Origin of the sequence: Cohnella fermenti (genome assembly GCF_004801405.1) — a bacterium.
Classification (GTDB): domain Bacteria; phylum Bacillota; class Bacilli; order Paenibacillales; family Paenibacillaceae; genus Cohnella; species Cohnella fermenti.
In genome coordinates this window covers 1-57,671 of the sequence record NZ_SSOB01000045.1, presented here as the reverse complement: position 1 = coordinate 57,671, position 57,671 = coordinate 1, and the positions used below count along the sequence as shown (strand labels likewise).

General features: G+C 55.7%; 39 protein-coding genes (1 of these 39 running past the window's edge). 7 read left to right on the top strand and 32 right to left on the bottom strand.

From position 1 onward, the window contains the following. From E6C55_RS26675 to E6C55_RS26660, 4 genes are all read right to left on the bottom strand, one after another. Positions 1 to 713 carry the 5' portion of a carbohydrate ABC transporter permease gene (locus E6C55_RS26675; protein ID WP_136372900.1) on the bottom strand. The gene continues 94 nt to the left of window position 1, outside the view, so 713 of the gene's 807 nt are visible here — the first part of the coding sequence; it begins with the start codon at positions 711 to 713; its stop codon lies off the left edge, out of view. Positions 714 to 783: 70 nt separating this feature from the next. Next, positions 784 to 1,740: a carbohydrate ABC transporter permease gene (locus tag E6C55_RS26670; RefSeq protein WP_136372886.1), complete on the bottom strand. Its 957-nt coding sequence runs from the start codon at positions 1,738 to 1,740 to the stop codon at positions 784 to 786. Positions 1,741 to 1,757: 17 nt separating this feature from the next. Next, positions 1,758 to 4,544, bottom strand: a complete 2,787-nt coding sequence (locus E6C55_RS26665) for an extracellular solute-binding protein (RefSeq protein WP_407923770.1) — start codon at positions 4,542 to 4,544, stop codon at positions 1,758 to 1,760. A gap of 244 nt (positions 4,545 to 4,788) precedes the next feature. Next, a complete protein-coding gene (locus E6C55_RS26660; protein WP_136372885.1) occupies positions 4,789 to 6,174 on the bottom strand; it encodes an ABC transporter substrate-binding protein in 1,386 nt (461 codons plus the stop codon). A gap of 305 nt (positions 6,175 to 6,479) precedes the next feature. Between E6C55_RS26660 and E6C55_RS26655 the strand changes: the two genes are divergently transcribed. Then, positions 6,480 to 7,226, top strand: coding sequence for a helix-turn-helix transcriptional regulator (locus E6C55_RS26655; RefSeq protein WP_230986877.1), 747 nt, complete (start codon positions 6,480 to 6,482; stop codon positions 7,224 to 7,226). A gap of 87 nt (positions 7,227 to 7,313) precedes the next feature. Here E6C55_RS26655 and E6C55_RS26650 read toward each other — a convergent pair whose 3' ends face one another. From E6C55_RS26650 to E6C55_RS26610, 9 genes are all read right to left on the bottom strand, one after another. Then, complete coding sequence (locus tag E6C55_RS26650; protein WP_136372883.1) at positions 7,314 to 8,936, bottom strand: glycoside hydrolase family 43 protein; 1,623 nt, start codon at positions 8,934 to 8,936, stop codon at positions 7,314 to 7,316. A 21-nt stretch (positions 8,937 to 8,957) separates the two neighbouring features. Beyond that, positions 8,958 to 10,589, bottom strand: coding sequence for a response regulator (locus E6C55_RS26645; protein WP_136372882.1), 1,632 nt, complete (start codon positions 10,587 to 10,589; stop codon positions 8,958 to 8,960). Continuing rightward, positions 10,564 to 12,333 carry a sensor histidine kinase gene (locus tag E6C55_RS26640; protein WP_230986875.1) on the bottom strand — a complete coding sequence of 590 codons (1,770 nt, stop codon included), beginning with the start codon at positions 12,331 to 12,333 and terminating at the stop codon, positions 10,564 to 10,566. Before E6C55_RS26640 ends, E6C55_RS26645 begins: the two co-directional genes overlap by 26 nt. A 25-nt stretch (positions 12,334 to 12,358) precedes the next feature. Further along, positions 12,359 to 14,044, bottom strand: coding sequence for an extracellular solute-binding protein (locus tag E6C55_RS26635; protein ID WP_136372881.1), 1,686 nt, complete (start codon positions 14,042 to 14,044; stop codon positions 12,359 to 12,361). A 179-nt stretch (positions 14,045 to 14,223) separates the two neighbouring features. Then, entirely contained in the window at positions 14,224 to 15,126 is a 903-nt protein-coding gene (locus E6C55_RS26630) for an ABC transporter ATP-binding protein (protein ID WP_136372880.1), read from the bottom strand. Positions 15,127 to 15,129: 3 nt separating this feature from the next. Next, positions 15,130 to 17,985, bottom strand: a complete 2,856-nt coding sequence (locus E6C55_RS26625) for an ABC transporter permease (protein WP_136372879.1) — start codon at positions 17,983 to 17,985, stop codon at positions 15,130 to 15,132. 88 nt (positions 17,986 to 18,073) lie between these two features. Beyond that, the gene (locus E6C55_RS26620) at positions 18,074 to 19,306 is read right to left on the bottom strand and encodes an efflux RND transporter periplasmic adaptor subunit (protein ID WP_230986874.1); all 1,233 of its coding nucleotides are present in this window, start codon (positions 19,304 to 19,306) and stop codon (positions 18,074 to 18,076) included. After that, complete coding sequence (locus E6C55_RS26615; RefSeq protein ID WP_136372877.1) at positions 19,293 to 20,006, bottom strand: ABC transporter ATP-binding protein; 714 nt, start codon at positions 20,004 to 20,006, stop codon at positions 19,293 to 19,295. Before E6C55_RS26615 ends, E6C55_RS26620 begins: the two co-directional genes overlap by 14 nt. A 198-nt stretch (positions 20,007 to 20,204) precedes the next feature. After that, on the bottom strand, positions 20,205 to 20,429 hold the full coding sequence (locus tag E6C55_RS26610) for a DUF1450 domain-containing protein (RefSeq protein ID WP_136372876.1): 225 nt from the start codon (positions 20,427 to 20,429) through the stop codon (positions 20,205 to 20,207). 273 nt (positions 20,430 to 20,702) lie between these two features. Here E6C55_RS26610 and E6C55_RS26605 point away from each other — a divergent pair, with 273 nt between their 5' ends. Continuing rightward, the gene (locus E6C55_RS26605; protein WP_136372875.1) at positions 20,703 to 21,566 is read left to right on the top strand and encodes a metallophosphoesterase; all 864 of its coding nucleotides are present in this window, start codon (positions 20,703 to 20,705) and stop codon (positions 21,564 to 21,566) included. 10 nt (positions 21,567 to 21,576) lie between these two features. Here the strand turns inward: E6C55_RS26605 and E6C55_RS26600 are convergent, their stop codons facing one another. From E6C55_RS26600 to E6C55_RS26565, 8 genes are all read right to left on the bottom strand, one after another. Further along, on the bottom strand, positions 21,577 to 21,942 hold the full coding sequence (locus E6C55_RS26600) for a hypothetical protein (RefSeq protein ID WP_136372874.1): 366 nt from the start codon (positions 21,940 to 21,942) through the stop codon (positions 21,577 to 21,579). A gap of 184 nt (positions 21,943 to 22,126) precedes the next feature. Then, entirely contained in the window at positions 22,127 to 22,924 is a 798-nt protein-coding gene (locus tag E6C55_RS26595) for an alpha/beta hydrolase (protein ID WP_136372873.1), read from the bottom strand. 185 nt (positions 22,925 to 23,109) lie between these two features. After that, positions 23,110 to 23,775: a helix-turn-helix domain-containing protein gene (locus E6C55_RS26590; protein ID WP_136372872.1), complete on the bottom strand. Its 666-nt coding sequence runs from the start codon at positions 23,773 to 23,775 to the stop codon at positions 23,110 to 23,112. A 448-nt stretch (positions 23,776 to 24,223) separates the two neighbouring features. Next, complete coding sequence (locus E6C55_RS26585) at positions 24,224 to 24,634, bottom strand: hypothetical protein (RefSeq protein ID WP_136372871.1); 411 nt, start codon at positions 24,632 to 24,634, stop codon at positions 24,224 to 24,226. A gap of 11 nt (positions 24,635 to 24,645) precedes the next feature. Then, positions 24,646 to 30,006: an RHS repeat domain-containing protein gene (locus E6C55_RS26580; protein WP_136372870.1), complete on the bottom strand. Its 5,361-nt coding sequence runs from the start codon at positions 30,004 to 30,006 to the stop codon at positions 24,646 to 24,648. A 15-nt stretch (positions 30,007 to 30,021) separates the two neighbouring features. Then, entirely contained in the window at positions 30,022 to 32,403 is a 2,382-nt protein-coding gene (locus E6C55_RS26575) for a S8 family serine peptidase (RefSeq protein WP_136372869.1), read from the bottom strand. Between the two features lie 87 nt (positions 32,404 to 32,490). Continuing rightward, on the bottom strand, positions 32,491 to 35,547 hold the full coding sequence (locus E6C55_RS26570; protein WP_136372868.1) for a glycosyl hydrolase family 18 protein: 3,057 nt from the start codon (positions 35,545 to 35,547) through the stop codon (positions 32,491 to 32,493). Between the two features lie 242 nt (positions 35,548 to 35,789). Further along, positions 35,790 to 36,734, bottom strand: a complete 945-nt coding sequence (locus E6C55_RS26565) for an acetylxylan esterase (RefSeq protein ID WP_136372867.1) — start codon at positions 36,732 to 36,734, stop codon at positions 35,790 to 35,792. A gap of 244 nt (positions 36,735 to 36,978) precedes the next feature. Between E6C55_RS26565 and yyaC the strand changes: the two genes are divergently transcribed. Beyond that, on the top strand, positions 36,979 to 37,545 hold the full coding sequence (gene yyaC / locus E6C55_RS26560; protein WP_136372866.1) for a spore protease YyaC: 567 nt from the start codon (positions 36,979 to 36,981) through the stop codon (positions 37,543 to 37,545). Positions 37,546 to 37,550: 5 nt separating this feature from the next. After that, entirely contained in the window at positions 37,551 to 38,645 is a 1,095-nt protein-coding gene (locus E6C55_RS26555; RefSeq protein ID WP_136372865.1) for a CapA family protein, read from the top strand. Between the two features lie 16 nt (positions 38,646 to 38,661). On the opposite strand, the gene E6C55_RS26550 is transcribed toward E6C55_RS26555, so the two are convergent. The 4 genes from E6C55_RS26550 to E6C55_RS26535 form a co-directional block, all read right to left on the bottom strand. Continuing rightward, a complete protein-coding gene (locus E6C55_RS26550; protein WP_136372864.1) occupies positions 38,662 to 40,536 on the bottom strand; it encodes a hypothetical protein in 1,875 nt (624 codons plus the stop codon). 26 nt (positions 40,537 to 40,562) lie between these two features. Continuing rightward, positions 40,563 to 42,842, bottom strand: a complete 2,280-nt coding sequence (locus tag E6C55_RS26545; RefSeq protein ID WP_168735892.1) for a glycosyltransferase — start codon at positions 42,840 to 42,842, stop codon at positions 40,563 to 40,565. Further along, a complete protein-coding gene (locus E6C55_RS26540; protein WP_136372862.1) occupies positions 42,836 to 43,945 on the bottom strand; it encodes a bifunctional glycosyltransferase family 2/GtrA family protein in 1,110 nt (369 codons plus the stop codon). The genes E6C55_RS26545 and E6C55_RS26540 overlap by 7 nt, the downstream gene beginning before the upstream one ends. 1,198 nt (positions 43,946 to 45,143) lie before the next feature. Further along, entirely contained in the window at positions 45,144 to 46,013 is an 870-nt protein-coding gene (locus tag E6C55_RS26535; RefSeq protein ID WP_168735891.1) for a stalk domain-containing protein, read from the bottom strand. A gap of 169 nt (positions 46,014 to 46,182) precedes the next feature. Here E6C55_RS26535 and E6C55_RS34295 point away from each other — a divergent pair, with 169 nt between their 5' ends. Next, entirely contained in the window at positions 46,183 to 46,740 is a 558-nt protein-coding gene (locus tag E6C55_RS34295; protein ID WP_211093655.1) for a hypothetical protein, read from the top strand. 24 nt (positions 46,741 to 46,764) lie between these two features. On the opposite strand, the gene E6C55_RS26525 is transcribed toward E6C55_RS34295, so the two are convergent. After that, positions 46,765 to 47,928, bottom strand: a complete 1,164-nt coding sequence (locus E6C55_RS26525) for a hypothetical protein (protein WP_136372860.1) — start codon at positions 47,926 to 47,928, stop codon at positions 46,765 to 46,767. A 109-nt stretch (positions 47,929 to 48,037) separates the two neighbouring features. Between E6C55_RS26525 and E6C55_RS26520 the strand changes: the two genes are divergently transcribed. Beyond that, complete coding sequence (locus E6C55_RS26520) at positions 48,038 to 48,976, top strand: VanW family protein (RefSeq protein WP_136372859.1); 939 nt, start codon at positions 48,038 to 48,040, stop codon at positions 48,974 to 48,976. A 64-nt stretch (positions 48,977 to 49,040) separates the two neighbouring features. On the opposite strand, the gene E6C55_RS26515 is transcribed toward E6C55_RS26520, so the two are convergent. Together E6C55_RS26515 and E6C55_RS26510 are read right to left on the bottom strand one after the other, a co-directional pair. Next, a complete protein-coding gene (locus E6C55_RS26515; protein WP_136372858.1) occupies positions 49,041 to 49,961 on the bottom strand; it encodes an EamA family transporter in 921 nt (306 codons plus the stop codon). A gap of 32 nt (positions 49,962 to 49,993) precedes the next feature. Continuing rightward, complete coding sequence (locus E6C55_RS26510) at positions 49,994 to 50,806, bottom strand: helix-turn-helix domain-containing protein (protein WP_136372857.1); 813 nt, start codon at positions 50,804 to 50,806, stop codon at positions 49,994 to 49,996. Between the two features lie 148 nt (positions 50,807 to 50,954). Here E6C55_RS26510 and E6C55_RS26505 point away from each other — a divergent pair, with 148 nt between their 5' ends. Further along, positions 50,955 to 52,994 carry a glycoside hydrolase family 127 protein gene (locus E6C55_RS26505; protein ID WP_230986873.1) on the top strand — a complete coding sequence of 680 codons (2,040 nt, stop codon included), beginning with the start codon at positions 50,955 to 50,957 and terminating at the stop codon, positions 52,992 to 52,994. 687 nt (positions 52,995 to 53,681) lie between these two features. Here the strand turns inward: E6C55_RS26505 and E6C55_RS26500 are convergent. The 4 genes from E6C55_RS26500 to E6C55_RS26485 form a co-directional block, all read right to left on the bottom strand. Next, complete coding sequence (locus tag E6C55_RS26500) at positions 53,682 to 54,464, bottom strand: VanZ family protein (protein WP_136372856.1); 783 nt, start codon at positions 54,462 to 54,464, stop codon at positions 53,682 to 53,684. A gap of 1 nt (position 54,465) precedes the next feature. After that, positions 54,466 to 55,431 carry a M15 family metallopeptidase gene (locus E6C55_RS26495; RefSeq protein ID WP_136372855.1) on the bottom strand — a complete coding sequence of 322 codons (966 nt, stop codon included), beginning with the start codon at positions 55,429 to 55,431 and terminating at the stop codon, positions 54,466 to 54,468. A gap of 81 nt (positions 55,432 to 55,512) precedes the next feature. Beyond that, positions 55,513 to 56,616, bottom strand: a complete 1,104-nt coding sequence (locus E6C55_RS26490) for a sensor histidine kinase (RefSeq protein ID WP_136372854.1) — start codon at positions 56,614 to 56,616, stop codon at positions 55,513 to 55,515. Further along, complete coding sequence (locus E6C55_RS26485) at positions 56,609 to 57,298, bottom strand: response regulator transcription factor (protein WP_136372853.1); 690 nt, start codon at positions 57,296 to 57,298, stop codon at positions 56,609 to 56,611. The genes E6C55_RS26490 and E6C55_RS26485 overlap by 8 nt, the downstream gene beginning before the upstream one ends. Positions 57,299 to 57,671: the final 373 nt, after the last annotated feature.

The window sequence follows — 57,671 nt, the reverse complement described above, 5'->3', positions numbered from 1 at the left end:
ACAGCGGCGCCGACGCCGGCGCGGGCAATGCCTCCGAGCGCGATCTGACCTAGCGCGTAATGAAGGGTCTTCAGATTCTCGCTATAGATGAAGTTGCCTCCGTCGCTGCCCCACAGCATCGGGAATTGCAGAATCATCAGCGTGAGCCAAGCCGGCTTGACGTTCGGCATGACGATCGTCCAATAAATTCGGTATTCATTCGCTCCGTCGATCTTCGCCGCTTCAAGCAGGGCATCCGGAATCTGCTCCATGAATTGCTTCATCAGGAACAGACCGAGTGGGAAGGCGAGCGACGGGATGATGATCGACGCCTGCGTGTTGATCCATCCGAGCCAGGACATGACCATGTAGTTCGGTATGGCCGTTACCTGGGCGGAGAACATCAGGGACAGAACGACAATCGTGAACAGCGCGTTTGAGCCGGGGAACCGATACTTGGCCAGCGGATACGCCGCAGCCGAAGCGAACAGGATGTGCCCGGCCGTCCCGATAATCGTGATCAGCAGCGTGTTCGTGATATAGCGGGACAACGGGACCCACGAGTTGCCCATCAGAGCAACGAGGTCGTAGAAGTTGTCTACGGTCGGGTTGGAGACGAAGAATCGCGGCGGGAAAATAAACAGCTCATCTAGCGGCTTGAACGCGTTGCTGACCGCGAACACAAGCGGCAGCGCCATGAACACGCCGAAGACGGCCAACAGCAGGAACAGCATAAAGCTGACCGTGAACGAGCGATTGATCTTGCGGGACAGCCGGAAGAGCGGGAGCGTTCTCTGATTCACTTCACTCGCCTACCTTTCGAATCAGCTTCTGCGTCAACAGGTTCGTCCCGAGCATGATCGCGAAGAGCACGGTGGCGATCGCCGAGGCGTACCCCATCTCGAACCGGATCGTGCCGTAGTCGATAAGGTGCGTCACGATCGTATGAGCGGCATAATTGACGCTTGGCAGACCAGCAAGCGCGATCGAGATATCAGCGACCGCGAAGGAAGCCGTAATCTGCATAACGGCGCCGAACAGAAGCTGAGGCCGCATCGACGGAAGCGTAATGAACCACAGCTCCTGCCAACGATTCTTGATTCCGTCGACCGCTCCGGCTTCAATCAGCGTCTTGTCGACGGTCTGAAGACCGGCGATGAACGCCAGGAAGCTTGTTCCAAGGCTGAGCCAGAGCTGGACGAGAATAATGATTGGCAGAATGTACTTCTCGTTCGTCAGCCACTGAATCGGCGCCATGATGAAGCCGTATTTGATCAGGAAGCCGTTCAAGTAACCATAGGCGTCGCCCGAGAAGAAGATGAGCCAGATGAAGTACACGTTCCCCGAGATCGAAGGCGCGTAGAAGACGAGGGTCATGAAGGCGCGGACCTTGGGAGACAGCTCGTTGATGATCCAGGCGAACAGGAAGCAGGCCACATAGCTGACCGGCCCTGTGATGACCGCGAACAGGAACGTGTTTTTCACCGCAATCATGAACACGTCGTCGTTGAACAGCAGTCTGGAATAGTTCTGCCAGCCGACGAATCTCGGGAATTCCAGCATGTTGAAGTAGAAGAAGCTGAGAATAAGCGAGAATACGACGGGAATGACGGTAAACAGGAAGAACAGAATCATATAGGGACTAAGAAGAACGTAATGATGCTTGTTCTTCTTCATCTCCCGCCAGATCAGCATCCGGCGGGACGTCTTGGCTTCGCGTGCAGGACGCGTCGCCGGCTGGCTGGTCGTTTCGGCTTGCATTGGTCTCCACCCCCGGGCTAATACGGCAGCTTGAATTCCTTCCGCTTGACAGCAATCTCGTCGTTCATGTACATAATGTAGTCGGACAGCGATTCACGCGGATTCTCGGCGGCGTTCACAACCTTGCGGAACGCGTTGTCCAGGTGACGGGCGGTGAAGTAGCCGCCTGGCACTTGAGGAATCCCCTTCACCCATTGCCATTGTTCGTCCAGATTACGATAGTCGTCGACTGGCCACGGCAGCTCCTCAAGCGCTTCGACGTTGGCTGTCGGATATCTGGCCGCTTCGCCGAGCAAGCCCTCCATCTGCCTGCCGTACGCGATCTGCGTCTCCTTGGACGTCCACCACTTCATGAAGGTCCAGGCCGCGTCCTTGTCCTGCGCGTTCTCGAGCATCATGACGGCGGTCGTATGGCTGGCCACCTCATGGTTGACGGTGCCGTCCGCCTGCTCCGTTCCCGGAACCATCGTGAAGTCCCATAACCCCTTGATCTCCGGAGCCATGACGGTGAGCATGTTGTACGTCGTGTAATCCGCAATGCCGATCGGCATCTCTCCGGTCCGGAACCGATTCGGGAAGTCCGCAATCAGCGGGAACTTGTAGTTCGTGTAGAATTGTGTCCACCTCTTGAACTGTCCCATGGCAATCTCGGAATCGAGAGCGCTCGACTTGCCGTCATCGGAATAGAATTGACCGCTATTCTGGTACAGAAGCATCGAGAACATCGCATTCGGAACCTGAATGGCCCCCTGAACGGCCGGGTTCTCGATGGGCAGCCAGAACTCCATGTTGTGCTTCTGGAGCACCGAGATCATGTCGTACACTTCCTGCCACGTCTTCGGCGGCGTCAAGCCAAGCTCCTCCAGAATGTCCTTGCGGTAGAATAGCATCGGGAACGTCTGCTGCTCCGGAAGTGCGTACAGCCCGTCGCTGAACTGGTACGGCGTCAGCCCACTGTCGCGGAATCGGGCCGCGACCTCCTCGTAGTCGGAGAATTGGGTCAGATCGGCCGCCGCGCCGCGCATTGCATAGTTGACGGGAACGTCCTCCCCGATCTGCATCGCCACGTCGGGCCCTTCTCCCGCCAATGTTGCAGGAAGCAGAATATTGGCCGGAACAAGTCTGAGCTTAACCGAGATGTTCGTCTCCGTCGTGAACGTATCGTCGATCAGGTTCTTCATGACCTGCGCCTGATCCCGGCCGGTCGTAATCCACACCGTAATGGAACGATCGCTCTCCCCTGTATTGCCGATGCTGTCGTAATCTTCCGTATAGGAAGCGAATAACGCTCCGATCTGATGCTTGATCTGTTCCACGAAGGTTGCCTTCGTTCGCGGCAGCTTGCTGTCCGGCGAGGAGACGACGAGGTAGTCGAGCGTGAGCGGCTGCTCCCGCACGGTGAGAATCCACGTTCCGAGGCCGCCGATATTCGTCTTGAAGTCGGTCAATCGCTTGGCGACCGTCTCCGGCTTCGCGGCCATCTCGTTTAATTGGTGAATGAGCTTGTACAGAACGGCGACCTTATCGCTTCGTTCTCCAGTCGATTGCTCCAGATAGTCGGCCACGCTGGAGATCGTCTCCGCCTGCTTGGTGAATACGTCTATCATATCGGGGACCCGCTTATCCAACTGATAATCGCGGTATGGATCCGGTGTATTCGAAGTGATCATAAGAATCTTGCGATACATCTCGTTCAACTCAAGTACGCTTGATTCAATCGTTCGCAAGAGAGGGGCAATCTCTCCAAGAGTCACAGTCAGGCGAATGGTATGCTTGCCCGGTGTCAAGTGGAACAGATACGGATCTTCGCCTCCGAGCACATCCGTCTGCCAATTCATATTGAAGTCGAACTGCAATCTCTTCATTTCCTCGAACGGATATTCGCCGTCAATCGTCAGGCTGCGAGTCGCATAGACGCCGCGAAGCTGATCCTGCTTGCGCTTGAGCGCAATCTGGTACAGGCCGTCCTCCGGCACGTCGACTTCCCATTCGATCCATTGGCCGGGAAGCTTCCATTGGACGCCTCCGATCGTGTTCATGCGAATCTTCGACGTGTGATAAGGCTGAACCGTCGGGCTCGAATGATCGGCTAGCGGCGCGAGCATCGGCGAAGACTTCAACGAAGCGTCTTCCGCCTGCACGACCAATTGCCGATTGGACACGGGCGTTAGCCCTTGCTTCTCGTACTCGCTCTTCAGCGAAGCATAGCTTGCCGTCTCCGGCTCCTGATAGAGCTCCAGATAATCGATCGCCATCGGCTCCCGCAGCGCTTCGAGCGACAGCGTCTGTTCTCCTTGATCGAAGTAGAACAGATACGGATCTTCGTAATAGCCTTCCTGGTCCGAGAACGGAACAAGCTGCCAGGCGGGCTTCTCGATCTGCCGGGGACGCTGATCGTTGCCGCGATCGTCCTGTGTAACAGTCTCGCCCTGGTCTCCCCATAACCGGTTGAAGATCAGATCGTCCGCCCCGTCGAACGGCACGGCGCCGTTGATTGCAAGCTTCCGCTCTGCGCTCGAGCTCTTCCCTTCCATCGGATAATAATGGATGCGGATATTGTACAGACCCGCTTCGGCAACGTTCACCTTCCAGGCGATCGCGCCGTCCTCCGGAGTAAGAACGGCTTGGCCGTCCAGCCCTTCGTATCGGTCCGCGACCTCGAACCCTTCTCCGTTCGTCTCCGAATAATTCTCCCCTTCAATTCGAACGACCGTATCCGGACGAGAATCAGAGGAATGCGCGCTGCTGTACGCGTCGTAACTTCCCTCGTCATCCGAATCCGTAATCGCTTGGAATTCTCCCATCGCTTGCGCTAGCCCTCCGGCGGACTTCCCGGACGGATTCAACATCCAGACGGCGGCGAACAGGACTACAACGACCAGTATGGCGATGAAGGTCTTCTTCTGATCCAAGTTCTTTATATGATCAAAGGTCTGCTTTATGAAGCTCAACGCTCTTCTCTCCCTCCTGCGGTGCGATAGCTCGCCATTCAATAACAGTTCCCATTAGAGAACATCCTCTGAATGGGAACTGTCGTCTGCCGATGGGCTACTTCTTATAAACAGCGTCAATGGCTGCCTGGAACGGCGCCTTGTACTTCTCGATGACGGAGGATACCGAGGTGCCGGCTTGAATCTCGCCGCTCAGATCGTAATAAGGCAGTGTCGGCATGAAGGTTGCGTGGTCGAGTACGATCATGCCTTCGCCCGCCGTCTTCGCATTGTTGATGTCGTTCTCGTCCGTAAAGTTGCTCTCAAGCGAAGCTTGATCCGGATAATCGTACATCGAATCGATGTCGTTGATCTTCTCCCAGATATACACAAGCTGCTCCGGATGCTCGACCTTCTTCGGAATGGTGAGCGCCTGGAATGCGCCCTCGACCGAATGGTAAGCGCTCGCGCTCGGCCCTTGCGGGAACGGAACGAAGCCGATGTCATAATCCGCCATATCCGTCTTGAAGCCGCCGATCTCATACATGTAGCCCGCATACATCAGCGTGTTGCCTTGACGGAAGAATTGGCCCGGCTCCGTCCAGTCGCCGCCTTCCGTCGGACGCGCCACCTTCTCGGTCGCAATGCGCGACAGGAAGTTCAGCACCTCCACCGTCTTCGGATCATCAAGGTTCTGCTTGTCGCCGACCGTCAGGCTCGCCTCGTTGGAGACGAGCGCGTGATCCATGAGGCCCGCCTGCGCCAAGCCCCACGTATCGAGCTTGCCGTCGTTGTTCGTATCCTTATTGGCATCCTTCGCGACCTGAATGAACGTATCCCAAGTCCAATTGCCTGCATCTACATATTCTTGAAGCGACTTGATGCCGATCTTGTTCAGCAACGTCTTGTTGTAGAAAATCCCGGAGATCAGGTTGGACTGCTCCGTGAAGCCGTACGCCCTGCCGTCGTACGACATGTATTCGTTCGCCTTCTGGTTGAACACCTTCGTGTTCTTCGTGTACTCGTCCACCGGCCACAGCAGGTCCTGCTGCACAAGCGCAGGAATCGTGTAGTTCTTGCCGAGACGGACGATATCGCCGATCGGCTCGCCCGACAGCAGCGATGCCGTTACCTTCTCCTGATACTCGCCGTAGTCGATCGCGATGTACTCGACCTTGAAGTTATGCTTCGCCATCAGCTCGTCCAGGTTCTTCTTCTTGGCGATATTGTCCGGATTGTCCTCTGCGATCGTCATATCCCACCAGGACACGATCTTGATCGTCCTGCCGCCCATGTCGAAGTCCATCTCCGCCGTCGAAGCATCCGCCTCTTCGCTGGGACTTGCCGATTCCGAGCTTGCCGCGCTTGCTTCCGGACTGGCGTCGTTCGAAGCTGCCGAGCCGCTTGGACTGGAAGTGTTCGCGTTGTTGCCTCCGCCGCAAGCGGTCAGACCCATAACCAGCATCATGCCGGCCAGCATTGCGATTGCCTTTTTGCTTTGCATGTTTTGCCCCCCTGAGATTGGTAGTTGAGATTGGTGATAATGGATTCACCGAGAAGTGTAGCGCTTACATCGCTCCCCCAACAACCTGCTGCTATTCAGAAGATTTACCTTACCGTTTATAGGTTCGGACCTCCTTGGTTTGCTCTTTGTTTAAAAGGTAAACAAATGCACCCTTCTGTAAGAGATGCACATTGCCGCACCGTCCGCAGGTGAATCATAATCAAGAAGAAATAATATTGTAAGCGCAGTCATGAAGGGGTTCTGCACAATAAATCTTCGAAAGCGAGGTCGTTGACTTGTATAAGGTGTTGCACATAGATCCGGACGCGCGAAGCCGGGAGGCGACGGAGCGCATGATCGACTGGACGAATTCGGGCTACGCATTGGAAGCCCGTGCAGCCAGTCCCGCCGACGCCCGAACCTTATTCGACAAGCAGCCCTTCTCTCTCGTTCTTATTAATTTAAAGCATTCGCATGCGGAAGGGCTTCGCCTGTGCGAGCTCATTCGCGAGCGCAGCCGAGTTCCGATTCTCTTGATCGGCGGAAGCCATGACTTCTACCTGGCACGGCAAGCGCTCGTTTATCAAGTAAGCGATTACTTGCCCGAGCCGGTGCAGCCGGCCGAGCTTCTCGGCAGCCTCAGCATGATCAAGCGAGAGCTCGACGCTCGGGCCGGCGCCGAGTCTCCGTTCGCAGCTGCGCTCGCTCGCAGGCGTTCCCGGCAGTCCTCCATCATCGATCATGTCAAGCAATACGTTCAGGAGGAGCTGCACCAGAGCATCACCCTGAAGAAGATCTCGGATTCCCTCCACTTCAACTGCGCGTATCTGGGGCAGAAGTTCAAGAGCGAGGAGAACATGTCGTTTAACGAGTACCTGCTGCAGCAGCGGATGGAGAAGGCCAAGCTCTTGCTCGAGCAGACGGATTTGAAAATATACGAGATTGCAGGAGAGGTAGGCTATACGGAGCTCGACTGGTTCTACAAGAAGTTCAAGGAGTACACCGGCATCAGCGCGAACGAGTACCGCAAGCAGCTGATTGTCACGGCTTGAAGCAAGAACGGCAGTCCGGGAGGAACCTACCTCCAAGACTGCCGTTCTTTGATTCGCTCCGCTGCTTGCTTGCCTTCGGTGCTCTCCCTACTCGGTGAACCGCCAATCGCCAAGACGGAACAGATTGTCCCCCGCCGGTCCGCGGAAGACGAGATAGACGCGATGAACGCCGGTCGCTCCCGACAGGCGCGCGGTCGTCTCCGTCCACTCAGCGCCGGCCGCGGTCGCAGCAATTGCCGCCGTGCCGACCAATTGTCCGTCGGGCTCGTCCAGCCTCAGCTCGATCGCGGAGGAGCCGACCGAAGGAGCGACGAACGCGGAGAACAAAGCTGCCCCCTTCGCGCCGAAGTCGACGTTCGACAAGGCGATCCAGTCTCCGTTGCCGATCCCCGTCACGACCATTTGAGAATCGCCGTTCTCGCCGACAGCCGCTTCCGTCGATATGCCGGCGCTCCAGCCCATCGTTGCCGCCGAATGGCGCACATACGGATCGAACGGCTTCAGTTGCGCAACGCCCTCGTAGTCCGCTTGAATCTGCTGAATCTTGCCGTCTTCGCCGAAGACGGCTTCATTCAAGTGAGTAGAACGGTAGCCCTTGGGAACCCCCATCGCCTTGGACAGCGTCTGTGCATGATAGGCGATGTACCGCTTGTCGCCGAAGGTGAAGATGGCGTGATGGTTGTTGCCTCCGACGCCGAAGAAGGAGCCGGGGTTCTTCAGAATCGTCCCCTGGTACGTCCACGGTCCCATCGGACTGTCGCTCGTCACGTAGGCGATCTCTCCTGCGGGAGGACTCCCCTCCGGACGCGTCCCGCCGAAGAAATTCGAGCAGTACGTATAGTAGTACGTATCGCCGACCTTGTTGATGCCCGCGTCCTCGAACATGAACGGCGCCGGAATGACCTGCGCTTCGCCGACGACGCTGATCATGTCGTCCCCAAGCTCCATGACGCGAGCCGTGTTCGGCATCGCATCCTCTCCTTCCGGAACGCCGCCGCCGAAGTAAAGGTATGCCTTGCCGTCGTCGTCGACGAGCACGGCCGGATCGAACAGCCAGGTCACGCCCTGCACGCCCGGCGTCTGTCGGGTAACGAGCGCCTTGCCGATCGGGTCCGTCCACGGGCCTGTCGGGCTGTCGCTCGTCAACACGCCGATGCCGCTTGCATTATTGGCGAAGTACAGGAAGAACTTGGTCTTCCCGTCGATTATCTTGTATGCCGCCGCCGGCGCCCAGGATTGAGTCGCCCACTTGGCCGCTCCCTGCGGTCCGGCCGCCGACGCTTCCCCGTGATCGGTCCAGTTGACGAGATCGTCCGACGAGACGATTGTCAGCTTGTTGATATTGCCGTACGTATTGTCCTTCACTTGCCCGTCTGCGTCGTATTCCAGCACGTCATTCGTCATGTAGATATAGACGCGGTCTTCGTAGACGAGCGCATAGGGATCGGCGCCAAACTTGTGGCCCAGCAGCGGATTGCCGCTTGGCGGCAGCTTGCCGACCGCCGTCGTAATCGCACTCGGATTAAACGTCTCCTCAGCGCCGGCCGCCAACGCATCAAGCGTTGGCAACGCGGGTGAATTGGATGGTGAGTTCGATTCATTCTTGTTCACGGTTGTGTCCTCCTTATGTGTCCATACGACAGTCAGAACGATCGCGGCCGCAACGACAAGCGCAGCGAGGGCGACGATCGATTTATTCAATCGGAGCATGGATAACGGTCCTCCTTGGCGTCAGCCTATCGGAATCGAGTCCCGGTACTCCTGCGGCGTCATTCCCGTCGTCTTCTTGAAGAAGCGGGTGAAGGAATGCGCCGACTCGTAGCCGACGGCCACAGACACCTCGCGAACTTTGGTCTCTCCATCCTTCAGCAACTCCATCGCCTTGCGAATGCGGCATTGATCGATGTATTCAGACAGATTCAAGCCCTTCTCCTGCTTGAAGAAACGGGACAGGTACGTCGGGTTGAAGTGATTCAGCTCCGCCAGCCTTACGAGCGACAGATCCCTACCCAGGTTCTCCTGGATATAGCGGCAGATCCGATCAATGGCGCGATCGGCCCGCTCCTGCTCGTCAAGCCGCTTGAGGCTGAAGATGCCGTCGGCCACCCGGGATAAATAATGAAATCCTTCCGTCAGGGTCGTATGCCCGTCCAGATGCAGCAGCTTGTCGGAATCGCCGATCTGGGCGTGCAGCCCCCAACGATTCATGTATGCGAACAACATAAGCGCAACCGAATAATAGGCCTCGACGGCCGTTTGCACGTTCATCTCCGGATGCAGCATGCGCCCGGACAGCTCATCGAGCACTGCGAAAAATTTCTCCTTCCGGTCGGCCTCAAGATGGGCGGCCATAATCTCGGCCATGTGCGAGATTCGGGCATCATCCGTCTGCTCGAGCCCCCCTCGCGCTTCGCCGCTCTCGGCGAGAATGACGGATAGCTCGTCGCCGATCCTCGTCTGCTGCAAGCGTCTCAATCTCTCGTATTGACCCGGAACGGCCGACCATTCGCAAGCCGCTCCGGCGATCGAGATGGATAGCGTCAGCCCGAGCTCCTGCCGGCACGTCTCCTGGATAAGCTCCAGCGTCCCTTCGAGATAGCGGAGCATACGGCCGGAGAACGACTCGTCCGCCTGCTTGGCCGGCTGCAGCAGCCACAGCAGTTCGCCGCGCTTGTCGACGAAATCGAGCGAACGGGTCCGCTCCGACAGATAGGACAGCCAGATTCGCCGGCAAGCTCCACGAAGCTCGTTCCGGCGGACGTATGTCGCCCCCTCCGGATACCCGAGCCGGGCCAGCACAAGCACGACGGATTCGTCCGCGGACAGCGGAATGCTCCATGTGTCGAATTCGCGTGCCAGCGCATCGCCGCCCCGCTCGCCCTCGCTGCCGTCCTGAAGCCATTGCCTGAAGTATTCTGCGCGCGCCAACGCCTCGATCTCGCTCTGCTGATCCAGCGTGAGCTGAGCCAGTTCGCCGAGCCGGATGCTCTCGTCAATCTCCTGCAGAACCTCCTTGACGGTCTCGGTCACCTTGTCGTAGCCTTCGGTCTTGAGCAGATATCGCGCCGCCGGAGCCTGAATGGCTTGGTACACGTAATCGAATTCGCTGTAGCCCGTCAGGAAGATCACCTTGCAGCGCGGCCAATACGAGCGAATCTGCTCCGACAGCTCAAGCCCGCTCTTGCCCGGCATGCGAATGTCCGTCAGCACGATGTCAATTCGGGTGCGTTCCATCCATGCGAGCGCTTCGTCCGCCGAATAAGCTCTGCAGACATCCAGCCGTTCCGGCATAAGCCTTGAGAATACTTCATACAAGCTGTCCGTGATAATCTCTTCGTCATCCACGATCAGAAGCCGGTGCATGTCCCTTCTCCTCCCCGGTTTGAATTCGAACTTCGACGCGCAACCCGCTCCATTCGCTTCGCGACAGGAACAACCCGCTTCCATTCCCGTAGATCAGCACAATTCGGCGATGAATGTTCATCATGCCGGTCATCTCGTGCGTATCGGAAGGATGCTGAAGACGATCTTGCAACTCCGCGATCCGTTCGTCGGACAGTTCGCTGCCGTTATCCTCCACCACTATTCGGAACGCCTCCCCTTCCGCTCCGAAGGTAATGCGGAGCAAGCCTTCTCGGGGCATTTTCTCCAGACAGTGCTCGTATGCATTCTCGATCAACGGTTGGATGATGAGCCGGGGAACCCGAACCGCCTCCATCGCCTCCGGAAGCTCGTCGAACCGGACCTTGATCCGCCTGGAGAACCGCAGCTTCTGGATCTCGGTATACATGCGCGAATGCTTGATCTCCTCGGCCAGACGTACGTTGTCTTCCCCATTGCGGGTGATGAAGCGGAAGTACTCTCCGAGCATCTGCGTGAACTGCTCGATTCGATCCAGATCCCCCGTCTTGGCCAAGGAATTCAGGATAAAAAAGCTATTGTAGAGGAAGTGCGGATTGATCTGCGATTGCAGTTGCTTCAGCTCGGCCTTCTGCATCATCAGCTTCTGCTTGAAGTCCTGATCGATCAACATCTGAAGCTTGCGCAGCATATGGTTAAACCGGTTGTACAAATACCCGAATTCATCCTCCTGCTGATGCTCGATGGGAATATCCAAGGCTCCACCTTCCATTCTCCGGAAGCTCTGAATGAGATACAGCATCGGCTTCTGCACGTATCGGTAGGTCGAATACGCGTAGACAATAATGGCAAGAACGGTCGCAATCGAGAACACCCACGCCCAGTTCTTGAATTTGCTCAGCGGCCGGCTGACCTCCTGCTCCGGCAAGAACGTTCCTACCATTAAACTCAGCTTGTCGGAGTGCGCCGTATCGAGGTGATACTTCTCCCCATCGACGATCCAGCGGTACGCCTGTTCGTTCGGCTCCGTCAGCGCTGCCGCGCCGTCGCGAAGCGTTCGATCGGCCTCCGGGTCGCTGCCAATAGCGAATTCCGCCCCGTCCATCAGAAGAAACGAGCGGCTGGACGAATACATGTTGACCTGCTGCAGCGATTCCCTCAGCATCTCCGTATCCAGCTCGATCTGGACGATGTACAGCGGCTCTTCCCCGAGAACGCCCGTCTCCTTGCCGGCGCTAAGATAGAGAGACTGGCCCCAATGGATCAGACTGCCTCCGGTTCGGCTCGTTGTCCCGCTGAAGTAATCGTAGGAGGTCGACTCGAAGTCGTGAACCGCGTTCGAGGCCGATATCGTCTTCCGGATCGGACGAATGTGGACGGAGATGTCCTTGATATAGGCGCTGCTGCCCTTGAAGGTAGTAAGCCGGTGAACGAGGTCGTTCAACGTCTCCCTCCGGTCGACATTGTCCATCAACTCCCAGGTCACGGCCAGCCGATTCACATCATTGTCCTCGAGAATGTCGTACTGCTGAATCTCCATCCAGTCGATCTCCCTGTTCAAATCCTTCAGGTAGTTGGACAACTGGGCGAGCGTCGCCCGCGACAAGTCCTGGCTGGCGTTCTTGTAGCTCCAGTTATACAAGTACAAGCCCAGCAGGATAAGCGGCAGAATGACGATCAGATACGTGATGACGAGCTTAAAGAAGAGACTCTTGCGGAACGATTGGACGGGAAACTTCAGCAACATATCTCCTCCGATGAACGGCGCATTCTCATGGCGTCAGGCCGCCTCTCTCCGCGTACCACTCGTTGACCTCGGCCGTAATGAGGTCGCCGCCCAGACGTCTCCATTCGTCCACGAACCGATCGAATTCCTCGATCGGCCTGCCTAGAATGATATTGATATACGTATCGTTAAGGAGATTGTCCAGAATCGTCTTCTTCTCAATCATCGTAGGGGTCGGCCCGCCGACGAAGCTCTCGTAGAGCAATTGCCCATTCTTCTCGTACTCGTCCAGAATCGCGAATGCGCCGTCGGCTCCGTACGTGCGGTCCCAGCCCCAGCCGTCCATCTTGCGGGAGCCGCCGGAGCGGTACGTCTCGATATTCTGCAGGATCGCTCGGGCTTCGGCTTTAAGTCCCGATTCGTCGCCGGTGCTGCGCGCTTGCGCCAGTTGCCGATAAGCCTCCAGATTCTTCTTCGCCGGATAAGGCGCCACCGGAGAGAGTCCCCATACCGGCTGCGGCGTGCTGTAATACGTTTCGTAGTCGGCCGTCTCTCCCCAATTCTTCTCCAGGTGGAGGTTGATCAGCTTGACAATCGCTTCGGGATGCTCGTAGCCCTTCTTGACCGCATAGAACTTGTCGGTGCTGAACGATAACGGCACCATCGGCAGCTCGTCCGTCTCCGACACGATCGGGAACGCCTGCCACTTCGCCTTGGCGTTCTTCTCCACGCTGGCTTGCACCCAGAAGGAGCTCCATTGCTCGCCGTAGAGCAGACCGTACTTGCCGGCAGCGGTATCGTCCCGCACCTTGGCTCCGTCCTTGATCCCGAATTCGGGATCAATCTGCCCGTCGCGATACAGCTCTTGAAGCTGCAGAAGCGCCGTCTTCACCTCCGGCTGGATGCCTCCGAACACGAGCTTGCCGGATTCGTCCGGAAGCCAGAGCTTCGGGTACGCCCCGTATCCGGCCATAAAGCCGTGCACGCCGGCGACGGGATCGAACAGGTAGCTGGTGGCGGCCAGACCGTATGTATCGTCTTGGCCGTTGCGATCCGGGTCCTCATCTGCAAACGCTTTCGAGATTGCCAATACGTCCGCTATTGTGCGAGGAGGCTCCAGGCCGAGCGTCTCGAGCCAATCCGTCCGAATCCACAGGAAGTTGGCCCGCTCAATGGAGGATGAGGTGTCGGGCAACGCCATCAGCTTGCCGTCGAGCGTCGCCGCCTCGAACGGTCCGTTCCCTTCCTCGCCGAGCGTCTGCTTCGTGAACGCAGTTGCGAACCGGTCGTAGACGGTTGTCAGGTCCTCAATCATGCCGGCGTTGGACAACTGCCGGAGTTGCTGCGCGTTCACCTTGATCACGTCCGGTATGGTGCCGGAGGCAATCGCCACGCCCAGCTTCTGATTGTACAGTTCACCCTTGGCGGTCCAGTCATACGCAATCTTAACGCCGAGAACATTCTCGTAGAGCCGGCTCCATCGGTTGTCGAGCAGCGTCTCGCCCGGCAACTGGCGGAGCATCCCCTCCAGATCGTCGCTCGTCTGGCGGACGAACGAGAGCTCGATCGTCGACGGATACCGGCTCAGACCCGGCTCTTGGTACAGGTTGTCCGAAGACGACTCCGTCGGCTCCGAAGCGGATGGAGAGCCGCCGCCGAAGCAGGAAGTCAGCAGGAGAACAATTGCCAATGCCGATCCCGCAGGTTTGGCCGCACGTATGACCTTGTTCATGTCTAGCCCCCTGGAATGTCTTCTCATATCGTCGTCCCTCTTCATCAGCCGCATAAGAAAGCCGCATAAGAAAATGCAATAAGACGGCTGCGAAAACGCTTCACTTCTATGATGAAGCAACGACAATGCATTCAGCAAGGGGCAATTGTTGATTCTGATGCCTGTTCTTTACCTATTCTTTACCTTTCCGTTGCCATCCCCTCCTCTCGGCAGGTTTGACAATCTTCCGGAGGATAGAGCACGATACGCCCCTCCTCCATCTGTACGCGCACCTTGTTGCCTCCCTTGAAGCCATCGGCATCCAGGTAGCCGGCCGGAATCTGCAGCCTTCCGGCCTTGTCGACGACCGCGTATTCGACATGGCTGTCGTCCGCTTCAAGCTGCGCCAGCTCATCCGCATAGCTCACCTTCCGGATCATCTCGGCGGACGTCTTGCCGTCCCGGATCTGGACGACCCGGTCCACCTTGCGTGCAAGGAGCGGATCGTGAGTAACGATGACGATCGTGATGCCCATCGAGCGATTAAGCGTCCGGAACAGCTCGAGCACCTGGTCCGACGTCTTCGTATCCAATGAGCCCGTAGGCTCATCGGCGAGCAGCAGCCTCGGCTCGTTCGCCAGCGCGATGGCGATCGCGGTTCGCTGCTGCTCGCCGCCGGACAGCTCGCTGAGCCGATTGTGCTTCCGCTGCCCGAGGCCGACCGCCTCGAGCAGCTCCAGCGCTCGCAACCGGCGGCGCTTGCCCTTCAGCAGCATCGGCAGCTCGACATTCTCGAGCGCGGTCAGATACGGAATGAGGTTGCGCGCGTTGTTCTGCCACACGAAGCCGACCGTGCTTCTCTTGTATCGGACGAGGTCGCGCTCCTTGAACGCCAGCAGATCCTGTCCGTCGACCAGCAGCTTCCCGGCCGAGGGCTTGTCAAGGCCGCCGAGCATATTCAGCAGGGTCGACTTGCCGCTGCCCGAGTTGCCGATGATTGCCATCAGTTCCCCATTCCCTACCTGCAGGTCCAACCCCTGGAGGGCGACGACCTCCAGATCGGCCGCCTTGTAAATTTTGACGAGACCGTCGCATTGAATCACCGCTTACTCCTCCCCTAACTTGAGTGCTTGGGCGATGCGAATTCGGGTCAGCCGATACCCGAGAATCAGAAGCCCGATGGCGAGCATCGTTCCGACAATAGCATACAGATGCACATAGTCGCCTAGCCGATAGACAACCTGGAACGGCGGCGCTTGGCTCTTCGTCTGGAACGACATCTCGAACAATGGAACGAACAATTCGCTGGTCATATTGCCGATCCCTACGCCGATCAGCACGGCGGCTCCCGAAGTCAGAATCTGTTCGCTTATCAGCATCAGAATGAGCTGAGGGAACGGAACGCCCATCGCTCTCAGCACGCCGTACTGCAGCGTTCGTCCGCTCAGCGTCAGCAGCCAGAAGAGAAGGAAGCCGAAGAAGCAGATGAGCATCGAGATCGAGAAGCCGAGCGTCATGACGCCGTTAATCGCCATCCGGAACGGATCGTTCTTCGATTGAACCAGCTCCTGCTTCGCGTCACGATACCCCGTCAGCTTCACCTTGTTCGCCGTCAGCTCGTCATAAATCTGTTGACTCGTCACTCCACCCTTCAGCTTCAACCATACCTCGTAAGGTTCGACGGCCAATCTGTTCTGAATCGTGTTCAAGTGCCCGACGATCAGCTTCGGCGGCTCCTGGTCAGCTCCCTCGCCGCTCGGAAGCGGATTCCAGCTCGGCCAGTAATCGACGATGCCGTAGATTGTGAACGGTGCCGGGTCAAGGCCGTCCCACGATATGTAGATCGCGTCCCCCGGCTGCACCTTGGCCGACTCTGCGATCGAACGGGAGATCAGCACCGCCTTCGGATTCTCCGCAATCAGATTGAGATAGCTGTTGAGCGAATAATCGAGCAGTCCGTCCTTCATCCACGCCGTCTCGCCGAATGCCTTCGTATCGATCCCCATCAGGGTCGAGCTCCCCGACGATCCGCTCTTGCCCGCCGTGTACCGGCTTCCGTCCTTGATGAACACACGAGCGGCGGACTCGAGGCCTTCCAGCTCGCGATACGGCTCGAACGGCGGCTCCATATACTGAACGCGCTTCGCCGCCGTCGTAGAGCCGTTCGCCTCCTGCTGATAGCTCGGATTCGTCGATGGCGGCGCATCGCTCTCCCACCTTGTCGTCATCGTCACATCGCTGCCTGCGGAATAGCGGATCTTGCTCTCCATGTTGTCGTTGATCGTTCTCGCCGCGCTTGCGCTGAACAAGCCCGTTGCCACCGTCATGACCAGGAACACCTTGATCGTCAGATACTGGCTGGACGCCCGGCTGATATGAATCAGCGTATGATAGAGCGCCGGCGTCAGCCAACGGCGGCTCGCCCAGAACAGCAGTCGGACGAACCACGGGTACACCCGCAGCACCAGCAGCCCAAGCCCAAGCGCGAACAACGTCGGCATCAGGAACTGGAGCGGATCGACTCGCAGCGCATCCGAATCGAGCGCCAGCCGCTTCAGATCCTCCTGCCTGCTGCGGAAGTTGATCAGCAGGTAGATCGAGATGCCGACCAGCACGAAGTCCAGCCCGGTCTTGTGCCAGAACGACATGCCTGTCATTCTCGCCGACTGCTGCTTGTGGCTGACAATGCTCGTTCTTGTCGCCAGGAAGGCCGGAATCAGAACGAGCGCGATGGCGGCGGCTACCGCGATAGCGGCGATCCGGTACGAGGCGCTGCTCAAGCTGACCTCGAGCGCCGAGCGCTGTACGAATTCCAGGAAGCCGCTCGACGCACCCAACACCTTCGTCAACAGGACGCCGAGGAATGGACCTGCCGCCAGCGCCGCCAGACCCATAAGCAGATTCTCCACCGTGTAGGCCGTCATGATCTGCAATCGGCTCGCTCCCCGGCTGCGAAGCACCGAGATGTCCGTCTTCTGCCGATCGATGATCAGATTGGCCGCCATATACAGATAGAAGGCGAGCATCAGCATAACCGGGGTGTACAGCGAGACAAGCATAACATCGAGCTTCGACTGCAGCCCCTGGAAGCCGAGCACTTTCGCGCTTGCCGGAATGTTCACCTCCGCCACGCCAAGCTTGCCTTTGAAGTAGCGGCGGATATCTCGATCTGCGGTCAGGAAGCCGTCGACAAGGTCCAGCTTCATCTGCTCGTAATCAAGCGCGTAGCGCCATTCCAGCTCGGCGACTCTCGCCTTGCCACCGTTCGTGAATTCCCGCTCGAAGGTGTCGAACGGGATCAGGAAGCCATCGCTGTCCTCGCTCGTTATATACGGGAGATAGGGATCGGCGGCCGGCTTCGTCTCCACGATGCCGACCGGCACGACGCGGAACATCCCTTCGTTGGCCGACTCCGCAATAAGCTCCTCGCCGAGGCCCCTCTTCACCTTAAGCAGGAAGCTGTTCGTCACGACGGCTTCGAAGACGCCGTCGTCCCGCTCCTGCGGCATTCTCCCTTCGACTAGCGCGACACGCCGGTCCAGATCGTCGACCGTCTTGAACGCACCCGTCGTCTTCTGCGACTTGATCTCCTTCTCGGAGGCGTCCGCTCCGTATATCTTCATCTTCTGAGTGGATCTCATCCGATAGGACGACTGCTCGGCAAGCTCCGTTCGGGCCGGTATCGTCTGAGCGAAGCGATCCGCGTTCGCGATCGCCTTCTCCGCCTTCTCGTCCCCCCTCTCCGCCGAGTTCGTCGTGCCGATTCGCACATAACCGGGATACACCGCTCTCTCGGCCTGCACCTGCTGGAGCTCCTTGATTAGCGTGCGTTGCATAATGGCGTGCGAGTAGAGCGGCATGGAGCTGAACAAGGCGACACATGCGGTCAACCCGAACCAAAGGTTCACTTGCAGCCACTTGTTCTTCGCCATCTTGCGGAGGATCATCGTCCATAAGGCCATGCGTATCCCTCATTCCGTTCCGTTGCCCTGGCGGCGGGCCTCCAAAGTTCCGTATGTTCTCCGCGTTCTGCCTGAGCTTCGCGATTGGCTAATTGTTCAGAATGATCTTCTGCCCGACTTCAAGCCCCTGAACGATCTCCGCTGCGGTAGATGTCGTCAGCCCGACCTCCACATCGACCTCCTTGCGGCGGTCGTCCTCGGCGATCTGCACATACGTTCGGCCCATATAGGAACGTACCGCGCTGCGGGGGATAATAATCACGTTCTCACGTTTCTGCAGCTCCAGCCTCATCTCCGCAACGTCGCCGACGTTCACGCCTTCCGGAATGCCGTCCATGCTCATGATCATCGTCACCGCGTTGCGATCCGCCTTCGCTTGGTCGGTCGTGACCGGAGCGTTCGACGGCGTCTGAAGCACCTTGCCCATATAGTCCTTCCCTTTATACTTCAGACTGACGGGCATTCCGGGCTCGACGGGCAGCAGGTCCTGAGCGTTCCCGGCAATATACGTCAACTGCATGGAGGCGGGGTCCGCAACCGTCACGATCGACTGGTAGGCCGAGACGCCGTCGCCTTCCTTCAATTGATCGACATACGTCACCGTTCCCGAGAACGGCGAATACAGCCTCGATTGAGATAAGCGCTGCTCAAGCGCTGCCAGCGTCAACGTCTCGCGCTCAAGATCGATCTCCTTATAGCGGAGGTCGTCTCCTTCCAGGCCGGACGCCTTGGCCGACTTGTACGACAACTGCGCCCGTTCGACGCTGAGGCGCTGCAGCTTGACCTGCAGCTCGAGGTCGCCGGTCTCCAGCTCCACGAGCAGATCGCCCGCCTTCACCTGGTCGCCGAGCGCGACGTGGATCGCCTTGAGCCTGCCGCCCGACTCCTTGAACGAGATCGATTCGACCGCGGAGGAGACGAACGACACATTGCCTTGCAGATACGTCTGAATATTCCCTCTGGCCGCTTCCACCACGTCGAAGGTCTCCTCTGTCGGTTGAATGAGAGGCGGCTTGAGCGTACCTTCCTCTGCGGGAAGAAGCGAACAGCCGGTCAGCGCCAGCGATGCGCCAAGGGTTAGAGCCAGCGCGGCGAGACGGGCGGCAGTTGCGTATCCGAACAACCGGCCAAGCCGGCGAGATTGGCGGAGATGGGGGAGCACCCGTTGCCGGCCGTTCTGCTGGAGGTGCTCACCCGGCTGCCGCTGATGGTTCCGGTGTTGTTGATGCGGTTGGTACTGTTGATGTTGGTGCTGGTGCAATTGGTGCAGATCCGGCTTCTGCCGGTGTTCCGGGCGATGCGACGGTTCATTGAGGTGCAATGGTTCCATCCTCCAATGCGATTACGTGATCGACGAGCTCCATGATGCCCGGGTCGTGTGTCGTCAGCACGACGGTCATGCCCGAATGACGGACAAGCTCGCGGAATACCTGCATAACCTGCAGCCCCATGCGGCTGTCCAGCTCAGCCGTCGGTTCGTCCGCGATCAGCAGCTCCGGACCGTGGGCGATCGCCCTCGCGATCGCGACCCGCTGCTGCTCTCCTCCGGACAGCTCCGGCGGACGATGCTTCATCCTCTCTCGCATGCCGACCTTCTCCAGCGCCGTCTCCACAGCAGGCCGATATCCCTGTGATGGTCCTCCCGCAATGCGCAATCCGAACTCTACGTTCTCGTAAGCCGACATTAGCGGCACGAGACCGAACGATTGGAAGACGAGACCGATCTCCTTGCGGCGAAGCGCGCTTCTCTCCCTGCCCGATAGCCGCGTCGTCTCCCGGCCGCGGAAGATCACCTTGCCTTCCGTCGGCTCGTCCAGCGCGCCGAGAATGTTGAGCAGCGTTGTCTTGCCGGAGCCGGAGCGTCCCCTCAGCGCCACCATTGTCCCCTGCGGAATCGTCAGGTGAATATTCGAGAGGGCGGTTACGGCCGAGATGCCTCTGCCGAACACCCGCTTGATCCCCTCCGCCCTCAGAATCGGTTCCCCGATCGCTGTCCGTTCGCTTCCCGCATCGGCGGCCATGGCTCTCCCTCCCCTCATGCAAAACTGTAACTTTAATCATTCACAGGAACAACCTGCCGATCCGCTCTACATCACCCGATGATTTATAGGTCGAGCGGGCGGCCGTCTCCCTATCGCCGCAGTGCCGCAACGCACAAAAAACGGCGCAGGGAGGATCTCCCTAACGCCGCTTAAATCGTTTATTCAGCCGGTTCCCGTTCAGCCAATTCGTGTCTTCAGCTTCTCGTACAGCAGCTCCGGCGTCTTCGCCCTCACGAGCTCCGTCTTGCCGATCAACACCATGCACTGTTTGGAGCATGCGCTGCAGCAGCCGATGCAGTCCTTCTTCTTGTGCTTCAGATCGGGGAACTCGTTCTTCATCGCCTTGTATACGGCCTTCGAGCCGAGCTTGAAGTTCTTGCAGCAATACTTGATCTTGGGCATCTTCCCAACGCTCCCCCTTGATGACCTTGAAGCTCCACTTCCAAATGATAGTGATTATCATCGCTTCTGTCAATGAAAATCATTATCAACTTGTCTGAGGAGGGAGAATTAAGGCGAGGAGGCTCCGAACCGGCCATTTGTCTTCCCCAGCCATTTGTCCTCCGGGGAGCATAGCCATTTGTCCTCCGGGGAGCATATCTGTTAAGCTAGAGGGTATCGCAATGGAATTCCGACCCAACGCACGCAAGCCCCACCGGAGAAAGGAGTTTGCCTATGATCGAGTTCATCGGCATCGCCGTGCCGGCGGCCTGCCTGCTGATCGCCCTGTACGCCGCGCTCGTCGAACCGCGAAGGCTGCAAGTGACTCGCCACACGGTGGCCTCTCCCCATCTGCCTCCCGGCTTCGACGGCAAGACGATCCTGCAGTTCAGCGACGTGCATATCGGCCACTATTACTCTCTGAATCGGCTTAAGAGACTCGCGGCGCGAATCAACGAGATGCAACCCGACATCGTCGCGTTCACCGGCGATCTGTACGATGCGCGCAGCCCGAAGACCGAGAGCGATCCGGCGGCCTCCCCGGTTCTGGGCAGCATCCGCGCTCCTCTCGGCAAGTTCGCCGTCTATGGCAATCACGACTTCGGCTTCACCCGGGACAAGCGCTGCTCCGGGCCTATCTTGACGCAAGGAGGGTTCGAGGTTCTCATCAACGATTGTAGGAAAATAAAGCTGGACAGCGGAGAAGAGATCACGATTGCGGGACTCGACGATTATGTGAGGGGACGGCCTGATGCGGAGAGCACGCTCTCGCGGCTTGACGAACGTGCGTTTAACTTGCTGCTCCTGCACGAAGGAGATCCTGCGGACGGCCTTGCGAAGTATCCCGTCGACTTGCAACTGTCCGGTCACAGCCACAACGGGCAGATCAGCCTGCCGCTCGTCGGAGCGATCCATCGCACGGCGCTCGGCAGGAAGTATATCGGAGGCAGCTACTTCATTGGAGCCGGCGAACGGGCACGGCGGCCCTACCGGCTGTATGTAAACCGCGGCGTAGGCACGACGACGCTGCCCATCCGCTTGGGCAGCGTCCCCGAGATTGCCGTATTCACCCTCCGCCGGGAAGGCTCCTCTTCCTAGACCGGCCAGGTCACATGCGGTACAGAAGGCGATTGCGTCCCTTCGGAGCCGGCTTGCTGTCCGCGCTCCGGGGATGCTTCACCCGAACGTCCGCCAAGGCGGTCGTCAGCTCCCGGAACCACTGCGCATCCTTGGTCATGAGCGCCATATCGATAAAGTTAAGCAATCCGCTCTCGTCGTCCGCAGCATAAGCCGGCAGCTTCCGGACCGCTGCGAGCCGCAAAGTGACGACCCCGCCGATTGCGGCTTCCCGATCCGAATCCGTTACGAAGATATCGACGGTGCTTTGGCTGGCATGAGCCGCTTCGACGAAGCCGCGTACCAGTTCCCCCTCGCTCGAATGACCCGATACCCAATCTCCAATTGCAACAGTCATGATCGTCCACCGCCTTTTTGGATTTTTCTGAAAATTTAGACTTACAAACGGCTGCTAACGATGCCTTGCCCCCGCCGTACTGTAATTTTAATAGTTACAGTAGATATTGTCAATGGGTCGGTACGGAGAAGAAGCCGACTCCGGCCGCGTTCCTGACGGAACGTCCGTGTCGGCTCCCTTCCTCCTACTGCTTCGCTTCGTCCAGCTTGCGGGTGAACAGCGCCAAGGCGTTCTGGATATGCTTGTCCCAGAACTCCCAATTGTGCTCCCCCGGCTCCTCCTCATAGCGATACCCGGGATAGCCGGAGGCTTGAATCGCATCGCGGAACCGCACGTTGCCCTCGTACAGGAAGTCCTCCGTCCCGCACACCTGGTACAGCTCCGGCAGCTTCGCCTCCTGCGGCCGCCGGCGAAGCAGCTCGAACAGATCGTCCGCGGTGCCTTCCACCGGCCGGTCGCCGAAGATCAGGTCGAACGAGCGCCCGATCGCATCTACGGTAATCTGCGACCTCATGGCCGCCAGATCGGTCACGCCCGACAAGCTGACCGCGGCGGCGAACCGCTCCGGATACGACAGCGCCCACTTGAACGCGCCGTAGCCGCCCATCGACAAGCCGGCGACGAAGTTCAGCTGCGGATCGTCCGACAGCGGGAAGAAGGAGCGGGCAAGCTGCGGCAGCTCTTCCGTCAGGAAGGTCCAGTACGCGTCGCCGTGCGCCATATTCGTATAGAAGCTCTTGTGGACGTTCGGCATGACAACCGCCAGCCCCGAGGCCGCCACGTAACGCTCGATCGAAGTCCGGCGAGTCCAGATCGTATCGTCGTCCGAGAAGCCGTGCAGAAGATACAACGTCGGGAACTTGCCGTCTGCAGCCGTTCCTTCCATCCCGATCTGCCGAACCGTCCGCTGCGGAAGGATAACCGTCATGCTTGTGCTGATGCCGAGCGTCTCCGAGAAATAATTGCATTTGATAAGCGCCAATTCGGGGTTCCTCCTGAAGAGAAAAATATTGCGACATTTTGATTTTAACTTAGCAGCGCGGCGAAAGGAAGGAATCGATTGAAATAACTATGAATGAGCAAAAAACGGATGCAATACCCCAGTATTCGTATTCTAAAATATGGGACATGATTGTGCATGTTATAAGAAATGTGCCGTCGCACGATCTACTCCCATAGTAAATCATGCTTCTGAAGCAGGTGATAAAGCTCCTCATGGAAACTTTCCTCTTCCTCGTTAAACAACCCAACCCCTTTGGGTCCCATAAAGTACATCAGCGAGCCTACCGCCTCCAATCTCTTCAGATGTTTTTCCTTCCAGCGCTCCTCCATCTGCCCTTCTTCATTTTTTTCATTCAAAATCATGGTTAGCCTCTGTATCATTTCGGTTATCGGGCTATTCCCAGTCAATAGATATTCGTCATCGTATAGTTCGTTGAACATATCTCCGCGCAATGCCAGCAATGCTTTTTCAATCGCCAACTCTGCCCGCTTTAATTGCGTTTCAACCTCATGAGGGTCAACCCATACCTTCACTTCATACAACTTGCCGAATTCATCTCTGTCCTCGTACACGTCTTCGTAAGCGTCCTGCCGCGAGCGTTTCTCCAAATAATTTAGTTGAAGTTCGATTTCCTCCACTTTGGTCAATTCTTTCTGGAAATAGTGCTCCTTAATCTGAAAATAACGAGCCAGCGCCTCCTTCTTTGCTTGTGGTATCGGTCTTCTTGTACTGATCCAATCCGTGACCGTCGATGGAGTCAGCCCCAACTCCTTGGCCAAATCCTTATAGGTGATGTTGTGCAACGATGCAATGAACGCAAGACCGATCATCGTAACCCCTCCCCAGAAGACGTGTCGGAACGTCGTATTCACAATATATCACCAGACGTGCCACAACGTCAACCATTCAACAAAATATTTTTGCAAAGTAGAGTGGGGGACTGGTAATAGTGGCTGAATCATTCTTTTGATCTTGGCCGCAAACAAAGCCGCCGAACATCCGAGTATCGCCTGACCCAACCGCCTCACTATGGCTGGTTCCGAGCCGCGTGCAACTGCTTTCGTCAAGTTTATGTTTGCAGGCTGTTGACAGAAAAGCCAAAAGAGGGCCGCAACAGATTACCAATCGGCAACCTGTCACAGTCCCCAAAACCGCGTTCGACGCGGTCTCTCAGCGCTTAGTCTTCTCCCGCCGAAATCGGGTTACCCGCTAAGAAAATCCAGTTGTTACACTCGCATGTGGCTTCCAATCAAGGTTCATCTCGACTATTGATTCACACTATTGTAAATCGCTTATTCTTTCATCAAGACTTTGCATTAGTTCTTCGAAAACTTTTGGACTTGAACGGACATCAGAATAAACAAGAAAAAACACCTCTAATCCATAGTTCTTTTCAGTGGTACTTAATACTTTCTCGATACTCTGCAAATAGTCGATTTCCATACCGAATAGAATCTTCTCGTATTTCCCTCTAGTTTCAAGAACATACTCTTCCTTCTCATAATTATAAGACTTAATAATCTTATTTTCTTTCTTATTATCTCTAACCACTCTAAATCCGACACCTGCAAAACTACTTTTATCTCTCTTAAGCTGTAACTCAAAGTAATAACCATCGCGTTCAATAGGTAAATTTACATTTGAAAACATCAAACTACCAAGAGACACCAATGTTAATTCTTTAGGCATAAATTATTCTCCTATTCTATATTCCAATACTCAAGGTCTCTTTTATTAAACCACATACGCATTTGTTTGATAACCTCAGGAGCGTATAGTGCTTGAGGTTGAACGCCATGAAACTCTAAGGCCATATCATGTGCTTGATTGTATGAGTAGCCTTGATTCATCAACCCTAGTTCAGTAAGTTCATGTTCATAGAAGTCTTTATATGCTCCCTTTAACTCCTCACCATTATTAAGCATCTCCTCAATTTTATTCAGCATAACTTTATTTGGTGCGTAAGACATCCCATCAACATTATTAGTTAGATGGTTTTTTATTTGGGTTAGACCGAACTTAGAAGGCACTATTTTATTTATAGTCTTGGTTCCATTACTAAATAATGATTTAAACCATCTGCCTGCTTTTCCTGCGAATTGTGACGCTTTTATTTCAACAATTTCGGTTGCGCCAACCCCGTAAGCGATGCCTATATATGCTATAATCCTTGTCTTATCATCACTTGAAACAGATGGATCATTAAGTAATGCCCCAAGTTCTGCAGGTGTCATTTCACTTAATGGTTTTGTATAAGTGCATCCGCAACCCCCAACACCGCCCGCATCTTGAGTAAACGAATGTCCTGTTGGATCCCATCGAATTAAGGGATTATTAGCAACATACGTATAAAGGTTCAAACTCAACGGATTATCAATCTGCCCCTCATACGTATCCTCATTGATAAACCGTCCCACGCTCGGGTCGTACCAACGGGCACGCAGATATTGAAGGTTTGTCGTCGAGTCCCAATACTCTCCAGCATACAAGAAGGGGTTTGCTACTTGTTCATCGCGCTGTATAGGCGTTCCCCATAGATCGTAGGTATATTGATTCTGGATATGCCCTGTGGCATCAGTCAGGTATTCGATATCCCCGTGACCGTTCGCCATATAGTAGAACTTGTTGCCCCCGCTATCGGTTCGGTAACTAAGCCCGATTCCCCTTACGTAGCTGGCTACCTTAGTCACGGTTCCGTCTGAATTCACTTTGCCTTCGGCAATGATCTGATCGCCATCGTAATAATAACGGGTGGTCTCATTGTTCTCCACACGCTCTACCATCAGGCCATCACCATTATAACGATAAACAACTACTTCCTCATTTTCAACATCTACCGAAGTCAATTGGTTATACGCATCGTATTCGTAGTTCAGTTGGGTATTGCCTTCCAATGGTTCTGGCAAGACATCGGCTTGCAATGTTGCACGATTGCCGCGTGAATCATACGTGTAGACCTCATTGTTAAGGGTGGACGTCTCGATTCGATTCAGCGCATCATATGTGTAGTTCTGTGATGCGCCATTTTTGGTCGTCTTCGTGATATTGCTATTCGCGTCAAACTCATAGCTATACTGAACGGCAGACAAATTAGCCCCAGAGTAAGTCAAGGCACTTAACTTCAAGCCTTGATAGTAGTATTGAGATGTAATGCCGTTGCCTTGCGTAACCGTCTTTAACGATCCATTTCCATAATATCCGTATTGACTGTCCAACCCATCATTTATAAGCTTCAATCTGTTGCTTGTATCATATTGATAGGTAGACACGTCTCCGAACGGGCCAATCAACTGACTGACATTGCCACGGTTGTCCTGGTCATACTTCAACAGCTTTTGATCTGGATAGGTCACTTGGCGCAACAGACGTGTGTTTGGATCATAACTATAACCAGTCGTGCCTGTTGTGTCTATCATCAACTTGCGCAGGCCATCATCCGTATATTGGAATTCGGTTACGTGATCGCCATCCGACTGCGTCAATAGTTGATTTCTAAAATTGTACGTTGAAGTAAAGACACGATTCACTTCGTCCGTATAGCTCGTTACATTGCCATTGCCATCATAACGATATTTCTCTTGGGTTCCATCGCTTTTGGTTGAAGAGATCAATCGGCTCAAGGAGTCATAGACTTTGGTTGTAGCTGTTTGATCCGGATATTGAATGGTCTCAAGATTTCCTAAGAGATCATAGTGATAGCTCGTCACTTCATCCAATGGGTTAGTGACGGAGATTAGTCGACCAAGCATGTCATAGCCATATTGTGTTGTTTGGTTCTTGGCATCCGTAGCTGTCAGCATGCGGCCCGCGTAGTCATAAGTCATATTCTGGGTACTCAAGACTGCAGGCTTAGATGGCACTTCCGTGCTTATCTCCGTCGTTTCCGCCTGAATGGCATTGCCCATAACGTCCAATGTTGTTCTGACCAGATTGCCTAAGCCGTCGCCTTCTGTCTGCGTCAGGTCAATTAGATTGGTTTGCGTAAACGATTGACTACTCTCAGGATTCGGCGAAGTAATAATTGTCTTGGAACCAGAAGGAAGCAACTCGTAACTGTACTGCGTCAGATTTCCCTCGGCATCCTCCGTACTCTGAACTCGTCCGTATGCATCATATACATTTTTTTGTTTAGCCGTGTAAACACCACTCACATAAATGCCTTGCTGGGCTAAACGCCCAAGTGGATCGTAACGACTCTCCGTCTTAGCCCCAACTTCATTGGTTTGGGTAACGATATTTGTGTTGTCGTTATATTGAATTTGAATTGTTTTGAGGTTTGGATCGATAACTTTCTTAATCCTCCCCAACTTATCATACTCGTAATCTGTCCCCTGTTGATTCCCATCTACAAAGCGAGTCATCTGTCCGGTCGCCCGATTGTACTCTGCCTGAACAGATACGGTGAATGGATTCCCATCAATATCCGTCCCCGTATTTTGCTGACGCGTAAGAAAAGCACCACTGTATAAACTACTGTACTCAAAGTTAATAGCTACTTCCTTGTTTAAATCTTGCGCATCCTTCTTGGATGCTACCCGTATGACATTCCCATAGCTGTCGTAGTCATAGTCGGTCATCTGCAGGAGCGCACCGGAGCCGTTATTTTCCGTAACCGTTACCGTGTCCGGATCGTTCTTCACCGTTTTGGTAACAACCGTATAGAGACTCTTGCTGGCCGAAATCGGCTGAAGAATGGTCTGTACAAGATGTGTTCCCGGGAAATACGTATATTGGGTTGTCACGTTTTGCTCATTGGTGTGCGATGTCATATTGCCGCTATTATCATAAGTCTGGCTTGTCGATACCGTTCGAGTAGCTCCGGATTGCGTGTTTTTATACACGGTTGTGGAACTAGTCGGTGTCGGAAGCTTCCGTGTGCGATCATATATCTGACTTGTCGTTGTCTCCAAACCGCCTTGAGACTGTTTTATTTGCGTGGTGTAATAGACTTCGGGATTCGAGTCATCCAAGAAGTCTTTGTCATAGGTGTACGTCGTCTGACTAAGAATCGAGTCCACGACACTTGAGAACGTCATATCCGCCCCATAAGAGCTTTGGATGTCTCCGTTATACGTAAAGTTAACGCGATTATTAGGCTGGAATGTCGGCAATTGCGTGTCCGGATTAATCGAAACGATATGATCCTCTCGAGACTGGATTCGGTACGCCTGATTGACCGCACTAGAAGACAGATACCTCGTCACCGGTGAAGACTCATACGTATAATGTGTCTCAGCCCCGGTAGGATAATAGACTGTCTTCAAAAGAGCGTATCCGTTGCTGATTCCACCTGCAATATTGTTATTGATAACGTTATAACGAGTGTCGGTAGCCTGCTGATACTCGTAGCGTGTAACCCGATTCATCGAATCTGTCACACGGTCGAGCAATTCAATTGTGCTGCCGCTATTCTGTATAGAAGCCTTGGTTAGCTTGACCGTTTGATCGCCATAGGTAATTGTAACTTCAGAGGTAGTGTATTGAATCTGAATTTGATTATTCAATGGGTCCGTTATGCTTGTTAATAGATTCTGGCCATAAGTAGAATTGTACGAGTAACCGAAGTCGATGTAATTATCATAACTGTCGGTTATTTTGATGATTTGACCATTTGAATTAAAGTACTGTTTGAGTCCAGAAATATTGCTAAGGACATAGGAATAGGATTGAGATGCTTGATTAACCATAATTGTACCAGATTGGGAGGTGAAGGTAACATCATCATACGGGTAACCTTTTAATTGAGTCCCGTTGACTTCATACGTTCCTCCTCCGCTAAGATGCACATACTTGCCACTTTTAATATACGGAACATCCCAACTCCATCCCTTACCCAAAGGAAAGTGCGAATCTGAATAAGTCTTGCCAGCCGAATTGTACGCATGCCAAAATCCCGCAGCTTCGGGCACTACGTAAGAAGAAGAAGTTCCGCTGTCTACATAGTAACGAGGATATATATATTGGGTGTCATCCGTTCCAATGTCATAATCGATTAAATAAGTACCCGCGCCGGCAATGGGGTCGAACTTCGTTTGTTTGACTTGGTTAGCTTCTTCTAAGGTCTCATAGCTTCCATAAAAAATATCGGTATCGTGATAGGTACCAAGTAATTCTTCCCCAACTTTCTGAACACTTGCGCTCCCCAGTACGAAATAGTAAGTATCACGTTTTTTTATGTTATTTACGCATGCTGAATATTGTCCCAAATAGGATGGATGCTCAGACTGCAGTGAGGCAGCCAACGCCAGCGCATCGTTATATTTCACAGATGTCGTATCCAGTTGCCAATAATCCGTACTTATCCACTCGTTCACTAATACATTTTCGTTACAATCAGCATAATCTCTTGTATGTCTCATTTGAAAAACTGGTGCATATATTTTACGATAAATTGCCACCGTTCCATTAAACACAACATCATATACAATTTTATCATTATAGTACGTTTGACTAATCTCGAAATACTGAGAATCTGAAGTACTATAGTTGCGGGTTAAAGCGAAAGAAAGTCCATTTCTCCCTGGAAGAACAAAATCTGTGTTAGAGGCAGATAAACTCCCGTCTAACGGGGAAATAGATTCCTGATCATTGCTTACAGAGAAAGGGGCCATATCGAACGACAAATTAAGATTTTTAAGTGTAACCTCGCTAACCGGATTGGACAATGTAGCATCCGCAGCTATCATTGATGCATTATCCGGGTTGCCTACGTAGTCTGCTCCAACCTCGATCTCACTTGCATCCGTTGAACGGTTCAGGTTAGATTTATGCGCCTTACCTAGCGCTGTGGTCAACGTTACTTCTTCCGATTGTTGCCTTGCAAGCGCTCCGCTTATTTCATCAAGGGTATACCCCTGATTTAGCCATGCTTGAATATCACTTTCTTTCTTTCCATAGTCTCCGGCAAGTTGCGAACGTTTATTATATAGTTTTGTTGTTGTCGCCTTCTCTAAATGCTGTTGCCCCATCGTTTGTGCCCGACTTATCCCAGAAGGCCAAGAAGTCATTAGAAGGGCAGTTATTATTGAACACGTTACTATTTTTATAATGACCTTTTTCATTTCATTTCCTCCGATTTATGGCAAGAGATTTGAAGGTCTCGCTGTATGTATAGTTCCGTTGATAGAAAGAGGAATAGTGGCAGGAAGCGCACCTTTCCCTTCTGTAACCACAGAAATCTGGGAGACCAATGAATTGTTCGCATTTACCTGAATTGTATAGGTTGTGCCGGCAACTAACCCCGAGAACGTGTACACATTGGTTGTTACATTGTATGATAGGGTCCCCGTCGGTTTAATGATTATAACCGTATACGAGGTGGCACCAGACACAGCATCCCATTTCACTTTAATTGTATTCGTCGTAACAAATGAAGAGCTTAGTCCAGTTGGCCCTGCCGCTTTAGTTGTGTAAGCAGTCGTTACTGGCGATATTGCTCCAGAAGTAGAATCGTAAGGGTCGACCGCTTTGACCTGTACGGAATACGGAGTATTGGGGTTTAGACCACTCACTGTTGCTCCAGTGGTACTTACAGTAGAATACAACGCCCCGTCAATTAATATTTTGTAGTTGCTTACGCCAGATACACTATTCCATGACACATAGAAGGAATTCGCTGTCGCATTTGTAACAGACGGTGCATTAGGTGCAGTTAAGGGAGCCAATGTAGAGGCATAAAGTGGGCTTGAGATTACCCCCGAGTTGGAATCATCCGGATAAACCGCTTTTACCTGTATCAGATAGCTTGTTGACGGGCTAAGATTGCTTAATGTGTAACTTGTACCGGCTGTAGTTCCAACCAACGTACCACCTTTGAGGATTTTATAGGACTTAATATCATTTACTGGATTCCAAGTAAACGCAATACTTGTTCTGGTTCTCGTCCCGATGGTAACCGTAGGGGCTTCCGGTTCCAGTGCGAAGGTATTCGTTATCGTTATCGTTCCACCTGAATAAAAGAAGGTGAATTTTACATCATAAGCCCCCAAAGGCCATGAACTACTCGTTGAACAAGATAATGCCGGCGATGGGGCAGTACTGCCAACCGAGTATGAAGTTACGTAAGTTGCCTCACATTTGCGAACAGAACTCGGGCCATCTACCCCCACAACCAATTTGGTGTATTTTGTAACTCCAGCAGGGTAAGATGGGGTAGTCGTACTTAAATTAAACGAAGCTCCCCTAGTAATACTAGAAATGCTTACTTCACCTGCACCCGGGGCTTCCGGCAATGTATCATCACTAGAGTTGACATCGAACGGAGGCAAGGCAGAATCCACAACCCCCATCGCTTTGGCCAGATTAACAAGTCCGTGACCATATTCATGTGTCGTTCCTAAAACTGTAGCTGATGAGTACAACAAATTTTTGATACCGGCAACATCCATTTCCGGATACTTGGACAGCAGCACAGCCGCTGAAGCAGTGACGTGAGGAACTGCCATTGATGTCCCCGAACGAAACTCATAACCACCATTAGACGAAGTACTGTAAATATCCACTCCAGGTGCAACGAGATCCAGTTGACTCCCGGTGCTTGATAAATTTGCCCGAACATTGGATTGCGTTGAGGCTCCGACTGAAATAACTTCATCGAACAGAGCGGGATACATCTCTGTCTCCGTACCGGCCCCCAGATTCCCAGCCGCTGCAACCAGCACAATACCGGCATCATTAGCCTCTTGAATGGCTTGGTGCAGTGCTTCGGATTCGTCAGCTCCTGTAAAGCTCATTGAAATGATGTCCATATGATTTTCAATAGCCCATTCAATCCCTTGAATGACTTGCGCATAGGTCCCCGTTCCGTTTGCCTTCAGTACTTTGACAGCATAGATGGAGGCCCCTGGAGCAATTCCGACAATACCGGAATTATTGTCTTTGGCTGCAATTGTGCCCGCCACATGTGTGCCATGACCATTGTCGTCCGCGTACCCGGTCACACCTTCCACAAAGTTGGTACCCCCAGCTATGTTGAGGTCTAAATGAGAGGAGATACCGGTGTCAAGAATGGCGATTTTTACGCCATCCCCCTTCATGTCTTCATCCACTAGCATATTCGCGCCAATTGCAACATTCCCCCAAGAGAGGGAATCGACAATATCTCCCTCCCCTTCAGTTGCTGTGGATTCCGCAATTTCAATATTTTGAATAGACACTTCACTATTAGGTTCAATGAACGCTACATTGGCATCTGCTCGAAGCTGCGCGAGCTCTTCTTGATCCAACTCAACGATTATTGTATTTTGTTTTTGGAATTTACCTTTTTGTTGGTGTTTGACCTTTCGCGTTTTTAGAATATTTTGGGGTTGGGCGTTTTGTTTAAAGCTGATTAGGTACTCCTTCGTCGTTTTAGCAGTCGTTTGATTCGCCGCTTCAACGAATGAATGTGGAGCGACAAATAATAGTAGAGCGATTAACAATCCAATCGTAAAACGAAAAAACCTGATAGAGACCGTCATTTTACTTCCTCCATAGTGCAGATTATAAATTTATGTCTGATGATTATTCTTTCTCAGTTTTTCACACAAAATTAGAAATCACTTTTTTCAAGAACCTATCACTTTAATTTCCACTACGTTCCCACTATCGTCGTAGGTGTACTGGACTTCTCTACCGTCCGCATAAAATATACTATTCAATCGTTTGGTAATCAGATCATAGTTGTATTGAGCATAATTACCAATTGTCAACGTGTATGATTCTGATCCGAAATCAGAAGAGGTTTTACCATAAACGACAATATAATATACAGTGTTTGGCTGAACGCTAAATGTCATTTTGTCCATTTGCCCTACGTCAGATGAGCCTGCAAGCCAATTTGACCAGTTTGCCGTTTCGAAAACCTCAATATCGTAGTCCTTGCCCGTAGGCGACTTCAAGCTAACAGTAATCTTACCTTCTATTTTTGACATCAACGAGAAAATATCTTTATCCGATGAACTGGATAAGAAAGAATCGAATGATTTTCCAAATTGCACTCTCGTCGCGTCAATAAAAGTGCCATTCGGTTCATACGTGTCCCTCATAAGCATCCCGAACGATAACGTATACGGGTCTGGGCCGAACTCCGCGGAATCCTTCCCATACACAACGATGTAGTATGCCGTATTGGCCTTCACATTGAACGGCATGACATCCTCTTCGCCGACTCCGTCCTCGGAATCCGCCAACCAGTTCGACCAACTGGCCGTTTCGAACACTTCTACGTTGTAGTCTTTTCCCGTCGGCGATGTCAGGTTCACCGTAACCTGGCCTTCCGCCTCCGCTGTGAATGTGTAGATGTCCTTATCCCCTGCTACGGATAGATACGAGTCGTACGTATTCCCCAGCTCAACATTGACGGCCTGCGCTAACGTGCCATTCGGTTCATACGTATCGTTGATCCCTTCTTGAACCAATCCAAGAGAAACAGTATAGGGGGAACTGCCAAATTCAGATGGACTCTTCCCATACACAACGATGTAATAATCTGTATTTGGCTTCACACGCAACAATAAGCTGTCTTGCTGGCCTACTCCTTCAGATGATCCTGCGATCCAGTTAGACCAATTCGCTGTTTCAAATACTTCGACATCATAATCCTTTCCACTTGGGGATGTCAGATTTACTGTAATTTGCCCTTCACTATCGGAAGTAAACTTGAATATGTCCCTATCATTTGCTATCGATAGATAAGAAAGATATGAATTCCCGGGAGTAACTTCGACAGCCTCCGAAAACCTGTTATTCATTTCATTATCATCAATTAAGTCGTTATTGTTTTGAAATTCTAACATGGTACTGTTTACAAGCTCTATCTGATTCTCTGGCTCCAACCCTGTCATCACGGATTGCCAGAATTCCGGATCCTCATACCCTATTCTCCAAACTGCGACGCCTGCAAGATTATATTTCGATACAAGTTGGGTCTTTAATCGTATGCTTGTGTAATTCTCATACCACACTAAATGCTCATCCCCATTACTTCCCTCATAAGTAAAATAGGGGGATTGACTATCGGGATCCCAAGCATGATCGCCTTCAGCTACGGAGGATAGCCATAATATTTTATTCAGAGGCAGATACTCAGTATTGGAAGCATCATCTAAATTCCAATCAAAAGCATACGCATTTAGGCCCAAGAGAATCTTATCGCTACTAATCTTTCCTGAAATATAGTTCACTACATTGTCGACCCATTGATAACTAGCCACAGCTCCCGGCAGACTCCATGGCCCATGCTGGTCATAAGTCATCAACTGAACTTTATCAACGATGTTGCCTAATTGGGTTAAATCATATGCCTTGGTGTTTTCCTGCGTGCTGGTTGTTATTGATTCAACTGACACGATGACCTGAAGCCCGGCGGGTCTAAGCTCATTTACAAGTTCCTGAAGGAATTGTGTATACTGGTTTTTATATAGGGGATCTATCCCTTCAAAATCAATATTAACTCCTGTATATCCTTTCTCCGTCAGTAAAGAATATATGTTCTGGATAAGACTTCCTCTGAGCGTAGCAGAGGAAATAATCGTTTCAGCTAGTTCTGGACTAAAGGCATCATTTTCTCTATTTTGAAGTACAGCAAATATCTTAATCCCTTGTTCTCTCGAGTAGTCTAGTACTTCAACAGAATCCTCCCCTGTAATATCACCATAAGAATTTATGTCATAGGTTGCCGATAAAAGATTTTGTATGTATGAGCTATTTTCTTGAAGACGATCTACACTTTCTTGGTCGCCAGGAACATAATATCCATATATCTCCTTGGTCGACAAATCAGAAGTCGGTGACTCTTCCTGTAGAGCCTCGAAATGTAATGTATACGCTCCTCCTCCAAATACACCAGAATCCTTACCGTAAACTACAATGTAATAGGGAATGCCCGCCGTTACAGAGAACGTCATAATATCCTCTTGTCCTTCACCGTTGGTCGAATCCGCGAGCCAATTCGACCAACTTGCATTTTCAAACACCTCTACATCAAGGTCTTTTCCTGCTGGAGAAGTTAGATATACTGTAATCAGCCCTTCTGCCTCCGCAGTAAAAGTATAAATATCTTTGTCACCTGCAATAGAGATGTAAGATGTATATACTTCATCAGGTAATATACTTATAGCCTGATTTAGTGTGCCATTCGGTTCATAGTTATCATTTTGGATATGTCCAAAAGACAAAGTATAGGGTTCTAGATTAAATTCGTTGGCATCTTTCCCATACACTACAAAGTAATATGCCACATTAGGGCTTACAGGAATCGTAATGGCGTCAACTTGATCAGCAGTTTCAGTAGATCCTGCAAGCCAGCTAGACCAATTAGCATCTCCATATACTTCTACGTCGTAGTCCCTTCCCGCTGGGGATATCAGATTTACGGCGAAAAATCCTTCAGTATCAGCAATAAACTTATAGATGTCTATGTCTCCACTAGTTGAAATATAGGACGTATAGTTATTGTCAGGAAGTACGCTTAAAGCACCTTGAAAATCATCGTTCGGTTCAAAAGTATCTTGAATTTCTTCCTCGTCATTTGCAATTACTAATGGAGAAGATGAAAACAGATTTAATAAAATGACCAGTACTAATACAAATGAAATTCGAGTAATACTCTGCTTCTTTGACATATAGTGCCTCCAGAACCAATGAAATAAATATCAGTTCTAAATTATAAGGCTCAATAGGAATAAATTCCTTAAGAGAAATTGTTATTTTTTGTCGAATTTAATCGATAATTATCCCAATGACCATTTTTTTGTTTCCTCACAATGATTCCTTCAATCTATTGACAAAAAAAGAAGCCTATCGGCTCCCTCATTTCTGCATATGCATCGCTCTCTCTATGCAGGTACATATCAATATTTAGCCATCACGTTCTCCGTAGGAACTCCACCTGCTTGCCGAAGTGGTCCCCGCTTGTGAAGTGTCCGTTGTACGGATACACGATCAGCTCCTTGGGCGCCTCGATTCGATTGTAGACGGCGAAGATCGTCTCCGGCATGCAGATCGGGTCCTTCAGGCCGACCGATACGAGCAGCGGCGCCTTCAGCCGATCGCACAGGTTCAGCATGTCGAAGTAGCTTAGCGTGCGCAGCACCGTCTCGAGGTGCTCGGGCTGGCGCGAGACGAAGTCGGCCGCTTCCGTGAGCGAACCGCTCGACAACGAGATTCCGTAATCCATGTGGCACATGTTCGGAATATCCGCAATCGTCCTCGCCGGCAGGTCGCTGAGCGCCGAGACGATAAGCGACAGGCCGCCTCCCTGGCTGCCGCCGACAACCGCGATCCGCGAGGCGTCCACTTCGGGCTGGCGGGCCGCCCATTCGAGCGCCTTCAGCGCGTCGATCGCGATCGCGCGATAGTAATGCTGCTCGGGGTCGAGCAGCCCTTGGTTCATCCATCCTCGCGTCATGCCGTGCGTCTGCGGAAGCAGATTGCCCGTCTCCCCGCCCTGGCCGCGGATGTCGATGGCCATGACGGCATAGCCGGCGAGCAGCCAATTCGAATAGCTGTCCGGAGTGCCCTTGCTGCCCGTGTAGCCATGATAGAGAACGACGCAAGGATACGGCCCTTCGCCTGCGAACGCCGGGGTCAAGTACCAGCCGTGGATCGGCGTCCGGTCGTAGCCCTCGTAGACGACTCGGTGGTAGTTGATATAAGGAGACAGGCCGGACACCGCTTCTCTCGTATCGTTAAGAGGCCGCTGCTTCGCTTCGCGCAGGGTTCTCTCCCAGAATTCGTTCAAGTCGTCCGGCGTCGTTCGGTCCGGCTTGTATTGCTGCAGCTCCGCCAGTCTTCGCTCCAGATAATTCATAACCGCTTCATCTTCCCCTCTGCCATTGTTTTTTCGCTACTACCTATCTTACTAGATTTTATCGATTACGGAAGACGCAATGTCCGTTCCGCCACGTCCATTCGACAATAAATTCGTTCAGGAACGGGCAAATAGCGACTCCCGGCCTACGTTTCCCTCCGGCATCCGACAGACTTCTTTAGATACAAATTGTATCATTTAGAAAATCGAGACTTCCAGGTCCGAAAGGAGAAACGATCGATCCATGCTCAGCTCCCCAACGGATAAACCTCCGCTCAAAGTTCCTTACACGGACCCTTCCGCCTGCTTGCAAATCTCGGCCCGCCTTGCCCGCTACTTCTCCCAGCTTCGCGACGGAAGAAGGCTGGCGATCGTCTGCCTCGGCACGGACCGTTCCACCGGCGACTCGCTCGGCCCGCTGGCCGGCACCGCCCTCAGCAAGCACGGCTCCCGGCCCTTCCATCTGTACGGCACGCTGGAAGAGCCGGTTCACGCGCGCAATCTGGACGAGACGCTGGTGCGCCTGCACCGGGAGATCGAGCGGCCCTACATCGTCGGCATCGACGCCTGCCTCGGCAAGTCGTCGAGCGTCGGCAACATTCTGCTCGGGGAAGGGCCGATTCACCCCGGCGCCGGAGTGAACAAGCAGCTCACTCCCGTCGGAGACGTGCATCTGTCCGCCGTCGTCAACGTCGGGGGCTTCATGGAGTACCACGTGCTTCAGAGCACCCGTCTCCATATCGTCATGGGCATGGCGGAGCTCATCGCGGACAGCCTTATGAGCGCCGTCCAGAGCTCCCTGCCGAGGTAACGCGGGTGAAGGCGCTCGGCATGCTCCTGATCTCGTTATGGCTCGCGATGCATTCTTCGCTGGCGACAACCGCCTTGTCCAGTCAAACGCATGCAGCGCTCTCCGTGGCGAACGCGACGGCAGACGTGGCGGCGGACGTGGAGGAGGAGCCCGCTCCCGAGCCTCCGATCACCGTCAATCTCGTCGGCGACATCCTGCTGGCCGATTCGATCGACTCCTACATCCGCAAGTACGGCGTCGACTTCCCGTTTAAGCGGACGGCGGACGTCCTGGCCGATGCCGACATCACGTTCGGCAACCTCGAGACGTCCGTCTCGACGCGCGGCAAGCCGGCGAACAAGCAGTTCACGTTCCGCTCGCGCCCGGAGTCGCTTGAGGGGCTTGTGAACGCAGGCTTCGACGGCGTCGGCCTGGCCAACAACCACTCGCTCGACTACGGATTCGAGGCGCTGGACGATACGATTGCGAACGTTCGCCGCTACGGGCTCGGGCTGACCGGGGCCGGCCAGAACAATGACGAGGCGTTCGCTCCATACGTGCAGGAGGTTCGCGGCAAGAAGGTCGCCATTGTCGGCATCAGCCGAGTTCTGCCGGAGGCAAGCTGGTATTCCGGCAAGAACAAGCCCGGCATCGCCCACGGGTATTCGCTGGAGCCGATGATGACCTATGTGAAGCAAGCCGTGGAGCAGGCGGACTATACGATTGTGTTCATTCATTGGAACAAGGAACGGGAGGACTATCCGGAGGAATACGCAAGGGAGTACGCCCGCGCGTTCATCGACGCCGGGGCGGACGCGGTTATCGGGGCGCACAGCCACTGCCTGCAAGGAATCGAGTGGTACAAGGGGAAGCCGGTGTTCTACTCGCTCGGCAACTTCGTCTTCACCTCGAAGACGGAGAAGAGCAGCGACACGATGATCGTGAAGCTGAGCCTGTCGGATGCCGGGGTCGCGGCCGCGGTCACCCCGGCCAAGATCGTCTCGACGCAGCCGCGGCTTATGGACGACGAGTACAACCGGAATACGTACGCGAAGCTGAACAAGCTCAGCTTCAACGCCGAGGTGCAGGGCGACGGGACCGTCGCGGAGAAGCAGGATTGACCGGCTCCGCAGCGCGTCAGTTCACGAGCTTCAGTCCGATCTGCTCTCCGGAGCGGGTAATCTGATAGATGCCCGCTTCCATCTGCACCCCATAATGCTTCCGCAGCAGCCGGTCTCCGTCGGAATCGCTCTCCACGACAACCAGATAATCGTAGCCGCTCAGAAGGTTGTCCATATTGTCTTCATAGAACAAGACGATTCCGTCCACATTCGGCGCATACAGGAAGTACTTGCCGATATACTGCAAATAATAGTTCGTCACCTGCTGATCGGTATCCGAGGCATAGAACAAATAGCGGTGCGAATCCGCCTGGCCGCCCTCATACCAGCGGTCGCCGGTGACGGCGGCCACTTTGTTCGGAAGCGTGCCGTCGTAGCCCGCCGCGATGGACTGAATGCCGTTATATTCGGACAGCAGCACGATGGCGGCAACCGATGTGCATACCCAGATCCCCTTCTGGTAGTAGCCTTTGGTTGCCACGCTCTTAAACGCGCGGGCGGACGGCATCTCGCCGATCTTATAGTAGAAGGAGCGTTCGAGGTCGACGGCGGCGCACAGCGTCAGTCCCCCGGCGAACAGCACCACGATGCTGGAGGCATACCGTTCGAAGCCCGCAAGCTGGATGGCCTCGTCCAGCGGCATTGAGTACAAATACAAGGCAAGAATGCCGGCATAGTACAGCAATACCACCGCATTGAGGGCGAGCATCGCCTTCCACAGCTTCCACTTCCTCTTCAGCACAATCGCCGCGAATAGGGAAGCGACAATCGCCGCCACCTCGAAGGCGGCGATCCCGAGCGCCGGGCGTGTCGCCAGATCGGTGCTGGAGTGCAGGAACAGGGAGATGATGTCCTTCATCTGCTCCGGCGTTTTGCCCGTGGCCGCCCCCTGCAGACCGGAGGAAGACACCTCGAACTTGTTCTCCACTCCCTCGAATACGGTCGCCATGCGCCGGCTCCACCCGATATACGGGAGGAAGGAAGCGCAGAGGGCGATCGGGAGGAGGAACCCGTCGCTCCAACTGCTTCCCCTGCGGTAAACGAAGGCCATATACACAAGGAAAAGAAGGGCAACCGCCGCGAACAGAATGCCCGTGCTCTTGACCACCGTCAGCAGTCCGGCCAGCGGAAGCACAACGAGGCAGGCCCGCTTCGGCGACTCCCGATACCGATACACCGCCGCCAACGCAGCGAGCGCATAAATCGGCAGCAGAAAATCGACCAGCAAATTCGTAATGCGAATCGTTATATTAAAAAACGAGAGCGTCGACAAGCCGAATGCGAGAAAGGCGTACAACAGAAATCGTTGCTTGTCCGCGATGATGCCGAACATGGCGTAAAAGCACGAGAAGATGAGCAGCCCCTGCGCGACCAGCATGATGGACTGGGAATGGCCCGCGAATCGGCATATATAGTACAGGAACGAAGTGACGCCGAGCGGATAGTTCTTGAAATCAATCAAAGCCGCATCCGGCGTCGGAAAAGCGTCGGTGCTCAGCAGCAGCTTCAGCACAATCGCCCAATGGGAGAAATTGTCGTAGTGAGTCAGCCTGTTGCGAAGCAGCATCTGCAGAAAAAACAAGCTCCCCGCAAAAAAGCCAAGCTGAAAAATCGAAAGCGAAAGCCGCGGCCGAGCCCTTCGGCGCAGCCACAGCAGTGCCATGACGAGCAGCGACAGATCTCCTCCCAGCAGCACGCCAAGGCTGACCGGGTACAGCATGCCGACAAGGCCGCCCAGGAAGACGAGGCAGGCAATGGACGAGAACGTAAAGACAGGCACGAACTCCCATTGAAGAGCCAGCATTCTCCGCGCGAGCAGCATGTATCCCGCCATGGACAACAGCAATAAAACCGCCGTAACCGCAAGCGGCATCTCCATCCCCAACTCCATTCCCAGCTCACCTCGATCTTCTAAGCCTAGCCGATGGCCGACAGCGACGGGGTCAGATCGTTCAGCAATTGATTGAGCTGCCCCCGCTCCACGATCTCATCCATATTGTCTATCGCCAGCAGCAGCTCTTGGCCGTTCGTCGTCTTCTTGCCCGTGTAGCGCAGCCTTACCTCGATCATGCTGCGGGTGCGGAAGGCGACGGGTGTGCCCGCTTCCGTACTCTCGTTCAGCCCGGTGACGGAGAAGAACAAATAATTGAAGCTGCGCAGCGTGCAGCGCTCGCCGTTCGTCAGTTCGATCGGGCAGTCGAGAAGAATGCGCGGCGTCTTGCGCTTGTCGGCAGACGGCTGCGACATGCGCTTCTGCAGATTGCGGGTCATATCGTCGTATGCCGTTCCCCACAGATTCATCTGCTCCGGCAGCGAATGCTTGCGATCGTAGATGATCTGCATCCATTGCCGCTTGTCCGCTTCCTGCACCGGCCTGACCTTGGCCGAGTACCGCCAGCCGTCCCCGTCCTTCTTGACGTACACGATGGACGCCTCCAGATTCGTCTCGTAGCGCGCGGTGCGCACGATCAGCGCAACCTCCGCCTCGGTCGGCAGGTAGATCGGCTGCGGCACATAGAACGCGATGCCGTGCTCGGACACGTCGACGCTTCTGGCTGCGTAGGTCGCTGCGCTCTTCCGCTCGTGAATGATGACCTCCTCGTTCGCCCGAATCCGTTCCGATTCCCGATACGAACGGCGCCCGACCATAAAGAACAGCGAGTAGCACAACGAGATCATGTTATGAATCAGCCAGAAAATAATGATGCTGCTGTACAGCAGCGCTATCCCGTATTTGCCGTTCACGTACCGCAGCAGCGCCGCCACCGACAGGCCGAGCAGCAGCAGATGCGGCAGCGCGTAAGCGAGCGACTTGACCCATTGGCGCCCCGCCGTCTTGCTCTTGTTCGTCACCTTGAACTTCTTCTCGCGAAGGTGCAGCGTCTCGAGCACGACCGGCCAGATCAGGTACGGCATGAAGATGGTGTCGATCACCTGGCTCCAGCGCTGATTCCGAATGTTGCTGGACAAGTATCGCATCGACATGCTGTAGCAGAAGTAGGAGGGCAGCCAGAAGATCAAGATCTCCACGAATCCGGTATTGACGAGCTGGAAGTCGAACAAGGCGAACAAGATCGGAGCCATAATAAACACCAATCGGTTAAAAAACGACCACCAGTAAAGGAAGCTGCTCAAATACGTGATTCGGGTTGCCATCGGCAGCTTCCGCGAGAAGATCGCCCGCGTATTCTGCAAGCTCTGGATGATGCCTCTTGCCCAGCGAACCCGCTGCTTGACCATGCTCGGAACCGTTGTCGTCGTCAGCCCCGCCGCCTGCACCTCATCCGTGGCATACGTAATAAAGCCCGCCTGCTGCATCCGGATGCTCGTCTCGAAGTCCTCCGTAATCGTGTTCAGCGGGAAGCCGCCGATCTCCTCCATCGCTCTTCGCGCAAGCACCGTATTGCTGCCCGTGTACGATACCGCATTGGAGGCGTTGCGCAGAATGTTGACTTCCCTGGAGAAGAAATCCTGTTCGTTCGGAATGTCCTGCTCCGCATACAGATTAAATTGGAACAAGTCCGGATTATAGAAACTTTGCGGTGTCTGCACGAGCCCGATTTTCACCCGTGTGCTCCGCTTCCTCTCCTGCCTCAGCCGCCACTCGCCGTCGATTCTCTCATAGTCCACCAGCAGAAAATAAGGCACCGTCTTCATCAGAAACGTATGCTGCGGAATCATGTCGGCGTCGAAGGTGGCGATCAGCGGGGAGGTCGTCTTGCTCAGGGCGTTGTTAAGGTTGCCGGACTTGGCATCCTTGTTGCCGGGAAAACCGAGGTAGCCGATGCCGAACTGCTCGGCCAGCTCTTCGACTTCGCGCCTCCCTCCGTCGTCGCACAGGTAGATGTGCACCTTCGTCTTGTCCGGATAGTCCATAAACGTACATGCGTTGACCGTCTTGTAGAGCAGGTCGACGGGCTCGTTGTGAGTGGCGATAAAGACGTCGACATGCGGGAAGAACTCGTGCGGGACGTCCGGGAATTCGAGCTGCGAATTTTTCTTTTGCATTTTCTGCAGGAACAGCTCGAAGGTCGTCAGCACCGTAATCGTCTCCGCCGATAGCAGCAGCATGCCGAAGATAATGTTCCATATGCTGCGATCCCAAGGCAGCGTAAAGATCATGCGCCACAGCAAGTAGATCGTCATCAGCACCATCGTCACGATAAACAGCCGATGCTGCTTCTTCTCGCTTAGCATTGCTGCCGTTGCCTCCTCCCGGCGAACACCCATCGCCGCTGCGCATAGAAGCTGAACAGGAACAGCAGGGCGTCGCACACGATCTTGGCCGCCTTCTCGTTCGCCAAGAACAACGCGTGAAGGCCGTACACGCCGATGCCGGAGCCGAGCATGATCAGGAGGCTCAGGGCCAGATAACGCCACAGGGTGCCCGAATTCCGTTCCTTGCGGAAGACGAAGTTCCGGTTCAGCCCATAGTTGACTCCGATCGACAGCGCGCGGGCAATGGCCGTCGCCAGCAGAATTCGCCCGAAGTCATGCTCGCCCATCAGCGGCCGCAGCCCGTCGATCAGCACCCAGGCGATGCCCAGATCGACAACGGAGCTTGCGACCGAAGACGAGATGAAGCGGAAGAAGCTGCCGAACAGCACGCCCATGACGCGAGCGCTGTCCCGAATCGCTTTGAAGTGGGTGCCGGCGTTGCCGTTCTCGTAGATGACCCGGATCGGCACCGAGACGATCGGAATGCCGGACTGCGTACAGGCAATAAGCATCTGCAGCTCGTATTCGAACCGGGTGCCCCGAATGGCCTGCATCATCGCCAGCAACTGCGGGCCGAAGGCGCGCAGCCCGGTCTGCGTGTCGGATAGCCGCTTGCCGTACAGCAGAGCGAATATGGCGGCAGACAGCCGATTGCCAAGCAACGACTTGGGCGGAATTCCCTCCAGACTGAAGTCCCGGGTTCCGAGCAGGAGCGCGTCCGGATGGCGCTTCGCTTCCTCGGCAAGCCGATACACGTCCTCCGCCGCATGCTGGCCGTCCGAATCCGCCGTCACGATGCAGATCGCGCTGGGGAATTCCCGTTCGATGCAGCGTAATCCGGTCTTGAGCGCGGCTCCCTTGCCCCGATTGTGCGGGTGCCGCAACACGATGCAGCCGCTCTCGGCAAGCTCGCGGAAGATCGGCTGATAGGCTTCGCCCGAACCGTCATCCACAACCACGATATGAGTCAAGCCGTACCCGCGCAATTGCCGAACATAAGAAGGAAGCCGTTCGTCCGGCTCCAGCGACGGAATGAGAATTATTGTCTGATCGTTTGGATCGTTTGGATTCCCCATAATCATCCCTTTGGTCAACTCTTATTATCTTAAATGCATCATCTTAATCGCAAAATTCGACATATTACGATAGCTTTTGCAATTCTACTATAGCACCGCATCTCCGTTAGCGTAAATCGAACTTGAGAAGGAAATCTTATCCTGTCGCCATGCTATTCACTGCCTTGGTCCGGGGAGTTTGGCGATTTTAGATGAATTTTCACATTCGTCGGCCTGGATGGGAGGGAATCGCGGCATTTTTATGTGGTTTTTCGCATACATCGCCAATGTGGTTTTTCTAATAAAAACGCTAACGGCGTCCTTGGAGTCCGAGCGTATCCGTTTATGCGAGCCTATTCACCAGTCACGGGGAATCCGCCACGCGACTTCCATCGACTCCAGCGTCATGCGGCAAGGTGCTATCCCCTTCTGCGCGTTTATGCCTCTTCTCCCCGCGGCTCAGGAACCTCTTGGAGCTTCGCTGCACCCCGACCGCCGCCGGGTGACCCCACTCCTTCCCATCCTGAACGAGCGGGAGAGGAGACCTAATGCCCCAGAGGGGGAGAAGGCGCGGGGGAGAGAGAAGGCGCGGGGAGAGAAGGTGCAAGGGAGGCGTTGCCGCGTACCGGATGCCTGGCATGCTGATCTCTAGGCGTTGGGCGCGGAGCTCCTCTCCCGCTCCGTGAGCCCATATCGTAGGGGGACACAACGTTCGGGTTGTCATCGCGGTTTTTCGCATAAGGATGACGGTCGAGACATCGCGCCCTGGCCGTTCCCCCCAACGCTGTTCGCACCTCCGGTCCGACGGCTTTGCCCTCTGATCCGCCGGCTTTTGCCCTCTGATCGCCGGCTTTTGCCCTCTGATCCGCCGACTCTTTTGCGATTTTATGTGGTTTTTCACATTCATCGGTTCGAATGAGCCGCGATCTCGGCGTTTTATGCGGTTTTTAGCATACATGCGGCAATTGGAGCCGGAATTTTCTCTATATAGGCTATTTTTCACATAGAATCGTCCAACCTGCCCGTTATTGCGCCGCTCGAATGTGAAATTTCGCATACATTCCTCGTATCCGGCGAGTCTGACGATGTGCCCGGTCCCCCCTCCCGCACGAATCTTAATGGGCTGCTCCGAAACTTATAGATTCTTAGATGCGCATAAAAGAGCCGCCCCGAAGTCCGAAAACTTCGAGGCGGCCCCTGGGCCTGTTGCCTATGGCGCGTTAGGCTATTCCAGCGGTTGGGCGGTCGAACCCGAGCCGTCCTCGGCGGTGTCCGAACCGTTATCGCTTAATACGACCAGGTAGAAGAGCGGGCTCTGAGGCGGAATGCTCTTCGTCACCGCCGGACCGTAGTAGGCGCGAACCTTCGTGCCTTCCTTCAGGTCCGTCCATTCGACCGGCTGGCCTTCCTCGTTCATGACGAACGTCTCCTTGCCGGCGTTCAGCAGGAGGCTGACCGACTTCGTGCCGTTCTCCGTCGTGCCGAAGCTCACTTGCCAACCGTCATCGGTCTTCTCGACCGATTGGATCGCTTCCTCCGATACGAGGCGGGAAGCGACGACCGTGATCGAAGCGGCATGGGACTGGCCCGGATAGCTCATGGCGACGATCGGGCCGTAATCCGCGTTGATCTGGGTGCCGGCCCGGATGGACGCGACTTCGACGGCATTGCCTTCCGAATCCTTGATCACGGTCTCTTCGTCCGCGTACAGGATAATCCAGTTCGCGTCGCCGCGGCCGAGCACTTCAAGGCGATAGCTGCCGTTGTCCGTCTTCGCAACGGAAGAGACAATGCCGGCAATATGGGCGTATTCGATCTCTTCCGCCTCCTGGACCTTGTTCAGCTCGATCGTCTTCGATCCCGCGTTGTAGCTGACTTCATATCCGAGCGCCGCGGCTTCCTCGCGAATCGGCACATAAGCTTGTCCGTTAATATAGACCGGCTCCATCCCCGTCGCTTGGCCGTCGACGGTGATCTTCACGTCGGAACGGAGCAGTCCGGATACCTTGCCGATGACTCCCGTCGCTTGGGCGGCGGCTGTCGTGCCAAGCAGGCCGACCAGCGTCGCCGCGATAATCCACTTCTTCTTGTTCATGTCCGTAACTCCTCTCGTTATCGCTAATCTTAGGTGCAGCATCCTTATAAACGCAGGCGCGTTGGATAAGGTTGCAGCCCGCCCTAAATTTCTCCTCGGCTTCCGTTCTTCGGGCTCGGACTTAAGCGAACGTACAAGCGCCGCTGGGTGAATGGAATACAATGGAGGAATGTACGAAAGCGAGGTGAACGGAATGGGTCAACCGAATCGCCGCAGAACGAATGTCCGCGAGCAAGCCGTGCGCTCCGCGGGTCGGCCGGTCGTCGTCACTTTGGTAGACGGACGCCAATATGTCGGCACGGTCGCGAGAATCTCGTGCGGGCAGATTTACCTGACGGGAGTCGAGGTGCCTGCGAAGCGGAAGAACGGTTCCCGGCAAGCCGGCCGGAGCACGGCGCAGGCGAGGCGCCGGACGGCACGGTCGCTGCCGCCTGCTCGCCGCCAGGTTCGCACATCCTCCTTCCTCCTGCCTAAGTTTCTCGGCGCAGGCGCGGGAGGCGGGGCGGCCGGCGCTGGAGGTGCAGGAGGTGCAGGAGGCGCAGCGGGTGCCGCCGAAGCCGCGGAGGAGACTTCGCTCGCGGCGCAGGCCAACGGCGCTCAAGGAGACTTCGGTCTCGGCGGCCTTACAGACTGGATGAGCTTCATGGAGAAAGCGATGCCGATGATCAAGATGGGGATGGGAGTCGTGAAGTCGATTATCCCGCTGCTGAACGCTCTCAAGGTGTAACGTCACCGGCGTTCGAGCAGTCGCCTACAGCTCCCCTTCCAGCCTCGTAATGCGCCAAGGCGAAGACGGAGACGATCTCGCGAATTCGAAGCGGAGCGTCTCCGTTCGCCTGCCTCCTCCCGAACGCTGGCAATTCACCGCAAGCGCCACCTCGGCCGTCAGCACGTCCTCGCCGGCGTGCAGCCGTTCCGGCGCCGTCGGGCGAATGGCCAGCACCCGGGCCATTCGCTCTTGCAATTGCTGCGAACGGGACGAGTCGACGCGTTCGAGCAGCAGGCGCACCCACTCGCGGTCCTGCTCGTGGATCGCCGCAGCGAAGCTCTCCGCTTGCTCGAGCGGAGTCAAGCGCTGCAGCAGGGCGCGCGGCTGTCCCGCGGCCTTGAATACCATGAGCTGATGCGCCAGATCGGGAGCGGCGGATTTGTGAGTCGAACTGTTCAAGAAGTGAATGCAGAAGTGGCCGTTAAAGCCGTTGCCGGGAATGCCGTCTCCCCCGTGCGGCATTCCGTTCATCGAAGCCGCAAGCTGCCGGCCTTCCGCCTGGACAAGCACCGCCCGGCGCCGCCAGCTCCACCGATCCTCATAGATGGTCTTCATGACTTGCGTATCTTCCTTGGCGACCGGCTGCACGTCGGCATGATCCCTGCCCGCGCGCCTCTGCACGCGGAAGTGCAGCCCCGTCTCGAGATCGACGACGGTGAACACCGCAAGCTTCGGCAGCAGCCGGCTCGCCTCGCTCCAATCGGCAAGCTCGCCGTAGTGGGCCCGGCTCAGGCGCGCCGCCTCCCGAAGCAGCCTTCCGGCGGCCGGCTCGGGCAGGCGGACAGCCTCATCCGACTCCTCGCTGTAGAGCTGACCGTTCGGCTCCATCCGGTAGGTGCGGCTCGTCCCGCCGGGTGCGGCCCATTCGACGTAAATATCGGTCAATTCGGGCGAAGCTCCTCTCTCTGCCGCCCGCTCCGACGCCCGCGCGGAAGGCTCGCGAAGCGCGCGCAGAAGCAGCGGGTCCGCCCACTTCTCTTCGAGCCGGTAGGCTGCGCCCGGACTGGAGCGGACGGAGAGCCGCACCGCCTCCTGCCCGGCTTCCCCGCGCGGCTCCGCGCCGTATGCGGGAGAAGGGACTCCCGTTCCAAGCCCGATAACGAGCAGAACAATCGGCAGGAAGCGGCGGAAGTGTCGTCTGTTCATCTCGGTCACCCTCCTCGGACTGATTTGCCGTAATATTTTGCCCCGTGGGGGGGAATCGTATGGATTCGAGCAGATAGAGCGAATAGAAGGAATAATGGAGAGGTGGAACATGTTCAACTGGCTATTGGCGCTAGGTCTGGCGAATCTGTTGATCGGGGCGGAGCCGCAGCCGGGCGCCGAGTCCGATTCGTCAGGCGGCATCTCTCTCCGTCATAACGGAGCCGTCGTGACGAAGGTGGAACGAGCTTCCTTTACGTTGCCCTCATTCCCCCTCCTTAATCCCCGTCGGCTCGACGAGTTGTCGGACAAGCTGGAGCCCGCCGTGCTGCAGCCCGCTCGCAACGCGGCGATCGGGGAGGACGGCCGCATCGTGCCGGAGGAAGCGGGAACAAGACTCGACCGTCGACAGTTCGAAGACCGATTCCAACGTTATTTTTACGCCGGGGGGCCGTCGTCCTTCGAGATCCCGCTTAAGCCGATCTACGCGAAGGTGGACAGCGAGCTGCTCGCCCAGATTCGGGAGAAGCCGATCGGCCAATATGCGACCTACTTCAATTCCCGCAACAAAAACAGAGCGACCAACATCGCTCTCGCCGCCAAATCGATTAACAATCATGTCGTGTTCCCGGGGGAGCGATTCTCCTTCAATGAAACGGTAGGCAGACGGGATCAATCGAAGGGATACGTAAGAGCGCCCATTATCGTCAGGGGGGAATTGTCGGAGGGCATCGGCGGCGGCATCTGTCAGGTGTCTTCCACGCTGTTCAATGCAGCCGACCGGGCGGGACTTACGATTCTGGAGCGATACTCGCACAGCCGCCATGTCCCTTATGTGCTGCCGGGACGAGACGCGACGGTCAGTTGGGGCGGACCCGACTTCGCCTTCTCCAATCCTTACGGTCAGCCGGTCCTTATCCGCGCCTTCGCCGGAGCCGGCTCCCTCTATGTGTCGATCTACTCGTCCGAGCAATTGGAGCATGCGCCGCGTCACGTGCCCCGCATGTCGCATCGCATTCCGGAAGAGATCGCGGCGGGCAAGACGGAATGAACATGCGGGAGTGCGGCAGAGCTGCGGCGGGGTAACGTGCAAGGTTGCGGCCGGGTCGCCTCCGTCAGGAAGCGAGCCGCATAACGACGATTCCGCCTAACGCGAGCGCCATGCCGATCGCCTCCGTGCGGCGCATCTCTTCCTTCAGGCAGAACTTTGCGTAAGCAAGCACGATAGCGGCGTTCATCGCTCCGAGCGCGGAGACGATCCCGGTCGCACCGTCCCTGAATGCGGGAATGAGGAACATCATGCCCGCAATGTTCGTCAGGCCGACCGTCATTCCCCACAGCACCGTTCGGCGGATCGGCCATACCGCGGAGGGAGCCTTCGGCTGCGCTTGCTCTGCGGAGGCGGCGATCTCCCGCTTCGCTTTGCCTGGGCGTTCCGCCTTCCCGGCGCGCACGGCATCCAGCAGCCATTGCCCCGCGAAGAGAAGCGTTCCGGTCGCGTACATCATAATGAGCGTCGGCAGCGTCGCGGCGTCGCTTATCGTCGATTGCTTCGACGTCAGATCGGTGAAGCCGAAGAAGACCATCGTCAGGAATCCCCACGTCAAGCCGCGAAGCTGGCCGGTTCTAAGGTCGCTGGAATAGCGGATCGCGACGAGTCCGATCAGCACAACCGCGAAGCCCGCAAGCTGTCCCGCTCCCAGCTTCTCCTCCCAGAGGAAGAAGGCGCCAAGCACGACGACAAGCGGCGGAAGGCCGGTCATGAGGGCGATAAGCGAAGCTTTGCCGACGGCGTATCCCTTGTACATGGACGCATTCGCGACGAAGGAGAAGCAGCCCATCAGGGCGCCCCACCAGGCGGCCTCCGTCCAATGCTGCCCGACAACGGCATTCACGATTGCAGCGACGAGCGCGCCGCTCAAGTAGACGCCGAACAGCAAGGCGCTGCGGTTCACCTTCCTCTGCGACGTCCATTGGTACAAGATTCCTCGTAATCCGAAGCAAGAAGCGGCAGCCAAGCCGAAAATAAACCACATGATTCCATCCTCCAATAGTGCCGATGAGTTAGTTAGACCTTGTTGAGTCGCGTGCGCGAGAACGCCAGCCGGTACTCCGTCGGCGTGGTCCCGGACAGGCGCTTGAACCACTTCGCGAATTGCTTGTCGTCGTCGATCCCGACGCGGGCCGCCACTTCCTTCACCTGCAGCCGGGTGCTCGCGAGCAGCTCCTTCGCTTCCTCCAGCTTGATCGTGTGGATATAGCCGAGCAAGCCGGAGCCGAAGCGGCGCTTGAACATACGCGACAGGTAGTCCTTGTTGTAGCCCATCTGGGCGGCGATCTTCTCCACGGAGATGTCCCGGTCGAGGGCGTGCAGCCGCGTCCATTCAAGCAGAGTCGCAAGCTCCGGGCTGAGCGCGCCCAGCCCTTCGGAATTGTGAAGCTGTTCGGCCAGTTCAATCAACAGACACGTCAGAAAATAATCCCCCGCCTGCGCAATCGAGTAGCCGCCGTTGGCCGCGTGGAGGAGCTGCCTAGCAAGAATGTGCACCCGGTTCGGGTGGGGACAACTGGCGTGTCGCGGAATCCGGCCGGATACTTCTCCGGCGGACGGGTCCGGCAAGGCGAAGTGGAACCAGTAGAAGCTGACCCCCGGCGAAGACAGCCGATAGCCGCGCTGATGCTCGCCGGGCAACAGGAACAGAATATCCCCTTCGCGAACCTCGTACAAGAGGCCGTCCGCTTCCAGGAAGACGACCCCGGCGACGCCGATGATCAGCTCGCAATCCGTCAGCGTGCGCTCCATATGGGACCAGCTCTCGTCGGACAGGAAGTGCCCTCCCATATGAAGCCGATACGGCTCCTTAAGCAATAGCGGCAGCACCCTCCACAGCTCCTCTCTTCTCTTGCCTGTCGGGTAGAACGAGATCAGTTTTTGACACTTATTATACCGGATAAGCTAACGACAAACCACTTCGATTCCCGTTATCATAGAGCACATAAACGATTATTCTTATGGAGAGTGACCTGTCATGACGAATATGCCGAACCTTGCCTCCGCGCGCGCTGCACTTCCGCTTGATCTTCGCTCGGTCCACATTCAGGACAGTTATTGGAACCGTTATGTCGAGCTTATTCGCACAACCGTTATTCCGTATCAATGGGAAGCGCTTAACGACCGGGTGCCGGACGCCGAGCCGAGCCATGCCATTCGCAACTTCCGCATCGCCGCCGGCTTGGAGGAAGGCGAATTCGGAGGCTTCTTCTTCCAGGACACCGACTTGTACAAGTGGCTGGAAGCCGTTGGCTACTCGCTAGCCGGCCATCCGGACGCCGATCTCGAGAAGGTCGCGGACGAAGCGATCGAGCTGATCGCCGGCGCCCAGTTGGACGACGGCTACGTGAACACGTACTTCACCGTCGCGAAGCCCGGAGATCGCTGGACGAACCTGCTCGACTGCCATGAGATGTACAGCGCGGGCCATCTGATCGAAGGCGCGGTCGCTTACTATCACGGCACCGGCAAGATGCGTTTCCTCGATGTCGCGAGACGGCTCGCCGACCATATCGACGAGCGCTTCGGCCCGAACCCCGGCCAGCTTCGCGGCTACGACGGTCACCAGGAGCTCGAATTGGCGCTGGTGAAGCTGTATGAGGCGACCGGGGAACGGCGTTATCTCGAGCTGGCTTCCTTCCAGATCGAAGAGCGCGGCCAGGAGCCGAACTATCTGGTTGCGGAGTGGGAGAAGCGCGGCCGGGTGTCTCCGTGGAATCCCGGCGCCGTGCAGAAGTCGGTGAACATGGCGTACCATCAGGCGCATAAGCCGGTGCGCGAGCAGGAGGTCGCGATCGGCCACGCCGTCAGGGCGGTCTACATGTATACGGCGATGGCTGACCTCGCCCTGCACAAGGGGGATGCCGGCCTGCTCGCCGCCTGCAAGCGGCTGTGGAGCAACATGACGAACAAGCAGATGTATGTGAACGGAAGCATCGGCTCCACCCACCACGGCGAAGCGTTCACCTTCGACTACGACCTGCCGAACGATACGAATTATTCGGAGACTTGCGCTTCTATCGGGCTTATTTTCTTCGCGCGGCGGATGCTGCAGCTCGAGCCGAAGGGCGAATACGCGGACGTGATGGAGCGCGCGCTCTACAACACGGTCACCGCAGGCATCGCGGGCGACGGGAAGCATTACTTCTACGTGAACCCGATGGAAGTCTGGCCGGCGGCCAGCGAGGGCAATCCGGGCAAGCACCACGTGAAGGCGGTTCGCCAGAAGTGGTACGGCTGCGCCTGCTGCCCGCCGAATGTCGCGCGCCTGCTCTCCTCGCTCGGGCATTACATCTACACGGCGAACGAGGATACGCTGTACGCACACCTATATATAGGAAGCGAAGCCACGCATTCGCTTGGCGGCAAGCAAGTGACGCTGTCGCAGAAGAGCGGGCTGCCTTGGGCAGGAGAAGCCGGCTTCACGGTCGCGGCGATCGGCGCGGTTGGGACGGTTGGAGCGGTTGGGACGGTTGGGACGGTTGGGGCGGTTCAGGGCGGAGCGGATGCCGAAGCGGCGACGTTCACGCTTGCGCTGCGAGTTCCGTCCTGGAGCAAAGCGACGAGCTTCACGCTGAACGGCCAGCCTGTGCAGCCGGAAGTGACGGACGGCTACGCCCGTCTGACGCGGGAGTGGCGTGTCGGCGACACGTTCGCCATCTCGCTGGACATGGAGCCCAGACGCGTCTACAGCCACTCGCAACTGCGGGCGAACGCCGGCCGCGTCGCCCTGCAGCGCGGACCGCTCGTGTACGCCTTCGAAGAGACGGACAACGGCGCTCCGCTCGCTGCCCTCTCCCTGCCGCGAGCCTCCGCGCTCCGCCCGGTGCCGAGCGATTGGCGCAGCGACATCGTCCTGCTCGAGATGGACGGCATTCGCCTCTCCGGAGCGGAAGACTCCCTCTACTCTGGCGAGCCGCCGACCGCAACGCCGCAGAAGCTCGTTGCGATCCCGTACACCCTATGGGGCAACCGCAAGCCGGGCGAGATGTCGGTCTGGATTCGCGAGACTCCGTAACGGCAGGTTCACGAATGCGAGCGCATGAGGCGTAATGATTGAACGACAAGGGCGCTCCGCTCCCTGCGCAACGATTCGCGCAGAGACGCGGAGCGCCCTTGTTCGGATTGCCTCTACCCCCTCCGCAGTTTGCGTACGACAACTAACTAACTCAATAATTAAGGTAACTGGCTCGCTGACGGACTCGCCGACTCATCGACTATCTAACTAGCCAACAAACTAACCTTGTCGGCACCACGCCGACTGCGAATGCCTCGTCCGAGAGGCGTACGCAGCCCGCTCGCCGCCTTCGTTCACCCTCTCGCCCCATTTTATGTGAAAAACCACATTCGCCTCACCCCCAAAGGGGACATTTGAACGGTTTTATACGAAAAACCGCATAAAATCCGACCCCGGAGCACGCTGAGAGGCTAATATATGCGAAAAACCGCATTCATTCCGTTTTTTCGGCCGTGGGCGCGAGAATGAATGTGAAAAATCGCATAAAATCCGAACGGAACCCGGCAGGCGGAGGTGGAGCCGGGGCGGAGCTGCGGTTTGGACAGGGCTGCGGGGCTGCGAGGCAAAGTTAGTCTTGGTAGAGTCCATTTCGGCGATCTAGCGGGGTTGCGGTGCTGAACTGGTCCCAGTCGAGGTCGCTTCGGCGGAAGAGGCAGGCGCTATTGATGGCAGAGGCGGGCAAGCCGCCTACAGCCGCTTGCCGGCGACCAGCTTCAGCAGCAGGATCGGCAAGTAGCCGAGGATAGCGCCGCCGGTGTTCAGGATCAGGTCGTCGACGTCGAACGTTCCGATCGAGAAGACGAGCTGCGAGGTCTCCAGCGCAAGGCTGACGGCGAAGCCGATGATCGCGATGAGAAGCAAGCCGCTCCAGGCGCCTGCTCTCTGCAGCCCGCCGTTGTGCCCGCGGAGCTGGCGCCATCCCCGCAGGACGAGAGGGAACAGGATGCCCATCGGCACGAACAGTGCGATGTTGCCGAACAGATTGAGCCTGTCGGTCGAGCTCGAGATGTGCTCCAGATTCTGCCGGATTGTCTCCCCCGGCACGAGATTGCCCCACCTCAAGCCGCGCCCGATCCAACCGGCCGGATCTTCGGCCAGCCGCCCAAGCTGGCTGAGCAGGAAGCTGGGGTTGGGCGTGCCGAACTTGAACAGGATGATCTTCACGAGCAGGTAGCCGTACACGATCGAAACCAGCAGCGCAAGCGGCAGGAACGCGGCCGCGCCTCCCGGCGTGCGGCTGGCGACGCGGCGGCCATCGCGCGAATGCCGGCCGGTCGGCGGCAGCATCCCATCGTCCTGCGATTGTACGCCAGCAAGCGAGCGTCTGCCGAGCTGCGATGGCATTCCTTCTTGCGCTAGCCTCCCATCGAACAACCGCCCGTCTTGCTTCACTTGCCCCTCATCTTGCGCTAGCCCGCCAGCCTGCCAAACACCGCCGGGAGGCCACTCGTTATTGTTCGTCATGCTCATGTCATGCCGCCTCCTTCAAGGAGACGGTCACGATGACGCCGCCGGCGTTGTCCCCGGACAGCGTGTAGTCTCCGTTGACCGGCACCTCTGCCGCCGTGCCGTCCGTCGCCGGCACCGGCACGTAGGTGATCCGGTAGCGCGTGCCCTTCGCCTCCGCGACGATGGTCCGCTTCTCCTTCAAGTAGGCCAAGTACTCCTCGAGCACGAAGTCCTTCTTCTTCATGATCAGGCTGTGCGGCAAGCCGACGTAACGGAAGTGCCACGGCTCGTACTGGATGCCCGTGACGGACGACTTGTCCTTCGGATAGCGCAGCACAAAGCCGTAGTCCCATGCCCGCTTCTTCAGCCAGCTTCCTTCCGCGGAATCGTCGATCGGTCCTTGCGTCGAACCGATGTCGAGCGACAGGCCGAGGTTATGCTCGCTGTAGCCGGCGGGAAGCGCGTAATCGTCGCCCTTCTCCTCGTACAGCTCCTCCTGCTCGTCGAAGCTCCGGTACCCGCTGCTGATCCGGAAGTGCCGCACCCCATCGGATGAAGCCGCCTCTACCATCTCGCCGAAGCGAAGCGCCACCTGCTCGGACAGTTCGATCGACGGGTCAAGCAGCGAGTAGCCGCTCGTCAGGTCCTCCCGCTCGCCCAGATCGACGATGTCGCCGGGGACCGCTTCCGGCCAGAGCTCCCGATCCCGGTTCACGAGCACAAGCTCGCCAAGATGCGTCATCTCCTCCGTCAGCTCGAGCGTCTTCCACTCGCTTGCCTGCTCCGCGCCGACCGTCTGCCCCGTGCTCCGGCCCGGTTTTTCCACCGTCCCCGGCTTCCCGTTCGTCTCTGAATGCCCTGCACCATTCGTCACCCGGACCGGACTGCCGGACAAGCTCGCGCCCGCGTCGATGCGGGAAGTCGATTCCCTGAAGCCGCACGACGACAAAATCGCGAGCGCGGGCAGAAGCGCCAGCCATCTCTTCATCCCAACCACTCCCTTAAACAATGTTCCTTAACAATACCGGACATTGTTTAATCGCGAAGTGGGGGAACCTTTAACTTTTCCTTAAGTTTCGCCATCCGCAAGCGGCAGTCGAACCTCGAAGCACGTCCGCGTGACGTCGCTCGTCGCAGTGATCGTTCCTCCGTGCTGCACGGCGATGTTCTTGGCGATAAACAGGCCGAGCCCCGTGCTTCCTCCCTTATGCGCCCTCGCGCGATCCCCCGTGAAGAACATATCGAACAGGAACGGAAGCTCCTCCTCCGGAATCCAATGCCCGTAGTTGGCGACGCTCACAACAGCCTCTCCGGCCTCCGTCTTGCACTGGACATCGACATACTTCCCGTCGCCTCCGTGCTGGGCGGCATTCATAAGCAGGTTCTCGAACACGCGCGCAAGCAGGTCGCCCTGACCCAGAATTCGAATGTCCGACGCCGCGTCCAGCCTCGCCTCCAGCCCGTTCCTCTCGAACACCGGGTACAGTTCCTCGCACAACTGGCTGAGAAGCTCGCCGAGATCGAGCGGACTCCTCTGAACCTCGACCTTGCCGTAGTTCATCCGCGTAATCTCGAACAGCTCCTCCACAAGCCCCTCCAGCCGGCGGGACTTCGTGTAGGCGACATTCATGTAATGCTTCTTCCGCTCCTCCGTAAGATTGTCGTTGTGGAGAATATAATCCAGATAACCGATGACGGAAGTGAGCGGCGTTCTTATGTCATGCGCCAAATTAAGCACAAGCTGGTCCTTGCTGTTCTCCGCGAAATCTCCTTTTTCCACGGCGGTCTTCAGCTTCTCCCCGGCCCGATTGATGTCCTCCGCAATAATCTCGAACTCGTCGTTCGTGTCGATGGAGACGCGCGCCTGGAAGTCGCCGCTCGCCAGCCGGTGAATGCCTTCGGAGATCTGCCGGAAGTAGCGCACATACGGCTTCGTGAACAGGTAGAAGAACAGAATTGCAAGCGGGAGGAAGATCAGCAGGAAGAAGTTCAGGTCGCCCACCTTGTACAGAACCGAGCGCAGCAGATCCATCGTGTCGCCGACCCGCGCGTTCTTGCGATAGTAGTTCTGCAGCAGCCGGTACAGCAGGTACGTCAAGGCGGCGGACGTCAGCATGCTCAGACCGAAGATGCCGAGGATATTCGTGCGGAAGCTTCTTCTCTCCCTAAGCATTGAACGTGTACCCGACTCCCCAGATTGTTTTGATCCACTTGTCCTTGTCTTCTCCAAGCTTCTTGCGCAGCGTGCGGATGTGCACCATGACCGTGTTGCCTCCCTCGTAATACGCTTCCCCCCACAATTGGCGGAAAAGATTGTCCGCGCTGTACACTTTATTCGGATGGCTGGCGAGCAGGTGCAGAATGTCGAATTCCTTCGGCGTCAGCTCGACGGCCTCGCCGTAGCGCAGAACCGACCGCTTGTCGGGATCGATCGTCAGCCCCGCAAGCTCGATGACGGCAGACGTCTCCGCGGCCGGCTGGCTGAGCTGCATCGAACGGCGCAATTGCGCCTTGACCCGGGCGACGAGCTCCATCGGGTTAAACGGCTTCGTCATGTAATCGTCGGCTCCGATGACGAGTCCCGTAATCTTGTCCATGTCGGACGTCTTCGCACTGAGGAAAATAATCGGCATGCGATTGTGCTCGCGAATCTGCCTCGTCGCTTCCAGACCGTCGAGCTTCGGCATCATAATGTCGAGAATGGCGAGGTCGACCGCATGGCTCTGCGCGGCCAACACCGCGGCTCGGCCGTCCGCCGCCTTGAGAACCCGGTAGCCCTCCTTCTCGAGGTGCATCTCCACCAGGTCCGCGATCTCCGGATCGTCCTCGGCCACCAGAATCGTAATTTGCTTCATCTCGATTAACCCCCGTTCCCATTCCCCCCATTGTAGCTTTATTGAGGAGCGACGGGCAAGGGCAGGCAGGCTCAAGCCACGCAGAAGCGGGACGTGTACTCGGCAGCCGCATGAATCGTTGCCCCCGTCAGTCAAGCCTGGCGAATGAACTTGTCCGAATAAACCGCCCATTGAATGAGAAGCTTAAATTAAGGATTAACCTAACCTTCTAAGGAGTGATTACAAAATGAATTATTATGTTGGATTCTGGACAGTGAAAAGTTCTACCCCTTAAGAAGCCAGCGAATCGGCGTCATTCCTGGGCTCGTCCTGCTTTGATCGAATTATTTCGGTTATCGATAATGACGGGTATTGGGCAAACAGGCGAAAAATC

Coding starts and splice junctions, on each gene's coding strand:
- E6C55_RS26580 (WP_136372870.1), bottom strand. CDS start 30,006: ATGAAAAAGGTCATTATAAAAATAGTAACGTGTTCAATAATAACTGCC.
- E6C55_RS26670 (WP_136372886.1), bottom strand. CDS start 1,740: ATGCAAGCCGAAACGACCAGCCAGCCGGCGACGCGTCCTGCACGCGAA.
- E6C55_RS26600 (WP_136372874.1), bottom strand. CDS start 21,942: ATGACTGTTGCAATTGGAGATTGGGTATCGGGTCATTCGAGCGAGGGG.
- E6C55_RS26520 (WP_136372859.1), top strand. CDS start 48,038: ATGTTCAACTGGCTATTGGCGCTAGGTCTGGCGAATCTGTTGATCGGG.
- E6C55_RS26570 (WP_136372868.1), bottom strand. CDS start 35,547: ATGTCAAAGAAGCAGAGTATTACTCGAATTTCATTTGTATTAGTACTG.
- E6C55_RS26495 (WP_136372855.1), bottom strand. CDS start 55,431: ATGAAGAGATGGCTGGCGCTTCTGCCCGCGCTCGCGATTTTGTCGTCG.
- E6C55_RS26585 (WP_136372871.1), bottom strand. CDS start 24,634: ATGCCTAAAGAATTAACATTGGTGTCTCTTGGTAGTTTGATGTTTTCA.
- E6C55_RS26505 (WP_230986873.1), top strand. CDS start 50,955: ATGACGAATATGCCGAACCTTGCCTCCGCGCGCGCTGCACTTCCGCTT.
- E6C55_RS26590 (WP_136372872.1), bottom strand. CDS start 23,775: ATGATCGGTCTTGCGTTCATTGCATCGTTGCACAACATCACCTATAAG.
- E6C55_RS26500 (WP_136372856.1), bottom strand. CDS start 54,464: ATGAGCATGACGAACAATAACGAGTGGCCTCCCGGCGGTGTTTGGCAG.
- E6C55_RS26665 (WP_407923770.1), bottom strand. CDS start 4,544: ATGGGAGAATTCCAAGCGATTACGGATTCGGATGACGAGGGAAGTTAC.
- E6C55_RS26635 (WP_136372881.1), bottom strand. CDS start 14,044: ATGAACAAGGTCATACGTGCGGCCAAACCTGCGGGATCGGCATTGGCA.
- E6C55_RS26545 (WP_168735892.1), bottom strand. CDS start 42,842: ATGCTAAGCGAGAAGAAGCAGCATCGGCTGTTTATCGTGACGATGGTG.
- E6C55_RS26610 (WP_136372876.1), bottom strand. CDS start 20,429: ATGCCCAAGATCAAGTATTGCTGCAAGAACTTCAAGCTCGGCTCGAAG.
- E6C55_RS26575 (WP_136372869.1), bottom strand. CDS start 32,403: ATGACGGTCTCTATCAGGTTTTTTCGTTTTACGATTGGATTGTTAATC.
- E6C55_RS26605 (WP_136372875.1), top strand. CDS start 20,703: ATGATCGAGTTCATCGGCATCGCCGTGCCGGCGGCCTGCCTGCTGATC.
- E6C55_RS34295 (WP_211093655.1), top strand. CDS start 46,183: ATGTACGAAAGCGAGGTGAACGGAATGGGTCAACCGAATCGCCGCAGA.
- yyaC (WP_136372866.1), top strand. CDS start 36,979: ATGCTCAGCTCCCCAACGGATAAACCTCCGCTCAAAGTTCCTTACACG.
- E6C55_RS26615 (WP_136372877.1), bottom strand. CDS start 20,006: ATGGCCGCCGATGCGGGAAGCGAACGGACAGCGATCGGGGAACCGATT.
- E6C55_RS26535 (WP_168735891.1), bottom strand. CDS start 46,013: ATGAACAAGAAGAAGTGGATTATCGCGGCGACGCTGGTCGGCCTGCTT.
- E6C55_RS26625 (WP_136372879.1), bottom strand. CDS start 17,985: ATGGCCTTATGGACGATGATCCTCCGCAAGATGGCGAAGAACAAGTGG.
- E6C55_RS26640 (WP_230986875.1), bottom strand. CDS start 12,333: ATGTTGCTGAAGTTTCCCGTCCAATCGTTCCGCAAGAGTCTCTTCTTT.
- E6C55_RS26525 (WP_136372860.1), bottom strand. CDS start 47,928: ATGAACAGACGACACTTCCGCCGCTTCCTGCCGATTGTTCTGCTCGTT.
- E6C55_RS26485 (WP_136372853.1), bottom strand. CDS start 57,298: ATGAAGCAAATTACGATTCTGGTGGCCGAGGACGATCCGGAGATCGCG.
- E6C55_RS26645 (WP_136372882.1), bottom strand. CDS start 10,589: ATGCACCGGCTTCTGATCGTGGATGACGAAGAGATTATCACGGACAGC.
- E6C55_RS26540 (WP_136372862.1), bottom strand. CDS start 43,945: ATGATTATGGGGAATCCAAACGATCCAAACGATCAGACAATAATTCTC.
- E6C55_RS26565 (WP_136372867.1), bottom strand. CDS start 36,734: ATGAATTATCTGGAGCGAAGACTGGCGGAGCTGCAGCAATACAAGCCG.
- E6C55_RS26490 (WP_136372854.1), bottom strand. CDS start 56,616: ATGCTTAGGGAGAGAAGAAGCTTCCGCACGAATATCCTCGGCATCTTC.
- E6C55_RS26650 (WP_136372883.1), bottom strand. CDS start 8,936: ATGCTCCGATTGAATAAATCGATCGTCGCCCTCGCTGCGCTTGTCGTT.
- E6C55_RS26550 (WP_136372864.1), bottom strand. CDS start 40,536: ATGGAGTTGGGGATGGAGATGCCGCTTGCGGTTACGGCGGTTTTATTG.
- E6C55_RS26515 (WP_136372858.1), bottom strand. CDS start 49,961: ATGTGGTTTATTTTCGGCTTGGCTGCCGCTTCTTGCTTCGGATTACGA.
- E6C55_RS26660 (WP_136372885.1), bottom strand. CDS start 6,174: ATGCAAAGCAAAAAGGCAATCGCAATGCTGGCCGGCATGATGCTGGTT.